Raw genomic sequence first — 57,671 nt, 5'->3', positions numbered from 1 at the left:
AAGAAGGGGGTGGTCTTTTCTTCAAGTGTTTTAGCTATATCCCAAAAAAGAACGCCTTTTTTCCCTTCGATTCCTTTTTCATTGCTTTTTGTTCTGGCTACTGAGTAGTCTTGGCACGGAAAACCACCTACAAGCAATGTGTGATCAGGGATTGATGATTTATTTTCACTGTTAATGTCAAGATTGCTGACGCTATCAGTGCCAAAACGTGTTGTATAGCACTCATATGCATGTTGAATTTTTGTTGATGGTTCCCATTGATTTGCCCAAACAAAATTCCAATCACCATTTTCTAAGGCTAAGCCTGAATTTGGGTCAAAAGCACTAATGTTATTAAGACCAACTCTGAATCCTCCAACTCCTGCAAACAATTCTATGACGGTTTTTTCCATGAAACCAAGCCTTTCTATTTAAAATTTGATATACTTTCTATATTGTACTACTTATTAGATTATACACATTTTTGAAGTGGAGATCAAGTGTAATTATTTTATATTCTAAATAGAGATGAGGATGAATATGGCAAATATATATCAATCAAAAGAAGAACTAGTCGAAAAAGTTAAAACGATCATAGGGAAGCGTATTGGAGACTACGAAGTCGAGGGAATGCTAAACAATCAAAATTCAAAAGGTTGGGTTGGTCATATAATGGAGCAAGGTGTTTTTGGATATGAAATCAATAATAAAAGACAACCAGACTTTGATAATATAGGTGTTGAGTTAAAAGCTACGGGATATAAATGGGTAAGAAATGGGAAACAAGTATCTGCAAAAGAACGGCTTGTAATTACGATGATTAATTATTTTGATGATATTAACACGATGTTCTATGATTCGCATTGCTTTTCTAAGATCGATAAAATATTGCTTATTTTATATGAGTACGAGAAACAGAAAGCAAGGTCTGATTATATCATTACAAATTATTACTTTTACGAGTATGATAAAATCCCTAGCAAGGACAAGCTAATTATTGAGAATGACTGGCAAACAATTATAAGTAAAATTAAGAATGGTAAAGCTCATGAGCTTTCTGAAGGAGATACATTCTATCTTGGAGCATGTCCTAAAGGAGTTAATAAAGATTCAGTTACTGAGCAACCGTTCAGCGAAGAACCTGCAATGAAACGCGCTTATTCACTTAAAACGACATATATGACAAATCTTCTTAGAACTCAGGTGTTTCATGAAGTGGAATCAAAAGAGTCTTTTGTCAAAAACCTTGAATTACTAAAAACAAATAATCTTGATGATTTGATATACCAAGCTTTTCATCCATTTAAAGGAAAATCACTAACAGAAATTGATGAACTTGTTGGTGAAGAAGTTCCAAGAAAAGGAAACAAACAATATATTAGATCATATATTTCGCGGATGCTTAAAGTAGGTCAAGATAGTCTAGACTCACTAGAAGAGTTCAGTAAAGCGAATATAAAAATTAAGACTATAAGAATCAGTAAAAACGGAAAAATTAAAGAGAGCATGTCTTTTCCTGCTTTTGATTTTGAAGAGGTTGCGAATGAGACGTGGGAAGAATCTGATATCAGAAATATGTTTTCTTCTACAATATTCCTGTTTGTTGTTTTCGAAGAGATTGACGACTCAATTAGAGAGTATAAGTTCAAAGGAGCGAAACTCTGGAACATGCCTACTAGTGATTTAGAAAATGAGATTAGATGGGTGTGGGAGCGAACCAATCACATATTGAACAATGAGTTAATATTGAGTATTAAGGGTAAGAAGATTTATAACAACTTCCCTAAAATGTCTGACAGCAAAATCTCGCATGTTCGACCTCATGCTAAAAATCGGTCAGTGACAAATCAGTTGCCTAAATCTACAAATATTATAATAGATAATACAGATGGAACAGTTGATTCGAGTATATATACTCAGAATCACAGATTTACTAAGCAATGTTTTTGGCTAAATTCAGACTATGTACTCTCAATAATAAAAAAATACGCTAATGAATAAAATGAGGAAGTCACACAATGTCATTAAGCTAAAGTTAATCGACTAAAGAGTGTTATTATTCTTGTCAATTTTAGTACCTTATTGTAGGCAATCTCTTAAAACTTCCATAGGTCAAGTTCGAAACTTCATTGCTTTTGCGGTATTAAAATGCCATTATATCGTAATAATGGCATCTATACTATAGTGTTGTATAAATATTGTTTGTAGTTTCTCCTCTATGTACTATGTAGTTGGTCTCCTTTCTCTCTTATGTTGACGTTTTTTTTCTAATATAAATTGGTTGTAGCGAACACGTTTTGCAGTTAACTTACCAAAAACTAAATCATCTGAACGTACAATCCCAATGATTGAGATTGTGAGAGATGCATTAATAAAAGAAAAGCAAATTCAAAGAGATTTAAATATTAAACAAGTGAAAGTAGTCGATGGAATTAGTAATTTTATATTTATCAATCGATATGGTAACCCGATAAATCAAGGACCATTAAATAAGGCGCTAAGAAGAATGATACGACTTTATAATGAAGAGCAACTTCAGAAAAAAGATAATATTGAAAATATAACATTCCTACCTAATATAAGTTGTCATTCATTAAGAAGAACATTTACTACAAGACAAGTAGAAGCAAATGTTAATTTAAAGGTTCTTCAAGAAGTACTAGGACACTCTGATATTAGAACGACAATGAATATTTATGCAGAAGCAACAGAAGATTTAAAACATAAAGAATTTGAAAAATACAATAGTGACTATATAAATAAAACTTTATGAGAAAAAGTTTATTATAAGAATTAAAAACAAATACACTAAATAATATAGTGTTAACTAATGTAATTGCTAATGTCTGCTTAATAAAGTACAATGGGGAGTGTGGACATTCGTTTTGTAAAGAAAGGTAATAATTATGAATGTTAAAGAGGCAAGTAATAGATGGGGAGTCGCGAAAAGTACAGTAAGAAAATACTGTTCTGATGGTATTATTCCCGAAGCATATAAAGAAGAAAAAGAGTTGATGAAAGGTCAATGGATTATACCGGAAATGGATAAACCGCCTGCTGGGAGATCAGGTATAGTTAAATATTTGAAAAGAATTATAAACGTGTCAGAAGGTGCAAAACCGAAATTTAACTCAGATATAGAAAAAGTAAAGTCAATTTATAAATATATATCAGATTGTGGTTTTACTACTGAGATAGACATTGATAATGATATTTTGTCTTTTTTACAAGATGTAAAAATCGTAACGCTAGGTTATGAATTAATAGAAACTGAAGAAAAGGTCAATCCTATAAAAACAACAACTTCTAAAAATGCAGAATTGGATCTAGGGGTTGCTAAAGCGGGATACAGTAAACAAACTGAAATACAAGAGTAGATAGAGAAGTGTCTACTTAAGTGTAAGTATTATACTTTAATGTCATATCTATTTATACTTGTGTACTTAGAAAACGTGAGACGTGAAATACAGAAAAATAAATGATGTAAACGTATACGCCTTGATTACGCCCAAGTTACGCCTAAGTGAAGATTAGATAAGATGAGATATGATCAGTTGCATATTTATTATGCTTAGAAAAAACCAACTAAGTAAGCGTATAATGACTTATAACAACTTGTATCAATAAGGGTACTTCTTATCCCATTTATGAGACATCGTTAAAAATAGATTTGGATTGATTATCTCACTCAAAAGAAGTACATAAATTATGACTGCATAGAACCCTTAATCATCACCTTGATTTTGGATTAATGTGCAGTTTTTTCATATATTTTTACCGATATAATGTGTCGGTCTATACTAAACACTGCATAGAATTCTTGAGGTCATTCTTTAGATTCCCTTATCGTTTTATTGAACAATTGATTACATTCCATCATAATGGACGGTTTGATTGTTTTTGTTCGTGTATTCCATTATAATGGAAACAATTAATAATTTGAATGAAGTAAAAAAGAGTTTCAGCGTGTTTGGTGATTTGTGCTATAATTCTATTGTTAACAATCTCTTTGGAGATCTTGGAGGGACAAGTGACCCTCCCTTTTTAATATGTTTCAATAACATATCGTGATGGAATTCAGTGTGAATAATCTGTTAGGTAGGCAACAAAGTCAAGTTGGCATTGTAGTATGGAGGTAATATGAACATAAGAAATCAAATTGATCACGTTAAACCCTATAATGATCAAGAAACTAAAGATAAGGAAATGATTTTGAACTATCTCGATCGATACGAGGATCTTCTTGTGCGTGATAACGAAACGGCCCACTTCACAAGTTCGGGGTTTGTGTTGAATGAGGCGCATGACAAAGTGTTGATGGTTTATCATAATATCTATAACTCTTGGTCATGGACAGGTGGTCATGTTGATGGGAACCCAAACTTTCTTGAGGTCGCAATTCAAGAGGTTAAGGAGGAAACGGGCGTGCAAAGAGTGAGACCGATTGTTTCTGAGATATTCACACTTGATATTTTGCCAGTTATTGGTCATGTTAAAAGGGGAGAATATGTATCATCACACCTTCATATCAATGTTACGTATTTACTGGAGGTAAGCGAACGCGAAGTTTTGAGCATCAATGAATCTGAGAATAGTAATGTTGGTTGGATGCCATTGGATACATTTCTAGAAGAAGTGAATGAGGCACATATGAAACCTGTATACTTGAAAATAATTCATAAGGCAAAAGCATTAAAACTGATAAAGTGATTGTATTTTATATCTTCTCAATAGAGTTGGTGAAATACTCTATCAATTTATTTGTGGAAAAAGTTCATGTCTTTCTTTCAATGGAGTATAAATGTGATAGAATATACAAAAAGATGGAGGTCTTATGAATTATTCAGCATTGATATTAGCAGTAGGGAAAGATGCATCGAAGGGTAAGAGCTATGAGAAGGCGCTTGCTCAGTTTGATAAGCACACAAGTGTGCTTGAAAAGACAGTATCACGATTTCTTGAAGATGGGCGCTGCAAGCAAATTGTGATTGTGACGAATTCAACCGATATGAGACGCGTTGTTGAACAACATGACACAGGGAAAATACTCCATGTTAAGGGAGGGTCAACACGGATTGAAAGTGTACTAAATGGATTAACTGCAGTATTAGAGGATGTTGTGTTAATTCATGATGGTGTGAGACCGTGGATTCGCCAAGAAGTTGTTGATCGTATCTTGGATAAAATGGAGACGGAAGATGCGTGTGTCGCTGCGACAGAAGTGCGCAGTCCAATCATTACTGTAAATGATGGATATATGGAATCTTCTGTGAAAACCAAAGGGTATTATAGTGCACAGACACCTCAAGCATTTAAGACATCCCTTGCAATCAAGTGTTACGCACTTGCACAGCAACAAGGACTTAAAGACAAAGACGATGCTGCTATAATATCGAAGCTATCGGATACGCGAATTGCGGTTGTTAAAGGGGATGCACGGAATGTGCGTTTTATGCCACGATAATGGAAACCTTTGTTCGATTTGAGAATACAATTCTCTTGAGCTATAACAAAACGTATGATTGCTATGAGTTAGTGGAAGACAGTGGGCGTGGTTTCCCTTACGAGTTTTATGATGAATTAACCCTTGATGGCGTGGACTATTATGCGCTTTATCTTGACTATAAAGAACGCTATCCAAGTGTTTCTACAGATCAATGGCTTGATATTCAGGAAGTGGAACAGTTCTTATTGAATGCTCAAAGCACAACTGAAGAAGGGTCAAAACGCAATCAAAAATTACGCGACATCATCCAACAATATTTAAAATCAATTTAGCTTAGGAATTGTAGGAATGGGTGCATAATTAATATTGAGGTAAGATAGACAAACGGAATAATTAGTGTTATAATCTAGACCGGACTAAATGTAAGTTTATTCCTTGGCAGAAATGCCCACAGACCAAAAGGAGGTGTACAAATGAGAAAATATGAGTTGATGTACATCGTAAATCCATCACTAGATGATGCGACACGTGGAGCACTTATCGAGAACCTACACGGTATCTTGACAAACAATGGTGCAACACTTGTTTCAGTCGACGAGTGGGGTTTGCGTGATCTTGCGTACGAAATCAAAGATTTAACAAAAGGTTACTACGTAGTTACAACATTTACCTCAGCTGAAGAAGCAGCGCTAAACGAATTTGATCGTCTAGCTCGCATCAACAAAGATGTAGTGCGTCATATGATCGTAAGATTAGATGAACAAAACTAATGAGGTGAGAAAATGATTAATCGCACAATATTGGTGGGTCGAATTACGAAAGACCCTGAATTGAAGAAAACGAATACCGGTAAATCCGTAGTATCGTTTACGATTGCTGTAAATCGTCGTTTTGGCGGTGAACAAGAGCAAGCAGATTTTATTAACTGCGTAGCTTGGAACCAGCAAGCAGAATTCCTCGCTAATTATATTCCTAAAGGATCATTAATTGGTGTTGAAGGACGCATCCAAACAAGAAATTATGAAGATGCAACTGGAAAGCGTGTATATGTTACCGAAGTTGTCGCTGAAAATGTTCAAGCACTTGAGTCCCGTGCTCAACGTCAAGAACAACAACGTCAAAGTTCTGTAGCACCATCATACAGTGCCCCAAGTGAACCATCTTACGATAGCGTAGATGATGGTCCAATACTTGACATTACCAGTGATGATCTTCCATTCTAATCGAAAGGAGATTTGAATTATGTCATATCGTAAATTTCGTGGATCACGTCGCAAGGTTTGTTACTTTACAAAAAATAACGTAAAATACATCGATTACAAAGATGTTGAATTACTAAAACGTTTTATTTCTTCTAATGGTAAAATCATTCCTCGTCGTGTTACAGGAACAAAAGCGAAGTACCAACGTCCACTCGCGACTGCTATTAAGCGCGCTCGTGAAATGGCATTGTTACCTTACGTTTCAGACAATTAAGAAATCAAAAAATCCTCTCTTATGGGAGGATTTTGCCTTATATAGGAGTTTATCATGAGAAAAACTAACGAATTAATCTTGGGTGCAATGTGTGCAGCACTCGTTACAATTCTCGTTTTACTCAATGTGATGTTTGGGGGGTGTCTCATCCTGTTCATTCCAATCCCATTGATGTATTATGGAAGAAAGGCTTCAGTTCAATACACGCTGACCGCATATATTACATCCGTATTTCTAACCTTTATCGTGAGTGGTTTTGGTTATGCACTTTTAGTGTTGGGTTATGGTGCAGTAGGTCTGACCTATGTATTTTTAAAGAGTGCTAAGAAGTCAAAACTCACAACATTTATGGGTTCTACAATTGTTAATATCATTAATTTTTTAGTGATGCTTTTTACGTTTTCAAATATAATTGGTGTTGATATCAATGAAGATTTGATCATGATTTCAGAATTGTTTGGTTTACAAAGAGGCCCCTTACTGACTGCTGTTTTTATGGGTGCGTACTTATTAATCACTGTTTTAGAAACATGGGTCATTATCTATGTATTTGAAGCCTTTGAAGTTTTAATAAAGAGAATCGAGAAATAGATAATTGTTTATAAATATGGTAATATTGAGTGGTAACGAAGGGGGTTCATATGGTCGAACGCTTCGAAAAATATAAAACAAGAATTATGTTGGTGGCACTTACAGAACTTGTAATGGTTGTCATTTTTCGTGTCTTCTTAGAAACTTGGCTTGTTTACATACAATATGCCTTAATATTATTCAATTTATTGCTTGTAACCTTTATTTTTTACCAAGCATGGAGTCTTTATAAAGAACGCGTGCTTACAGTCTCACGGGCCTTAGGGAAAGAATCCGGAGCTGCATTTATTTTTGGTAAACTTGGATTTGTCACCTATGACGAAAATGGGATTATCACGTGGATGAGTGAGTTCTTTGATTCCTACAAAGATCTAAACGTCATTGGCATGCGATTTTTAGAAATCTTCCCCGATGCACGTGCAGTGGTCTTAGATGGAAAAGAGCGTGAAATGGTGAACTACGAAGATATCGTCTTTGAAGTAGGTGCACTGAAAAGTCAAGGAATCGTAGTCTTCCAAGATATTACCGAGCTGGGTGTTGTTAGAACGCAACTAAAAAATAACCAAGTTGTGATTGGGATTGCCCACTTAGATAACTATGAAGATACAACCGCATATACAGAGGAACAAACAGTTTCCTATATTGATATGAATATTCGTCAGGCTGTTGTACGATGGGCAACACAACACAATATGTTTGTGCGCCGTATTCGTCCAGACCGCTATTTACTTGCTATGGATGAGAAAGTCTTCACTCAAATTGAACGTGAACGCTTTAGTATCCTTAATGATGTACGTAAAGCATCTGCAGAAATCGATACATCAATTACATTATCCCTTGCGTTTGCACGCAAGAGTGATAACTATAAAGAACTTGAAGATATGTCAAATCGTGCATTAGAACTTGCACAGTCGCGTGGTGGTGATCAGGTCGCAATCAATACAAAGAATGAACAAATGCGATATTTTGGTGGAAACTCAGAAGCAGTGGAGAAACGCTCCAAAGTGCGTGTGCGTGTTATTGCACATAATCTTGGTGAACAAATTCAAAAAGCATCCAATGTAATTGTTGTCGGACACCATATTATGGACTTTGACTGTATTGGGAGTGCGTTGGGAATCTCATCCATTGTAAGTGTGTATGATAAACCCTGTGACATTGTGTTTGATCTCAATGATACAGAAGTCAAACTTTTAGAAGCCTTTAATAATAATCGAGAAGAACTTGGAAAACACCACCGTTTTACTGCGCCAAATCAAGCGCTTGAAAAGGTGGGCGATAATACGCTTGTGATTCTTGTGGATCACCACAGTATTGAACAAACCCAAGGTGAACCGATTATTCGTAAAGCAAATAAGATTATCGTCATTGACCACCATCGAAGAACCGGTGAATTTACATTTAAACCGGATTTAGTGTACATAGAACCTTCGGCTTCTTCTGCAAGTGAGTTAATTATTGAACTGTTCCCTTATCATTTGAAGAATGTCACGTTGTCGAAGATTGATGCGACATTTATGTACACGGGAATGTTAATTGATACCAATCGATTTAGAAATCGAAGTGGAAGCCGTACCTTTGAAGCGGCTGCTGAGCTGCGTAAATATGGTGCAGACTTAACAATGACTGAAAATATACTTAGAGATGAATACGATGCCTTTGAATTGAAGACACGCGTATTAAGTCACAGTGAACTGTTTGAAGATGGATATGTTATTGCAGCATATAAGGATGGAATAATCAGTCGAACGATTATGTCTCAAGTTGCTGATGATATCCTGAAAGTTCGAGATGTGGAAGCTTCTTTTGTGGTTTCTGTTGTTAAAGAGGATACAGTAGGGATTTCCGCACGCTCAAAAGGTGATTTAAATGTGCAACGTGTCATGGAACGTTTGGGGGGCGGTGGCCATTTTACCGGAGCTGCAACACAAATAGTCGGACAAAGCATAAATGATGTTGTAGAGTCCTTAAAAGGCGCAATACGTGAAGTAATGGAAGAAGGAGACTAGTATGAAAGTAATATTATTAAAAGATGTTAAAAAATTAGGAAAAAAAGATGAAATTGTTGATGTATCGGATGGATACGCACGAAACTACCTCATCCCAAATCGTTTAGCAGTACTGGCAAGCTCACACAGTAGAGACATCCTAAAAGATCAAAAAGTGGATCGTCAGAAGCAACATGAACAAAACATTGAAGATGCAAAGAAACTTGCACAAGAGATTGAAAAGCTTGAAGTTGTATTTGAAGTCAAAGAAGGCAGTCAAGGACGGGTGTTTGGATCAATCTCTACAAAACAAATTGAAGCGAAACTAAAATCGGATTATAATATCTCAGTAGACAAACGAAAATTCAAACCAAATGGTCCAGTTCAAGGATTGGGGCCTCATAAATTAGAAGTTGGACTGTATGATAGCGTCAGTGCCAAACTAACAGTGATCTTGAAATCAAAAGGATAGGAGTGTAACGTATGCGCAAATTACCACATAGTATTGAAGCAGAACAAGCAGTTTTAGGAACCTTATTGGTATATCCTGAGAGTGGTAATGCGGTCATGGAACATGGACTTACACCCAATGATTTCTTTAAATCAGAACATCAACGTATTTTTGAACATATGTCAGCTTTGTTGGATGAAGGGGTAACTCTTGATGCAACAACCGTTGTAACACGACTCAAAGACCACACCTTGCTGGATGCTGTGGGTGGTATGTCTTATCTTGTGTTCTTAAGCGAAAACTCTGGAACGCCTTCAACGTTGGAAGATTATGTTGAGATAGTTCAAGAGAAATCACGATTAAGAAACTTGATCCTTTCATCACAAATGGTTATGGAAAAAGGATTTGATACAAGCACATCCTTTAGTGACCTTCTCAATATGGCCGAGAAGAACCTCGCAACCCTTGCACTCAGTCAACGTACTGATGATATGCTTGCGGGACGCGATGTTGTGGATAAAGTATACCAACAAATCAAAGATATCTCAGAACGTGGTTCACGTGTTACAGGACTTTATACAGGGTATAACCATTTGGATAACATTACCAGTGGATTACAACGCGGTGATTTATTGATTCTAGCGGCACGTCCTTCTGTAGGGAAAACCGCTTTTGCACTAAATCTTGCAATGAATATTGCACGTATGAATGCCAATGGTGAGGCTGCAGTCGCTGTATTTTCTCTGGAAATGCCTGCGTCACATTTAATGATGCGTATGCTATCAGCACAATCTGCAGTTCCAGGAGCATCCCTTCGAAATGGGAAGCTTTCAACAGAAGAGTGGAATAAGTTAAACGAAGGGGTAACGATTATGCGTGATCGCAATATTTTTATTGACGATAGCTCAACCATTACCCTAAGCGAAATGTTTGCGAAATGTCGTAAACTTAAAAATGATAACCGTTTGGATTTTATCGTAATTGACTACGTTCAGCTGATTACAGGACGCGGTAATTCCGATAACCGACAACAAGAAGTATCTGAAATCTCACGTGGGCTTAAGCAATTAGCCCGTGAGCTTGAAGTACCAGTGTTGGCATTGTCTCAACTTTCGCGTTTAGTTGAAAGAAGAGAAGGGAACATGCCACAACTGAGTGACTTGCGTGAATCAGGGGCGATTGAGCAAGACGCGGATATTGTTATGTTTTTATATCGAGAAGAATATCACCAACGCCAACAAAATGGTGTTGAAAACGAACCAAGAGAAGAAGAGGATGTCAAACTATTGATCCGCAAGCACCGTAATGGTGCGTTAGGGGATGTACCATTAAGCTTTAGAGCAAGCATTAACCGGTTCTATCCTGTGGATAATCGATACGGAGGCGATGAGCATTGAAAAACAACAAAAACCTTAGAAATTTTCTAATGGTTCTTGGAATACTGGGCATTAGTGTGGGACTGGCTTATGGATTAAAGGGACAAGGTGTTGAGGCGAAATATGGTTCAACCTTTGAACTTGTTGATACATCATCCGCAGTATTTACACAAAAGGTTATATCAGTATTGGACGAACCAATTGAAATCACAAAACTATATAACGAAGGACAGTTGGTTGGAATTATTTCAAATCCAGATAAAATCGACGCACTGTTTAATGATGTCTATACGAAAGAATACCAAGAAGAGTTCGAAGATTCTGAATTAGGCTATGTACAAGATGTCTATATGACAACAGAGAAGAGCTACAATGTCTATGAAGATCGTGATGAAGAAATCTTTAATTATATTTATGAATCGGATTTAATTGCAATTAAGGTTGATAAAATAAGCTTTTCAAATGGTGCGATTATTTACGTAAAAAATCGTGATGATTTTTTAGAAGCACGAAAAGAATTTATATTAGGGTATCTATCCGATTCAGCGTATGAGACCTTAACAAAAGGCGAAAAAATTACACCACTTGTAACCTATGGTACTCAGGAAATTGGGTTTGATGTACGTGAAACAATCACCATATCAGAAGGACTCGCGACCATTGATGATATCTTACTAACCGAAACGGAAATTCTTAATTTTCTAAGTTTTGGGTATAAACCGGATGTAAAGAAATACACGGTACAAGAATATGACACAATTGAAGGGATTGCATGGCTGAATGAAATGTCACCCAACCAACTCGTGTCAATTAATAGTTCTCAAATCGCGAATACAAACCAAGTGCTTAAACCTGGTTTAGAATTGAACATTGCGAAGTTTAACTCACCACTTACGGTAGTGGTAACAAAAGAACGTCTCGTCTCTGAGAAAATCTACCCTGAAGATGTCATCTATCGAGAAGATCCAAGTCTTAGAGAAGGACTGACACGTGTTGAAGTCAATGAAGAAGTTGGATATGAAGATGTGACCTATCATGATGTTTATGAAAATGATATTTCAGTAAGTTCAACCCGTGTATCCTCAAAAGTTACAAAAGAACCTGTGCGTGGTATCGTGTATGTAGGTACCTATGTAGAACCTAAAGTTGGTAGCGGTGATTTCCGTTGGCCAATGAATAATGCCCGCGTATCGTGTGGATGGTATTGTTATGGTGGTCATGCCGCTACGGACTTCCAATCGCGTTCAAATAGAGGCTATGGTCCAATCTATGCTTCTGACCGTGGAGTCGTGGAAGTGAACACATACCACAGCGAATTTGGGTATTACATTGTGATTAATCACAATAACGGATTTAAGACATTGTATGCCCATATGGAAAGTCCAGGATACTTTGGTGTGGGAACAACCGTTCGTAAAGGTGAGCAAATTGGTTATGTTGGTATGACAGGTCGTACCACAGGACCGCACGTCCACTTTGTATTGTATCGAAATGGGTCACCGGTAAATCCGTGTACCTATCTAGGGTGTTAATATGAAATTTAGCTTACTTGCCAGCGGATCCAAAGGAAACTGCTGTGTAATTCAAACAGATTATGAACAAATCGTGATTGATTGTGGGACGACAAAACGTTATCTTACAGCACGCTTTGAGGAACTCGGATTGAGTGTGCAAAACTCTCATGCGCTCTTAATAACACATGAGCATATTGACCACACCAGTCAAATGAAACTCTTCAAAGATGTTCAGATATATACTCCTGAACCCCGATCAGATGCACACATTCAAGTGATCCCCTACCATCCATTTACGGTAGGGTCACTTTCAATCACGCCCATCCCAACCTCTCATGATGCAGATGTCTCATGTGGGTATATTATTGATGATTCCTTTGAGAAACTTGTCTACATCACCGATACGGGATATGTTCGTGAACGTGATAAAGTTTTAATTCTAGATGCGGATTATTATATTTTCGAAAGCAACCATGATCCTCAAATGTTAATGAACACACGCCGTCCGTACAGTGTTAAACAACGCATTTTATCGGATACAGGGCATCTTTCAAACGAAGATGCAGCACAAATCTTAAGTGAAGTTGTTGGAAATCGTACAAAAGAGGTCGTACTTGCACACTTGAGTCAAGAGGCAAATACAATAGAATTGGCGCGAAACACAGTTCAAAACATGATTCAAAACAAAAAGATTCAGATTAAGGTTGCACAGCAATTTGAAATTATTAAGAGTGGAATTTGAGCGATATTGCTTGGATTTCATTCTTTTTTTGTAAATTGAGCCCATCACATTTTTGTATCACATCGTTGTATTATAGTTATGGTACATAGGGAGGTACTTATGAAAAAGAAATTAATTGGGATCTTGATCGCTGCGCTCTTTGTATGGAACGGTTACCTTACATATTCTTTAATAAACTTGGAAAATAAACCTACAACATCAACGGACAGTTCGGGAAATACCGAAACGCAAAACTTTGTATCGAACATTGAATCAAATGTATCGAAAGTGAACGAAGCGGTTGAATCAAAGGTAGTAAGTGTCATTAATAAAAACAACGGGACTACAATAGGTAGTGGATCAGGGGTTATTTATAAAAATGAGAATGGTGTGATATCAATCATCACAAATCATCACGTAATAGACAGTGGCAATGAGTACAGTGTCCGCTTCTCAAATGGACAAGAAGAAACCGCAGAGCTTGTGGGATCTGATGAATACTCAGACATTGCATTACTCACTGTAAAAAAGGATTATGACATTGAACCGTTCAAATTAGGGGATTCGTCACTGCTTAATGTCGGAGAATTTGTCATTGCCATTGGTAGCCCATTGGGTGTAGAGTTCTCTAATTCAACAACCTTCGGAATTATATCAGGTAAAGACAGGGTTGTTTCCGTAGACCTCAATGGCGATGGTGTTGCGGATTGGGATATGGTTGTTTTGCAAACAGATGCAGCAATTAACCCAGGAAATAGCGGTGGTGCTTTAGTGAACATGCAAGGGGAGCTTATCGGCATTAATTCAATGAAGATCAGTTCTGATAATGTTGAAGGTATGGGCTTCTCGATTCCAATCAACGAAGTCATTCCGATTGTGACACAACTTGAAGAAAATGGAAAAGTAACGTACCCAATCATCGGAATTTCGGGTGTATCAATCAGTGATTTGAATTCATTCAATCTCCAATACTATGGACTAAAACAAGATGACAAAGGCGTATTTATTGTTGAAGTAACTAAAGGTGGACCGGCAGATGAAGCTGGGGTTAAGCAATACGACATCATTACTTCAATTGATGGCGTCGAAGTTACAAGTTTCAAAGACTTTAGACGCATCTTATACTCGAAATCAGTGGGCGACCATGTTAAGATTACTGTGACCAGGGATGGTGCATCACAGGAAATCGAGGTTGTGCTTAAATGATAAGAATCGTATGTATTGGACGCATAAAAGAGAAAGCAATGCTTTCGTTGATTGAGGAATACCAAAAAAGAATCACACCAATTCAAAAGGTGGAGGTTGTAGAACTCCCTAATTCAGTGTTGAAGGACAGTGAATCAGAAGGCATAATTAAAGATGAGAGCGCGCGGATTTTATCGAAAATTGATGAACGCGATTATGTAGTCTTATTGGACCTTCAAGGGAAAATGCTGGATTCACATGGACTCGCATCCTTGTGTGAAAAAGGTCTTGAAACACATAAAAACCTAACCTTTGTTATCGGTGGCTCTCATGGTGTTGATCAAACAATCAGAAACCGAGCAGATTTTCGATGGAGATTATCAGATTTAACCTTTCCCCATCAACTTGTTCGTGTAATCCTCATGGAACAAATTTATCGTTCATTCATGATTCTTAAAAATCATCCGTATCATAAATAAGCGGATAAATATATCAAAACTCAAGGTGTTGGAATCTCTGACACCTTTTCTACATGTTTTTATAAAGAGTGTTTATGTAATCCATGGACATGGTATAATGATGACAGATAAAATGAGGTTCACAAAAGGGAGCATACACAGATGAAACATGAGTGGCGTAAAGAAGAGAAATCAATATACCTTCCAAAGCAAAAACCGGAATTAATTGAAGTTCCAAAGATGAAGTATCTAACAATCTCAGGACAAGGGAATCCAAATGATCCTGGATTTCAAAAACATATAGAAGCGTTATATCCAATTGCTTATGCAATTCGCATGATGCCAAAAAGTGGTGTTACACCAGAAGGGTACTTTGAGTACACAGTGTATCCTTTAGAAGGGGTGTGGAGCCTCACTGAAAAAGGGATTGAAATGGATCATCTGGATAAAAATGAACTGATGTATACAATCATGATTCGTCAACCAGACTTTGTAACACATGAAGTATTTCAAAGTGCATTACTGAAAGCAAAATCTAAAAATGATAACCCACTGTTTGATGATGTGAAATTTGAAGAAATTGAAGATGGGTTATGTGTTCAGATGATGCACCTGGGATCGTATGATGATGAGCCTCAAAGTTTTGAAATCATGGCGCAATATATGGCTGAAAATGGTTTAGAACGGACAACAAAGATGCATAAAGAAATTTATATTTCCGATTTCAGAAAAGTTGCACCTGAAAAACTAAAGACCGTTTTGAGATGTTTTGTGCGAAAGCAATAAAATTCATTAATGATGAGATGGGTAAATGTGCAAATTTTCGGTAAAATTTTATACAACAATTAAACAGTGTAAGCGTTTTTGGTTGTTTTGTTGGTGAATTTAAGGTAAAATATATATGATTATCTATAGGAGGTAAATGAATGAAAGAATTTAACGCATTAGTTGTTGATCCAGTAGGATTACACGCACGTCCAGCTACTGTAGCTGTAAATGCAGCGAGCAAATTTAAGAGTGAAATTAAATTGTCATACAAAGGGCGTTCAGTGAACATGAAATCCATCATGGGTGTTATGTCACTTGGTATCCCAACTCAATCAGAAATTACGATTTCTGCTGAAGGTGAAGATGCTGAAGCTGCTGTACAAACAATTGAAGAAGTCCTAAAGACTCAAAAAGTAATTGCATAATTCTTGAATTACTCTAAAATAGAAGATGTAGATCTTCTATTTTTTTATGTCTAGATGAAAGGGGTTGCGTATGGAATCATTACAATTATGGAAAAATCTTGGGGAGAAGGTAGCGTGGGTTAAACAAGCTTACGATTTAATGAGTGAAGAAGAACGCTATGATGCGTTTTACAAAACTTTAGAATTTGGAACTGCGGGGATGAGAGGTCTTTTGGGAATTGGACCAAACCGTATGAATGTTTATACTGTTGCGAAAGCGAATGTGGGGTTCGGGCAATATTTAGTTGAAACCTTTAAAGGTGAAGTTGAGACACTAAAGGTTGCGATTGCGTATGATAATAGACATCAATCACGTGAATTTGCACAAGTGAGTGCACGGATTTTATCAACATACGGTATAGAATCCTATGTGTTTGAAAAACCACGGCCAACGCCAGAATTATCCTTTGCGGTAAGAGAACTTGGCTGTGTTGGTGGTATTGTTGTGACTGCAAGTCATAATCCAAAGGAATACAACGGATATAAAGTGTATGATGAAACAGGATGCCAATTGGTAGACCAAAAAATCGCACGAGTTATTGAATGTGTCAATGCTGTTGGTGATGAAACAAAAGTAGACCTTGAACACTATGATGACTCCTTAGTACATGGCCTTGATGAAGCCTTTGATGTACAGTATCTTGATAAGATTAAGTCAATTGCATTAAGAAATGAAACTGTAAAAGATTTAAAAGTTGTCTTTTCATCACAACATGGAACGTCTTATCCACTTGTACCTGATATATTGAAGGAACTTGGCTATGATGTTGTAGTTGTTGAAGAACAAAAACAATATGATCCTGACTTTACAAATACTAAATCACCAAACCCTGAAGATAAGCGTTCTTATGAATTACCGCTTGAATATGCACGTAAGGTTGACGCAGATTTAGTGTTAGTATGTGATCCAGATGCAGACCGCATGGGAATTTGTGTTAAGCATAATGGAACTTATGAATACTTAACTGGAAACCAAGGTGGCGCTGTTTTACAAGAATATATTTACAGTACACATCGCGATTTGAATACAATGCCTGCTAATCCAGTGATGTTCAATACAGTTGTAACCTCTGATTTGGGTGAAAAAATTGCGAAGTCTTATGATGTATCCGTAGAAAAGACACTCACAGGATTTAAGTATATTGGTGAGAAAATTGAACATCATAATACCGTGAAAGATAAAACCTTTGTGTTTGGTTATGAAGAAAGCTATGGCTATCTTCTTGCTGACTTTGTGCGAGATAAAGATGCACTTCAAGCATGTGTTATGGTTGTGGAATCCGCAAACTACTATCACAATCAAGGGATGACACTTGTTGATGTGTTAGAGTCACTGTATGAGACACACGGAGCATACGCTGACAATCAGATTGCTTTAACACTATCAGGTGCTGAAGGGTTAAGTCGAATCTCACGCTTACTGGATTATTTTAGAACCAGTGATATTAAAGAAATTGATGGAATTGAGATTGTTAAAGTGGATGATTTCCTTGATGGATCAATGCCTGAATTCCCACAATCGAATGTTATAAAATACCATCTAGAAAATGGTTCATGGATTGCAATTAGACCTTCAGGAACTGAACCAAAATGTAAATTTTACTACTGTGCTTCAGGCGCGACATTGAAGGATGCTCAAGAAATGTTCGAACGGTTATCCAATGCAATGCAACAACATATTGATTTAGTAGCGTAAATTAACGTTTAAAGTGAACAATGACCATAAAAGGGTCGTGAAAACATGATTTAGTTTATGGTATAGTATATAAAGAGAAAAGAGGTAAGTATGGATAAAAAGATTGAACAAAAATTTATTGATACAGTGCGTGTATTATCAGTAGACCAAGTACAAAAAGCCAACTCAGGTCACCCTGGAATGCCATTGGGTGCAGCACCAACTGCTGTCACATTATGGGCAAATCATATAAGACAAGATGCGAAACATTCAAAATGGATTAATCGTGATCGTTTTGTATTGTCAGCAGGGCATGCATCAGCATTGCTTTACTCACTGTTGCATCTATTTGGTTATGATGTAACACAGGATGATTTAAAACAATTCAGACAATTCGGTTCAAAAACTGCAGGGCACCCAGAATATGGTCATGCAGAAGGAATCGAAGCAACTACTGGACCCCTTGGAGCAGGTCTATCAACAGCAGTTGGTATGGCAATGGCTCAAGCACACCTTGCAGCGAAATATAACCGCGAAGGATATCCAGTGTTTGACAACTTCACCTATGTATTAGGTGGCGATGGATGTATGATGGAAGGAATTACAAGCGAAGCATCTTCACTTGCAGGTTCTTTAGCACTCGGGCGTCTTATCGTCCTATACGATTCAAACAACATCACAATTGAAGGAAACACAGATTTAGCATTTAGAGAAAACGTACGTGCACGTTATGAAGCATATGGCTTTGAAACATTCTTAGTGGAAGATGGTAATGACATTGATGCTATTAATGCAGCAATTGAAAAAGCAAAATCAAACCTTGATAAACCATCATTCATTGAAATTAAAACACGTATCGGAGCATTCAGTGCGCTTGAAGGATCTGAAAAAACACACGGTTCACCATTGGGTGAAGACAATGTAAGATTGTTGAAAGAAACAATCGGCTATCCAAGCATGGATCCATTCTATGTAGCACCTGAAGTATACGACTATGCAAAAACCTTACAAGATAAAGGTGCACAAGCGTATAACACATGGGCTGAGTTATTTGCAAGCTATGAAAAAGCTTACCCAGAACTTGCGAAACAATGGGCTGAAGACAACCGTGAATTAACAGTTGAAGAATTTATTAATGATGAAGCATTGTGGGACTTTGGTGATAAAGCACAAGCAACTCGTAATGTTTCAGGAGACATTATTAACCGACTCAGCAAGAAATACTCAAATCTCTTTGGAGGATCTGCTGACTTAGCGAAATCAAACATGACTGCAATGGGTGAAGAAGCATCATTCCAACCTGAAAACTATGCGGGTAGAAACTTACACTTTGGTGTACGTGAACATGCAATGGCAGCAATGGGGAATGGAATCGTATTATATGGTGGATTGAAATCATATGTAGCGACCTTCTTTGTGTTTGCAGACTTCCTCAAACCAATGGCACGTCTTTCTTCTATTATGCACGTTCCATTGACGTATGTATTAACACACGACAGTATTGGTGTGGGTGAAGATGGTCCAACACACGAACCAATCGAACAACTTGCAATGCTTCGTGCACAACCAAACTTCATCACATTCAGACCAGCGGATGCACGTGAAACAATGGCAGGTTGGACTGCAGCAATGACATCGAAAGATGCTCCAGTAGGACTTGTATTATCACGTCAAAACTTACCGCAACTTGAAGGTACAGGACCTGATGCTCTTAAAGGTGCATATGTTCTGAAAGATGCAAACAAGGTTGATGTAATCTTAATCGCAACTGGATCAGAAGTTTCACTTGCGCTGGATTCAGCTCAAGCACTTGAAGAAGAAGGTGTTGGGGTACGTGTTGTAAGTATGCCTTCATTCGAACTCTTTGAGAAACAATCGTGCGAATACAAAGAGTCTGTATTGCCACGCGCTGTAAGAAGCCGTGTAGCAATCGAGGCTGCATCTTCATTTGGATGGGAACGCTATATTGGATTTGATGGTAAAGCTGTCACAATCGACACATTTGGCGCTTCTGGCAAGGGTGATGTTCTCTTTAAAGAATTTGGATTCACAGTAGAAAATGTTGTGAAGACGGTTAAAGAGATTTTATAGCAAAATAAAAAAGTGGTGTATCTTTAAAACAGACCCTATAGAATAGACATGTAAAAACATGATTCTATTTTATAGGGTTTTTTTGATGGATAATAAAATGAAATAGAAGCATCATAAGAGAAAAGCAAAATTCACGCAAACACAAATTACATATCTACTTGAAAATCCAAATGTCAAAGATGTATGGGAGAATCCAATTACATACTCTGAGGATTTTAAAGAGCGTTTCTATGCCCAGTATGAAGCGGGTATTGATATTAATGTGATAAAAGCAAAAACGAATCCTTATCGACGTATGGCTCAGGCAAAGAATGAGCATACAGTGATGTCAAATATCCTCAATCGAAAATTTGACACAGTTGGAAGTGGCGAGTATTGTTTACCGATATTACTTATGTATACTATGGCATAAAGAGATAGATCATGTGTTTGAAACAGTAAATGATTCACTTTCAAATCATAAGATTTCTAGGAAGTAAAAAACCTTGATCCATTCTGATCAAGGTATACACTATACAAGTAAAAATCTCCTGACACTTATTGAAAAATCTAAAATTTGGCAAGCGATGTTAAGAAGAGGTAATTGTTGGGATAATGCTCTAGAATCCCAAACTAAAAGACTTGCTTGGAAACAACATCGGGATCTAGCAGAAACTGGCAATCCAAATCATACTCCAGTTCAAATTAAGAATGATTTAGAATCCATTTCAAATTGAAAACAAAGTACATCCTGCTTGGAGTATAGAGAATATTAAGTGATAAAGGTTATCTAATTTTTTACATTGTACTTGATAATGGGTTCATATTAAAACACACCTTTGTTACTTTCTAACCCACTGATTTCCGGACTTAACTACTTGAACTTTCACTGAACTGTTAGAGAAAGTTACCCCATTACCATCTCTATCCAAAAACGTCACACTGTATACCGAAATAGTACTTCCATCTGAACCCTCAACCGTATCAGATACCCATAAATAGTTGGCATAATTATTTGCTCTCATGTATGCATCTGCATCAGCCATCATCTGTGCCTTCGCTTCTATAGCATAAATTCGCCACTCAGTGTTATACCAAGTTGTGGAATACGTAACCTCAACCTTTGTACCACGTTCGATTATCTTATTAACAGGGTTTGCAGTTACAGTATTCGATACCACAGAACGTCCCGTCTCTTTACCATCTGTATACGTCACTCGAGTCACAATTGTACGCGTACCATTCGATCCGTTTTGAATAACATTCTCAACACCCTTAGCTAAGTTTGCATTATCGCGATACTCCGTAGTAAACGCAACCTCCTCCGTTGTTGTTAAATCTTTGGTTGTAACCAGTGGTGCCGGAGCAGGAGTTGGTGCAGGTGTAGCTGCAACCTTAGTACCGCGTTCAACTATCTGATTGACAGCCTCTTGAGTTACCTTGCTAGAAATAACCTCTTTCTTTGTCTCTACAGTACCCGCATACGTTACTCGGGTTACAATAGTGCGAACGCCATTAACACCCGTTTGAACCACACGTTCAGAACCCTTTTCAAGACTTGCGTTATCACGATATGTTGTACTATACGCAATCGTTTCAGTTGTAGTTACTTCCTTAGTTGTTTGATTAGGAGTAGTTGATCCACCGGTAGAACCCGTCGAAGTCGATCCGGTAGAACCTGACTCAGCCTTTTTAACTTCTTCCTCAGTCTCTGCAGTTTTTGCCATTACGTTTACATCTAACGTAGCATTAACTACAAAGCCATCTTCATACGTTAATTTGATTGCTACAGTCTGCTCACCAACAACACCATTGTCAAAATCAACAAGTTCTGCTGCTGCGAAATCACCAGACAAGTATTTGGCTAAGTTTAAATCTTCACCTTGAATTACAGGAATCGCTCCCTCATACAAGATTGAATATGCATGTGAGGCTTTTTCCTCGTCATTATCATGACCAGCAGCACCATTTCCCGTATCTGGTAACTTGCTAGCCTTGTCTGACATCACTGCCCAAACCCCAAGCCCAGCAGTCGATACCAATAGTAATGCAATCACTACTACTAACGCGGTCGCTTGTTTAATCGTAATCCTCATCCTATTTGATATATTATGTATCAAATTTTTCATCCCCGATTCCCCCCTTGTTAGATAACATTATAACATTGAACTAAAGTATCTGTAAAAAGAAGAAATCTGCAGTTTTCAAAAAGGAGATTCATCACTTTTTAGCGTTTGTACAAATCGCGCACATGAATAGTTTTTATATCGTTACCTATAGATTGTGAGAAGACCTTGTGTAATTGCGTCAACAAAAGCTGCCTTATTGTTTAGATATAAGGTATAGTCGCTGTAATTGTCGATATAGATCGTTTCAAGCAACATACTTGGAATATTTTGTTGGGCGATTGTTCGTTGAACTAAAAATTCGTCATCTTCATAAATCATGCTTGATCCACTCAAGGTTTCCAATTCATCCGCAACAGCCTGATGCACGGATAAATCTGATGCATTATAGGAATTATAAATGATTTCAGTTCCCGTATAGGTTCCGCGGTCACTCGCATTGAAATGCAGCTCAATTACAAAGTCATAGCCACTAAAAACATAGGGTTCATCATAGTACATCATGTTGCGGTAGACATTTTCAGTGAGAATATCGCTGTCGACTCCGTAATTTGAGAGTGAATTCTGTAGCGATTTCGCAAGTTCGTTATTTAAAGTGGCTTCATATTCCCCATCATAAGCAATTGCTCCTGAATCATACCACCCTGTGACATCACTTCCATGTCCTGCAATGATTAAAATGCGGTGTGTGAGCTCAATGTCATCTTCAAGGCTGGTTTGCGCGAAAAGTGTTGTCTGTATTGTGAGTGGGAAGCGCTGACCTAAAGCATAACCACCAACTAATAAAAGCAAGGCAGATAAACTGAATAGGAAAAATGTACGAATTGGGTTTCTTTTTGATCTCATAATGTTGTCCTTCTTTGTATTACGAAGTTCATTATAGAGGACAAACCTTAAGTGTTACTTAACTCTATTGTGATGTGCGCATTGAAAAAACTAATGGAGCAACGGATAGATTAATAACTCAATTATTTTTGTTTTTCTGCAAAGAAAAGTGATACACAAAAAAGTGATTTACCTGTAACATTATATTGTACATTATTATTGCATCGGTTTACTAGCATCTTTTGTGTGAAAATCGATAAAAAATACAATTGATATATTAAATTTATATTTATATGATATTATTATTATGCAAGAAGAGATATACATGATGAGAGGAAAGCCATGATTGAAATTTCAAGCCTGCGAAAAGTTTATCCAAATGGATTTGAGGCACTAAAGAAGATAGATTTGCAAATCGAAGAAGGAGACTTGGTTTGTCTATTAGGACCAAGTGGGTGTGGGAAAACTACAATATTGAACCTCATTGCCGGATTGCTTGATCCAACTGAAGGGGATATCAAGAATGATGGGGAATCACTCGTAACAAAACACCCTAAAGATCGTAATATGAGTCTCGTGTTTCAAAACTATGCATTGTATCCACACATGACAGTATTGGAGAACGTCATGTTCCCACTGCGTGTTGGGAAGAATAAAATGAGTAAAGAAGACGCTCAGAAAATTGCATATGAATATATGGAATTGACAAGCATCACTGAATTAGCGGATAAGAAGCCAGATTCAATGTCTGGGGGACAGCAACAACGTGTCGCGATTACACGTGCGCTCGTTCAACAACCTAAAATACTCTTGCTCGATGAACCGCTCAGTAATCTGGATGCGCGTTTGCGTCTTCGAATTCGAGAAGAAATTCGTCGACTTGTTAAGAAAATTGGAATCACAACAATTTTTGTAACACATGATCAAGAAGAAGCAATGTCAATCAGCGATAAGATTGTATTGATGAATGATGGGGTTATCCAACAATACGATGAAGCACAAAACTTATATTTAGAACCAAAGAACTTATTTGTAGCAAGCTTTATAGGAAATCCAGGAATGAACATGATTCCAGTTGAATATAAAGACAACAACCTTCATTTTGAAGGATTGTCAATTGATACAAATAAGCTCGATCAATCAAGATTCAAAGAAGCCCTTGAAGAAGGAACGTATATTATTGGGATTCGACCTGAGAATATTTCATATGATCCAAACAGTTCATTTGTCTGTGATGTTGACTTAATTGAATTGATGGGGAAAGAAGCAATCGTGAGTTTCAAGCTTGGTAATCAACATATGAAGAGTCTTGTATCAATTGAGGAGAGTATCCAAGAAAATGAATCCTATGGATTCTCAATGGATTTAGAACGTCTCTTTATCTTTAAGGAAGATGGGACACGCGTTTACTAATGGGAAAGTTTAAACTAAAGTATAGCGCTGAAAACTCACGCAGTGCCTGGTTGTTTTTACTTCCAACCTTACTGATTGTCTTTGTATTTAGTATCTACCCATTATTTAGATCATTTATTATGTCCTTTCAATCCGGACGTCTAGGAAATATGTCGTTCAATGGAATCCGCAATTATCAAGTTGTAATTACAGATCCTAAGTTTCATGATGCAATGAAAAATACCGCATTATACGCATTTGCAGTTGTTCCGATTGGTATTATAATTTCACTTGTCATTGCATGGTTGATTTTTGATCGTTTGAAGTTTAAATCATTCTTTGAAACGATTTTCTTTCTGCCATACTTAACAAGTACAGTAGCAATCGGGGTTGTCTTTCGATACCTGTTTAACTTTGATTATGGGATGATAAACCATCTCTTAGGATTTGTGGGTATTGCACCGATTAACTTTTTAGATAATGTGAATATGAGTGTTTGGACGTTGATTATCTTTGGTGTATGGTCAGGTCTTGCTTTCAACATCATTATTCTATTATCGGGCTTACGCAGTATTAACCAAGAATACTACAAAGTTGCAGATATGTTTGGTGCAACAAAGCGAGAACAATTCTTTAAGATTACCGTACCGCAGTTAATTCCGATTATTACGTTTTTATTCTCGGTGGGTCTCATTTCAGCGTTTAAGGTATATACCCAAGTATTTGCGCTGTTTGGTGGGAAAGCGGGGATTGCGAATAGTGCAATGACTGCAGTGTTCTATATCTATGACAAGTTTTATGTTCAAACGCGATTTGGTCAAGGGATGGCTGCGACAATTATCTTATTTGTAATTATTCTGCTAATTACATTCATTCAAAATAAAGTAATCGCATGGATTACGAAGTAGGTGACTGTATGAAAAAAATAGTAAATTTCTTTGCGTATGCGTTTGTAATCATTATGGCATTTGTGACACTCTTCCCATTTGTGTATATGATTATCGCAAGTTTAATGACATTTCAAGAGTCAATCAGCATACCACCTAAGTTTTTCCCAGCTGTAATTCAATGGTCGAACTATGTGGAAGTGCTTCAAAAAGCACCGTTTGCACGGTATTTCTTTAATACAACACTTGTTTCAATTGTAACCACTGCTGGCGTATTGGTAACCACAGTCCTTGCAGCGTTTGCACTTGTAATGCTTGAATTTAAACACAAGAATTTAGTAGTGTTTGGGTTAATTAGTTTATTGATGATTCCCTTTGAGGCCATCGTCTTTACAAACTTTCAAACAATTGCACGACTTGGTCTTTTAGATACATACGCTGCGCTGATCTTACCATTCTTTGCGAGTGTGTTCTATATGTATTATTTGAAACAATATATGGAAACCATCCCAAACTCATATTATCGTGCTGCGAAGATTGATGGGTGTGGTGACTTAGAATTTATTTGGAAAGTATTACTTCCAATTATGAGGCCAGCACTCGTTACGGTTGGACTCTTATGCTTTATTTCAAGTTGGAACGCATTCTTGTGGCCATTACTTGTAACCAATACACCAGCCATGAGACTTTTGAACAACGGACTCAGTGCATTTGCGACCGAAGCCGGTTCACAAGTTCAACTACAGATGGCTGCATCAACAATCACAATCGTCCCAGTGATGATTCTGTACTTTGCATTTAGAAAACAAATTATTAGCGGGGTATCCAAAAATGGAATTAAAGGATAGAAAAACACGGATTACATTTCATGCCGGTGTACTTACTATTGGTGGAACGGTTATTGAAATAAATTATGAAGGTTCCCGAATTTTCTTTGACTTTGGAACTGAGTTCAGACCAGAGTTAAAATTGAAAGATGAACTCTTAGATACATTAATCGAACATCGATTAATCCCTGAACTTGATGTGTATGATGAAGTTTTTGGAAGAACAGTAAATGGTGCGAATACTGCGGTATTCTTAAGCCATTGCCATCTCGACCATACACGCATGATTAATTACCTGGATCCTCAAGTGCCATTATATGCACTAGAAGATACAAAACGCTTAATTGAGCTCCTTAATCAGGATGGTACATTCGTACTGCCTGCAATAAACAAAGATTATGTAACCCGTGAGATTTTAGGTGTGAAACCTGATTCCACGATCAAAGTTGGGGATATTGAAGTGACATTGCATCGTGTGGATCATGATGCATATGGCGCTTGCGGTATGATGATTCGTACACCCGACTGTGTGATTGCCTATACGGGTGACCTGAGGTTGCATGGCTTTGATAGCGCAGATACAGTTGCTTTTTGTGAAAAGGCAAAGAATTGTGACATGCTTATTATGGAGGGCGTCTCGATCAGTTTTGAAGGGAGACCCGAGTCTAAGACGAATAAGTTTGCGTCTGAAGAAGCACTGTTGGATTGGATTGTGGATGAAGTGGAGAACCATCCAAATCAACAAATTACATTCAACGGGTATCTTGCAAACGTTAAGCGTTTTGCACATATTGTAGCCAAGGTAAGAAGGAGCGTGGTTCTTAAGGAGAAAATGGCTTACATACTGAAGTCTTTATTGGATATGGATTGTTTATACGAGAAGGATCCAAACAAAGACTGGGGATTGAATCCTGAACTTGAAGTAGATATTTCACAAAGAGATGAACACCCTGAGAAATATCTGTGGCAAATTCAAGGATTTGATGATCAACTACAATCAGGGGGAATCTACATTCACTGTGATGCAGATCCACTTGGATTATTTGACCCTGCATACCTTGTATTTAAACAACAATTCCTGGACAAGGGAATCGAGTTTAATCATGTAGGATGTACTGGGCATGCTTTTCCAAATGACTTAGACGCAATTATTGAAATGATCCAACCAAAATGCTTGGTTCCAATTCATACATTGCGCCCAGATTTATTACTGAATCCATACGGATCAGTCCATCTCCCACAACGTGGCGAGACTATCTAAAGGAGAAAATACACACGATGTTTAAGAAATTATTAGCAAGCGTGCTTGCACTTATGTTAATTGTTGGATGTTCAAATGGAACAGGAAGCAAAGACGACGAAAGTATTGTTACTGAAATTACTGAACCAGTTGAAGTAATTTACTGGCATGCAATGAATGGTGCTCAAGAAGAAGCATTAACTAAATTAACTAATGATTTTAATGCAGCAAACGAAAACATTACAATTGTATTGCAAAATCAATCATCATACGCGGACTTGTCACAAAAGTTAACAGCAACAATGGCAAGCCCAGCGAACTTACCAACAATTACTCAAGGGTATACAAACTGGTTCTATGATGCAGCGCAAGACGGACTTCTACAAGACCTTACACCGTATATTACAAACAGCGTAATTGGTATTGAAGATGTAAGTGACATTATTCAAGGTTTTATGGACGGTGCTAAAATTAATGATGTTCAATATGGTTTACCATTCAATAAATCATCAGAAGCATTGTTCTATAACTCAGATATTTTTGAAGAATATGGAATCGAGGCACCAACTACATTCGACGATTTCCTTGCTGCAGCAAAAACTGTTGCGGAAAAATCAAATGGGGCAGTTGTTGGTGGTGGATTTGACTCACTCAATAACTATTATGTAACTCAAATGATTAACCGTGGTCATAAACTTGACGATACACTCGATGTAACATCAGCTGACTCAGTAGAAGTAATTAACATGTATCTTGATGGAATCAAAGGTGGATACCTAAGAATTGCAGGTAGTGATAAATATCTATCAGGACCATTTGGTAATGAATTAATCGCTATGAACATCGGTTCAACTGCTGGTGAAACATATGTTAAGAGTGGTGCTGAAGGTAAATTTACTCCAGGTGCTGTTGCAGTTCCTGTAGAAAAAGGAATCCAACAAGGTACTGATAACTTCATGTTCGCAAATGCAACACCTGAACAAAAAACAGCGGCATTCCTTTACATGGATTTCCTAACATCCGCTGAATCAACATTATACTGGGCTGAAAACACAGGATATCTTCCTGTAAGAACAAGTGTTATTGAAAGTGATGCATATACAAGCTTGGATAGCATGATTGCACCAATCGCAAAAGAAATCACTTCAAATATGTTCACAATTCCTGCGAATGCAAATGCAGTATACAATGAAATCTCAGTAATGATGGAAGATATCTTAAGTCAACCAAACATTGACTTAGAATCAACATTAGCATCATACCAATCCACAATTGAATCACTTTGGGCTGGAGAATAATTAAATAAACAAAAACTCACGGTGTTTACGGTGAGTAAAGTAAAACGGTAGATGAAGGCGACGCACCTGATCTACCGTTTTTTTTTCTGATTTTACTGTCGCTTTTTAAGCTTGTTTACTTAGGCTTCTGCCTTTTTTTTGAACAACCTCTGCAAAACCCAATCGATTGCGCTGACGTGTAATTTCGTACCCATAGGTCCACACGGACAAAACCATTCAAGCACACCTTTAAGCATTTCTGTAAGATTCTTCACGAAGGCGCTACCAATCAGGGACACGTATGATCATTCGACCTAGGACTTATTAGTGATGGTGTGAACACTACCACAGTAGGCCATGCATTTTTTATAAAAACGCATGATGGTTCATGCATCAGTTTTTGAATAATGGTATAGTTGATTTATAAGATAAGAAAAAATACTGAGGATGTTACGATGGATATATTTGAATTTCTGGTTGATTTACTCTCTGATTTAGTTGTCTTTGGACGGTTTTCTACTGTAAAGGACTTTATGACCAAAAAGAGCTTTTACAAATACGTTGGATTACTGTATAGTCTGACGTTAATGTCGGTAACATTGTTCATAATTGGTTTTTATAATATGATCACTGGAATTAACCGTTCCAATTGGGTAATGATTGCTTTTGGGGTGGTGTTTGTACCACTTTCACTGTTTATGTTAGCTAAGGGGTACTGCTATTTAAATGTGAAATTTAAGGTGCAACGTATTAGTTCCGTCTCAAAATAGTCTTGATTATACAAATAATTAATTGATACACGCGTTTTTTTTCAGGGTTCTACACACAATAATATTCGTTTATGCTATCATAGTTACTGTGGTTTAGGAAAAAGGAGAAACTATGAGAGTCTTATATGAAGGAAAAACGAAAAATGTTTTGACAGATGATGAGCATGTATATTTGTTCTTTAAGGATAGTGCAACGGGTGAAAATGGAGTATTTGACCCAGGTTCTAACTCTGTAGGTGGTAGTGTTGAAGGAAAAGGGAAAGTTGGGCTTAAAATAACCAGCTATTTCTTTGAGTTGATGGAGAAAAACAACATTCCAACACATTATCTTGATTCAGATTTAGAGAACGGATTAATGAAGGTGCGTCAACTAACAGTACCACCGCTTGAGTTTGTGTTACGTTATTACACTGCAGGAAGCATGTGCCGACGTTTTACGCTTGAGGAAGGCATTCCATTTAATCCACCCTATACAGAAGTTACATTAAAAGATGACATTCAAGGGGATCCAGTAATTAACGAACGGATCTGCGTAATGAAGGGCTTGCTGAAACCTGGACAGTATGATCAAGCACTGGAACTGTTGGTTCGGGTGGGTGATGTATTACGTGCAGAAATTGAAGGGTTTGGATACACCTTATTAGATTTCAAAATTGAGCTTGGCTTTGATGCCTCTGGAAATATCTATGTAGTTGATGAGATTACACCTGATATATGGAGAATAAAAGACGAAGCAGGAAATATTCCAAATCAAATTGATTGCGCAACGATGTTGTTGGAAAAGATTGCCTAAATAAAGATGATAACCAAATTATGTTGCGATAAGTATGCGCGGATAATTTGGTTTTTATTTTTTAGAATTCATCACATGATAACACGAAAAAATATAGAATAAGATTCATATTAAACTGGTAATATATTGCGCAATAGTGGTGGAATTATCGGTAATTTGTTGAGAGTAAAATCAATGTTGCTCCCCTTATGATGCCTTTATCAAATATTATATATGAATTCAAATCGCTTTCTTTAAACAGCTTCAAGGGTTTGCCTGGGTTGCTCTCAGATTCTCTTCCAGATCGATATGGAAATGCTTTAATTAATACTTGGCTCGCTGCAAACAGCAGAAGTAATTGAAATTAATCAATGAGTCGAGTTAAGTAATCAACTATTAAATCATAAGGAAGGAATATCAAAACAAGTTAAAGATAGTATCAACGAAATTATCAGCGTTGGTATCTCAGCAGGAGGAGCTAGAGCAAAAGCAATCATAGCATATAATGAACAAACGGGAGAGATTAAGTCTGGACAAATAACTGCAGGAATAGGTTTCTCTTATTGGATATTAAAACTTGGTGGCGTGGATCAAAAAGAAGAAACGTCACATACTCGAATTGAATATGTCTATTACCGTATGTTGCTAGCCTCGGGTATTGACATGAGCGAGTCGCGATTGTTGAAGAAAGAGCATTATAATCACTTTATGACAAAACGCTTTGGTCGCATTGAATCAGAAGATGAGAAAATTCAAAAAGTACATGTGCAAACCTTAGGAGCATTGATGCATCGTGATTATAATGAACCAGGGACGTTAAGCTATGAACAGGCGGCTTTTGCTATGACTCAAATTGGGTTGAAGCAAAGAGAAGTCGAGCAGTTTTTATAAGAGAATGGTGTTTAATATTATGTGTCGAAATCAAGATGATCACGTTGAGAATATTTCTTTCGTAAAGGATCGAAGGGGAACGTGGTCTTTATTTCCTGCTTATGATGTAACCATTGCTTACAATCCCAATGGTACTTGGACAGCGATGCATCAGATGGTGATAAATGGTAAGAGAAGTCAATTCAATATAGAAGATTTATTACAGTCAGCGCGAGCAATGAATATAAGTCAACATCATGCCTTACGCATCATCGAGGAAGTAAAACAAGCAACGATGCGGTGGTCAGAGTTTTCTTAAGAAGCATTTTTAAGTGAAGAAGTCAGTTATTTTGTGAAGGATCAATGCATAGTATTTACTTAAACACGCAATTAAATGCGCACTAACTGTCTAATATGCACTTAATGAGCAATATTTTACAAGTTATATTAGACAAGTAAAAGGTTGAATTTGCGTGCTAGGATACTAGACATTAGCCCTACAATTGTGTATAATAAATAAGCCTTTAGGGGCTTTTTGTTGTGGGAGAATGTGCAATCATTCGCTTACCACATCACAGACAATCAAAAAAAGGAGGAATGTCGTGTGAGTAAAAGAATTGCAAGAATTGTTAAATTACAATTCCCTGCTGGTGGCGCAAGACCTGGACCTGCATTAGCTGGTGTTGGGATCAATATGCCTCAGTTCTGTTCAGCGTTTAACGATGCAAGTCGTGAACGTGGAAATGATATCGTACCTGTTGAAATTACAGTATATGACGATAAATCATTTAACTTTGTATTAAAAACTACACCTGCTGCTGTTATGTTGAAGCGTGTTGCTGGTGTACCATCAGGTGCTGCAACACCGAGCAAACAAGTTGTTGCTACAATTACTGTAGACCAACTACGCGAAGTTGCAGAATACAAAATGCCAGACTTAAACGCAGTTGATATTGAAGGAGCAATGGCAATCATTGCTGGAACTGCAAAGAATATGGGTATTAAAATAGAAGGGTATGAAGGTAAGTAAACATGGCTAAAATTTCAAAGAATCGTAAAAAAGTTCTTGAGCTAGTTGATCGTACTCAATCATATCCAGTTCAAGACGCATTAAAAATTGCACGTGAAGCAAATTTCGTAAAATTCGACCCAGCTGTTGAAGTATCATTCTTCTTGAATGTTGACCCTCGTCATGCTGACCAACAAATCCGTGGTGCTATGGTACTACCAAATGGTACAGGTCGTTCACAAAAAGTATTAGTAGTAACTCAAGGTGCTAAAGAACAAGAAGCAAAAGATGCAGGTGCAGATTTTGTGGGTGGTAAAGAAATCCTTGAAGACATCCAAAAAGGATGGTTTGAATTTGATGTTATCGTAGCAACTCCAGATATGATGGGTGAGCTTGGTAAATTGGGGCGTGTATTAGGACCTAAAGGTTTAATGCCTAACCCTAAAACAGGAACTGTAACAATGGATGTTGCAAAAGCTGTTGAAGAAATCAAAAAAGGTAAAGTTGAATACCGTGTTGACAAAGATGGTAACATTAATGTTATGATCGGTAAATTATCATTCACTGATGAAGCTTTACAAGAAAACTACAAAGCAATCCACGATACAATCGTTAAGGCACGTCCAGCTGCTGTAAAAGGTGCATTCATTAAGAATCTAGTACTTTCTACATCAATGGGTCCTGGTATCAAATTAAACATCGAACGTTAATAAATCAAACAAGAAGATGATCCAGTCTTCTTGTTTTTTTAGATATTATGAAAAGTGCGAACCCTTTATATTGGTTCGCACTTTTTTGGTTCTTGATGACTCAGTCGGTAATGTATTCTTTCGTAATCGATCGTGTACTGGTGCTGATATGAATTGGAATGCCTTCATACACGATTTCTCCACCTTCAGATCCTGCTTGTGGGCCTAAATCTATGAGATAATCTGCATGCCGCATGACTTCAACGCTGTGCTCAATAATGATTACTGTACTGCCATTATCAACCAAATGGTCAATGATCTTCATGAATTGTTCGATATCGGACATATGGAGACCTGTTGTGGGTTCATCAAGAATATAGATGTTTCCACTTCGATGCAATTCACTGGCAAGCTTAATTCGCTGACACTCACCACCAGAGAGTGTATCAAGGGGTTGACCTAAAGTAAGGTAATGAACCCCAACATCCATGAGTGTTTTCAAAATCTTCACGATTGATGGTGTAACGAAGAACTCCAATGCATCCTCTACTGTGAGATTGCTGATTTCTGTGATGTCTTTGCCTTTATATTTATACTGGAGTACTGCATTATCATAGCGTCTTCCTTCGCATTCAGGACATACTGTTGAGACACCTTCCATGAAAGCAAGATCGGTATAAATCACGCCTCGTCCCTCACACTGTGGACATTTTCCTTTAGAGTTAAAGCTAAACAATGATTTCTCCACATGATTCTCTTTTGCATAAAGATCTCTAACTTTATCAAACATACTTGTATATGTCATAAGGTTGGAACGGGGTGATGCTCTTAATGGCTTTTGGTCCACCACGATACTTTCTGGATATTTATTGAGAAATTCTTGATGGATCAACGATGATTTTCCAGAACCAGCAACACCGGTTACAACTGTCAAAACATTCTTTGGAATGGCTACCGTTATATTTTTTAAGTTATTTGTTGTACAGTGTTCTAACGTAAAACACGAAGTGTATTGACGAGGTGTTGATTTAAATTCTGGTAGGTGCTTGATGAAGGTGCCTGTTAAGGTATTTGATGATAGAAACCCATTATAATCCCCGTGATAACAGATTTCACCACCATGTGAGCCAGCGTGAGGTCCGATGTCAACAATCGTATCTGCGACCTTAATTACATCACGGTCATGTTCAACAACAAGAACCGTATTTCCTTTGTCTCTAAGCCCTCGTAACATATGATTCAGGTTTTGTACATCACGAGGGTGAAGGCCAACACTGGGTTCATCAAAGATATACAATAAACCATTAAGACTGCTTGATAAGTGTTTCATCATTTTAACGCGTTGTGATTCTCCACCCGATAAAGTACTTGTTTCACGTGTTAAAGTAAGATAACCCAGATTCATCGCAATCAGTTGATTGACACGATTTAACGCTTCTTGGACGATGGGTTTCACTTCTGCATAGTTCATACAGGTTTCTAGAAATGGCTTTAAGTCATGGAGTTCAAGGTCTGTGACATCAAAGATGTTTCTGCCATCAATCCTAGAATTTAATACCTTTTCGTTGTAGCGTGTTCCATGACATACATCACATGACGAATATTCAGTGTATGCTTGGAGTAGTTCTTGTGTTTTCTTTGAGTGCTCACTTAAATCTCTTTGGATAAAACTTTTCTTAAACCGAGTAATCACGCCTTGATATTCCATTTTAGAAGGTTTATCTCCAAAGAGTCCTTGAATTGTGACCTTTTGACTTTCACCATATAATAACAGCTGAAGCTTATCTTCAGGAAATTGATTGAGTGGAAGATCCATATCAAACCAACCCGTAGATTTATATACTTGGAAGTACCATGATTGTGTATCAAATTGGGGAAAAAGAATAGCTCCATCGTTCAGTGATTTGGTCATATCAATGAGTTTTTCAAAACGTGGCCGTACTATTTTCCCAATGCCTTCGCATTCAGAACACATGCCATGGGGATCATTGAATGAGTAAACATGACCGGCACCTATAGAGGGTATTGCGATTCGTGAAAATAACAAGCGTAAGTGCGCATTAATATCAGTGATGGTTCCTAAGGTAGAACGAGAGTTTCCTCCCAACCTTTTTTGATCAATGATAATTGCAGGATTAAGGTTTTCAATGGAATCAACATGTGGTTTTTCAAACTTAGGTAGAAAGCCTTGTATAAATGCTGAATACGTTTGATTCATTTGACGCGTTGCTTCATTCGCAATCGTATCAAAAACAATGGATGATTTACCTGATCCAGAGACGCCTGTAAATACAGTAATTTTGTTTTTCTCAATTTCTAAGTCTAAATGCTTTAGATTGTTTTCGGTCATACCGATAAGTTTTAATGTTTGTGTCATGGATTAATCTCCTCAGTATCTAATATAGCATATTGGTGCAAGTTATAAGGTTTTTATACTAAAAAGTAGAGTTTATAGCATAAACTCTACTGATGTTAATTAATCTTAAAGTGTAACGTTAAATTTGAATGTATAGTCATGATGATATTGTTCATCAACAAGCCCTTCTTGAAGTAAAAGTGTATAAACTGCGTGAATCCCTTGATGTTGATGGATGTTAAGACGATGCAAGTATTGAATCGCATCCAATGTAATACTTAACACAGTTTTTGGATCTTTATCTTCAAATTGAAGGAGTGTTTTTCTGACTTCTTCTAAGGACCAGACTGCACTTCGAATGATTTTGATAATCATAATCCGTGAAATGAGGGACTGATCATAACTTCGATAATTATTGTTCCGATTTCTATGTGGATTCAGGAGTCCTTCATGTTCCCAATGCCTTAATGTTGTGACAGAAACACCGGTCAGTTCAGACGCTTTTTGAATGGAGACAGGTTTAGGTAGACGAAGCGATACATTGATATCGGTATTGTTTAGGTATGCCATGGTTTGATTGGCTTGGTCTAAGGCATTCATCAGGTTTCGTTGTTTCGATGCGCACAGCAATAAGACCTGGTTCACATCGCCCTTACGAAGATTTTGCATAATTTCCAGGATTTCTGGCCGTGAAAATCCTGCACGCATCGATAAGACGCAGTGTAAATGATTGACATGGCGTTTGGTATAGACACGATAATTGTTAGTGCCACGTGATGGGGATGGAATGAGACCATAGGTCTCGTAGTTTCGCACACTTGCGACACTGATACCACATGCATCCGCAACATCTTTTATTTTTAGATTCATGAGTGTTCCTTAAAGAGCATCAAAATCAAGATCAAGCAATGCGCTTATGTGATTGATTTCAACGGTTAGTGAAGTGGTTTCTAAATTGCAATGATTCATACGAATGGCCTTCATTCCCAATTTCATCGGGGCAATGATATCGTTTGTCAGATCATCACCAATGTAGACACATTCTTGGGGTGTCAGATTTAAAGACTTCATAAGCGCTTCATAGACCTGAGGATTTGGTTTATGAACCCCTTTATCCCCAGATATTAAGATTTCCGTGAATAGCTTTTGATGGGATGTGAGTGCCGTATCAATTTTGAGACGTTGTCCAATGGAAGATCCGTTTGTAAGCAGTGCAAGGATATAGTCTTTGTGAAGTATTTCAAGTGTTTCAAGCGCACCATCCAATGGTTTTGCATGATATCCTTGATGCGTTCGAATGGTATGAGTAACTTCCTTAATATCAAAGTCAAGTCCATAGGTTTTACTAAAACAGCGTAACACAGTTTCATGGGATACATAGCCATAATAATCCCATTGCTTCAACAAAACGAGTGCTTCATGTTGCTTCTGTAAAGAGAAGTCATGTAAAAATGTTTGAACTAACCATTCATGCATGGGTTTGATGGACTCATTACGGTTAATCAGTGTATTATCTAAATCAAATATAAGGGCTTTTATTGCCATTATGTTCCCTCTCTTTCGCTTTCATGTAACCCTTATAAAGTGTGATGAGTTCAACAAGGAACACAACAATCACTAAGTAAAATATAATCAAATAGCTGATATGTAACAGTGAAAAAAGGGTTAGGATCAATGTGAGTATTGTAAGGCAGATAAACATGATGGATTTTACTTTTAGGTCAAGGTGGATAAATCGTGCTTCTGTCATTGCGAGATCACGATGTGAATATTTGATAATTCCAAATCCAGTCAATACAATCGCTACATACAACAGATAATATTGTGTCAGTAATAAATCACCACTAGAAGACGCAACAAAGAAGCCTAAAAAAATCATACAAATAAGGATGATTGGACTTAGGTATTCGAGTGTCTCGATGATTTTTTTCATTGGACTTCCTTTACAAATTGAATGGTGTTCATGTGAGTTTGTGTATATTGATACCCGTCAAGGTTAAACTGTATGATACCTTCAAGCGTCGTGATTTGATTTTCAAGGATATAGCGTGTAAATAAACCCCGCGCATGCTTTGAGTGGGTGCTGAGGATTTTTGGTGGTTGATCGGCTTTCTTTGTTAAGAATTCAATATCATAGATTGGATTGGATATCTGTTTGCGGTTCATTAATTGTGAGAACTCTTTCGAGGCACAGTTAATAATTGGCGCGTTGAGGCTGTTGAGTGACTCAGTAACAATCCCCGACCATAACTCCTTTAAGTTTAATTCAAAAGGTGTTAAGAAATCAAGCCGATACGATTGGATTCCATCCATGGGTCTTAATAAACCATAGACACTGGAAAAGATACGGCAATGATCGTTTGCGTAATCTAAGGTTTCTTGTGTAAATGTCTGGGGATTCAAGGCTTTAAAAGCTTCCCCTTCATATAAATATAATGCAGGTGTTATGTGATTGTCATGAATGAGATCATAGGTAGATGCAGTAAGTTTATCGGATATCTTAAAAAGAGCTTTGAGTTCTTGATGGGATTTAGATTGTAGGAGTTCAAGAATCTTTTGTGCTTGAAATAAAAACAGCGGTTGTGTGTACGCGTGTTGTGTACGATGCCGCTGTTTCTTTGTTGGTGATAATACGACAATCATTTTTTAAGTGTATCGTATAAATCTTTGTGGAACCCTACAAAAATTCCATGGTCGCCTATGAGGATTGGGCGACGTACTAAACGTCCAGTGGAAGCGAGTAAATCAAGTTGCTCATCTTCACTCATTGAACCAAGCTTATCTTTAAGACCCATATCGCGATACACAAAACCAGAAGTATTAAAGAATCGTTTAATTGGATAACCCGATTCTTGGAACCATTGCTTGAGTTCGTCTTTGGTTGGGTTTTCGTTCATAATATCTCGAGTTTCAACTTCGATATTATTTTCATTTAGGTAATCGAGGGCACGTCTGCAGGTAGAGCATTTTGGCCAATATATAAACAATGGTTTTGACATAATATCTAAAACCTCCTATCGTTAGTTTATCACACAATCAATTACAAATAAATACAAGACTCGTTGAATGGACGCCCAATTTCTGGAACAAATCCATTTGCTTCAGGTAATTGGTTAATGTAATGATATGGATTTTGTTTGAGGGCGCTGAATGTATTGTAATGGACTGGGATAAAGGTATCTGCTTGGATTAATTCAGAAGCCTTCAATGCTTCTTCAATTCCCATTGTGTACTTATCTCCAATCGGTAAAAAGGCAAGGTCTACAGGTCCAATATGTGCCATATCCCCAAAGAATGCAGTGTCTCCAGCATGATATACTTTGGTTGCACCATCATCTAAAATAATGCCAGCAGCTAAACCCATATAGTAGGCTTTGCCTTCATGAACATACGAAGAGCTATGAATGGCTTGTGTGAACTTAACACTGCCAAAGTTACCCACAAGTTTGCCTCCGATGTTTGCTCCAATTGTTTCCAACTGGAATGTTTCTTCCAAAAAGTCACAGAGCTCTACCATACCAATAACGGGAGCATGACAACGTTTTGAAATCTCTACGGTATCCCCAACATGGTCATTGTGACCATGGGTTAGGATAATATAATCAACATCAATGTCATCTACCGAAACAGGACAGGTAGGGTTACCATTAATAAATGGATCGACAATAATTTTGACGCCATCACTTGTCACGATGTGTACACAAGAATGGCCATACCAAGTTAAGATCATAATCTCTCCTCCTTTGTGTACATTATACACTATTCCATGGTATCATTGTGATATTAGAAATGAGGAACTATGGAACTTGAGATACTAAATTTTATACAGTCAATAAGAACTGATATACTGGATATGTTCTTTATCGTTTATACAACGATTGGAAACCATGGGGAGATTTGGTTTGTGATTTTAGGGGTTATGGCTTGTTTCAAGAAAACACGCTTGATGGCACTTGCTGGTTTCATCGCATTAGCAAGTGAATATCTTTTAGTAGAAGGTGTTTTGAAACACATATTCCAAAGACCGCGTCCATTTTATGTGAATCCTGACATTGTATTGATGATATCTGAACCCAGTGGATATTCTTTCCCTTCAGGTCACACCGCAAGTTCATTTGCGGTTGCGTGGACGTTATATATGTATAATGCACCGTATAAGAAGGTGTGGATTGGATTGGCAGCTTTGATGGGATTCAGCCGTCTTTATGTATATGTACATTTCCCTACAGATGTTCTTGCAGGGGCTTTATTAGGAATGTCGATTGGATTTGTGGTATTTAAGATATTTGAGAGAATCGAAGAGAAAAAAAGACTGGGTATATAATGACTGACATGGTACATTCTATGAATGGGTGACCATGTTTTTTGTCTGAACGAATTCAAATTATTTGGAATATCACTTACGTTTTATAGGCGATAGTATCAACATTCGTAGATTATTATATTTTTTGCTTTTTGAGTCGATGGACGAGTTTAAAACAAAGAAGATTTTTTTAATGATTGCTATCTTTTAAATTGTCATATTGAAAGATTCGCTAAAGATCTTGCGATAAATGTGTATGTGGATTTGCATCATGATATTCATAAAGGTTTTTAGAGGAACTATCAATTGATTTTTACGATAACAGGAAGACACTTGAACCATTAGTTTGTGGTTCTTTTTTATGCCATGACCTAAAAAACGCAATCAATGTTGATTGCGTCTCAAGTTATTTTTGCTTATAGGTTATACAAGATTGAATAGCTTCTCCCAAAATGTAGGTTTCTTTATGAGAGTTTCTAAAGACTTCTGATATTCTTCCATAATCTGTTCACCTGCAGTGATCGTATCGATGCCTTTACCAATATCAAACACCCAAATGTCATTTAGTGGAATGTTAATATGTACATCAGCACGTCCTACAACAAGTTCATCTTTAGATCCAGCCATTAAGTCCATAACGCGATTTGCGAGGGGTTGAATTCTATCATATTCTGTAAAATCACTGTCTTGATGCATGGTAACCGCCACAGTTTTTGTTGCACCATATGCTTCTACAAGATCCAAAGGTAGATTCATTTTTACACCACCATCGGTGAGTAAGTAATTGTCATAAGGGACTGCTGATATGATGAATGGGAAACTACACGATGCACGTACAGCTAAAGAGAGCTTCACATCCGATATAACAATCCAATCCTTATGTGCATTGAATAATTCAGGATGTGATACAAATACGATGAGCTTTCCAGTCAAAATATCGACGGAAGGAATCGCTAAAGGTACTTTAACATCACGAATATTTGAGATCCCATGTTCTTGAAATATAGGGTCTATAATCGTTTCAATGACTTCACCATCAACGTACCCTGCATGAATCTTATTTTTAGAAAAAGGAAGCATGCGAAGGCTTGGACGGGAGAACACCCTTTGTTTCAATAAGAGTTCTTCAACCTCAAGTGCTAAAGGAATCATGACCTCAAGCTCTAGACCACTTGCTGCAAGTGCAGCAATAGCGGCACCCATTGAGGTGCCAGCATAGTAATCAATATTGATGCCTTTTTTATGCAACGCTTCAAGCACAGGAAGTTGTGAAAAGGACTTTATTCCACCACCCGATAATGCAATTCCAACTGACATAAAATACACCTTCCTTTAAAGGTATTATATATGAAAATATGCTACAATGGGTGAAAAGAGGTGAATTTAATGGATATTTTTATGACAATAATAACTGTGGGTAGTGTCATTATTTTAGGGTTGTTGCTCTTATTGGTCATTCAAAGAGCATCTTCAAAACAACAGGACTTAATGAATCAAAGGTTCCAACAATTCGAAGATCGCTTGGAAGATCGGTTTATCCGTTTGGAAGATCAACAACGAACGTTTGAACGTGTCAGTAATGCGCAACTGCTAACATTTTTTGACCAACTTTCCAGCTCAGTACATAAGGATTTACAGGAAACAAGTAATGTAATTGAGACGAAATTTAATATGTTGGATATGAAGGTGAATCAGCGATTAAATGAAGGTTTTGAGAAAACAAACGAAACGTTTACGAATATTGTGGAGCGACTTGGAAAAATTGATGAAGCGCAAAAGAAAATCGATGCTTTATCTACGGATATTGTGTCGCTTCAAGATGTATTAACCGACAAGAAAGCGCGGGGTACCTTTGGTGAAGTGCAATTGTATCAAATATTAAGTGCTGTATTTGGGGAGAAAAATGATGCAATCTATCAAATGCAAAAAGGGTTATCCACAGGTGTGCGTGCAGATGCAATTATTTATGCACCAGAGCCTTTAGGGACCATAGCTGTGGATTCAAAGTTTCCGCTGGAGAATTATCGACGGTTAGTTGATGAGTCACCCAATAGCGACCAAGCAGTTAAACTGAGAAAAGATTTCTCAAATGATTGTAAGAGACATATTGATGCGATTTCTTCAAAGTATATTATTGTAAACGAAACATCGGACCAAGCATTTATGTTTGTCCCTGCAGAAGCTGTGTATGCTTATATTAATGCGTACATGCAAGATGTTCTTGTATATGCACAAAAGAAAAGAGTGTGGATTGTGTCGCCAACTACATTCATGAGTACACTGACGTTGCTTCAAACAATGTTAGTTAATATAGAGCGTGATAAATATGCTGCAATTATTCAAAAAGAACTGAGGTTACTCATGGTAGAATTTGATCGCTACAAGACACGATGGGATTCGTTAAGTAATCATATTGACCAAGTTAATAAGGATGTAAAAGACATTCATGTCACAACACACAAGATAACACAACGCTTTGAATCAATTGCTTCAGTTGAAGGTGTTAAGGAAATTAGTGAGGACTAAGCACAACCGTTGATTTAACATGTGAAATGGCTTAAATTTAAATTAAGGATGGGTGATAGTGTGACATATAGAAATCGGATTGTTTCACACAAAACTGTGGAAGCATTTTTCTTGGTTCAGATGAATCAAGTATGCGTACTTGAGACAAATGACGAGAGGGTGCTTGGGGTGGTATGGGACCAAGGAAATTATTACAGCGTTGAATATTGTGTAAAAGAAAATGATTACACGATTACGAAAGATGGAATCACAACAATTTCCCCATATTTAACGCCTTATGCATCTGCTTTGGATTTTGCATGTCAAAACAAAGACGCGTCAAAAAATTTCGATATTATGAAGAATAAACAAGTGTTTAAGGTCATACTCCCTTATATCTTGGATATTCAAAGAGCCCGTAATATTGATGAGTTAAGCGCTTATGTTGATGATCTCTTTGAACGTATTGATCTGGATACAACCAATCAAGATATATGTAAGTTAATGGCTTATGTAGAGTTTCATCATGTATTTGAGATGTATGCTGAATACAAGGTTGACCTTCGGGAGTTTTTCTGTGCGATGATGGAAGAGTGTATGGATAGTATTGATCGGATACTAAATGCTCAAACAATGAGTGTAGAAATGTGTGTGAGTCGAATGTTGATTGTAAACCAAGACCAACGACTAGCGAAAATAATCAGCGATAAATCAAATATAAATACACATTAAAAAGGAGCGAAAGCTCCTTTAGTTGTTTTGGATGTTAATGGTTGCGATGACTTCACCGTGTGACACGTACTTCCGTGTAATACGATCATTGAGCTGAGCCATGACAACATAAGGAATTGTATCAGTATGCTGAGCAATCTCATAGAGTGATCGATTGGGCCCAACGATTTCAACCCAATCACCAACTGAGTCTGAACTGTTTACTTGAATCATGGTTTGATCCATGCAGATTTTTCCCAAGATTGGCATATTTCTTTTTCCTACCTTGAAGGGTAAGCGTTGATTCAATGGATTCAAACCATCTGCATATCCAATTGGAAGGGTCCCAAAGAGCATGTCTTGATCAGCATGAAATGTTCGATTATAGCCAACCGGCTCCCCTTTTCGTAGCGAGTCAATATGGACAATCATGGTTTCAAGCTTCATCGCTAATTTCAGTTTCAAACTGAATGCTTCAAACATATTTGGTTCAACATATCCATACATCCCAATACCAATGCGCTGAGCATTAACAGATGGGTTTTGATATGAAATCGATCCGTGAGAGTTTCCTGCATGAATCCACTTGAATGGATAATCAAGTGTATTAAGAATTGATTCAAAGCGTTTTGCTTGTGTGTCAGTAAAGTCACTGACTTCATCAGCACTGGAAAAATGTGTATAAATACCTTCGATAATATGGGGTGTTGTATCCAATACTTCTTTGATTTCTTCCACTTCTTTAAATCCAAGTCGATTCATTCCAGTATTCACTTCAATATGAAAGCGCACTTGCTGCATATCGTCGCTTAATCGTTTGAAGTATTCCATAGAGGTTAAAGTATAGATAAACTGTGGTTTATGATACAGCGCAATTGCCTGTGGATCAGTGGGACCAAAGATGAGAATATCAGCTGTAATGCCATGTTTATATAAATGAAGTGCTTCATCGAGTGAAGAAACGCAGAGAACACGAATTCCTAGAGATTCTAAATGACGCGCAATCATAATGTCGCCATGACCATACGCATTCGCTTTCACAACACCAAATACAGTTTTGTTAGTAACAGATTCGTAAAGTTTTATATTATTTGTGATTGCATCAAGATCAATTGTCATGATGCATGGACGTGTAGGAATCATATAATCCGTGAGTATGAGTACCCAATATAAACACACACCGCACGATAGAGAAGTCCAAGAAATGCAAACATATCAGCGCGTAAAAGCATTACAACTACAATGTGATATGAAGATAATGAGAATGCACCTGCAATTCCAAAATAAAGCGTTGCATCGGACACTAAAACCGTAAGTAAACCACACACAGCACCTACATACGCAAAACGTGGTTGAACCCCCCGTCCAAATCGTTGAATCGCATAAGCAGTTGCATATGCCGCAGCCCAATAGATAACAGGGAAGTCGATGCTTCCTATGGATATAATGCGTCGAAGATATCCGGAAATAATTCCAAATACAAAAGACCCAATGAATCCTACAACAATGGCTACAATGAATCGTTTGTCTTGATTTAAATGTTTAAGATTATAGATTTCCATAATTTCACCTCTAGAATAGTTTACCACAAACCACCATAATTGAACATCAACACTCTATATTTGCTTAATCTAAATCAAAAACAATGATACCGTATTATTGGTTAGATATAAAATTATTGGATGTCATATAGCAATGATCCCTTGCTATAAACTCAAACGATACCCCTTGTTTATATATGTGAAAAAACCGTGTTAATTATCTTAAATCTCCAATAAAATTTTGTGTCAGTATACTCAATCAATTTGATTAATGTTATAATTGCCACATGAAACTTCAATTAAAAAATTGCCTCTATATGATGGCGGGTGGAGCACTCTTTTCACTTACAGTAAATCTATTCTTAACACCTTTACAACTCTATAACGGAGGGATTACAGGAATCTCCCAATTACTTAGGGACCTTGTCGTAAATGTGTTTCATATAAATCCTGGGTTTGACTTAACAGGGGTTTTTAACCTCTTACTCAACATCCCAATTTTTATCTTTGCCTACACTCGGTTATCAAAGAATTTTGTAGGATACAGTATTATTACCGTTGTGTCTCAAGCAATAACGATGATTGTTGTCCCAATCCCTTCAAAACCGTTGATCAATGATGTCTTCGTAACGATATTGCTTGCGGCAGTCATTGGTGCCTTTGGTTCTTCTTTGAGTTTCAAAGGACGCGGATCTGGGGGAGGTCTTGATATTTTAGGGATTTATCAATCACAAAAGAAAGGTGCAACCGTTGGGAAACTATACCTCGTTGTGAATAGTTTGATCTATTTCATCTGTTTCATCTTCTATAATTTTGAAATTGCAGTGTATTCACTTGTATACTCATTTATCTTTGCTCAATTCTTAGACCGCTTCCACCATCACAACCTTGAGGTAAGTGTTATGGTGTTTACAAAGAACAAGGATATTAAGTATCTTGTTAATTCAAAGATTCGAAGAGGCGCTACGTATTGGGATGGTGCAGGTGCATTCACCAATACACCAATTGAAATCTTTGTTACAATTGTGGCACAGTCAGAAGTCGATGAACTTAAGAAGATGATTCATGGTATGGATCCCAATGCCTTCATCGCAATTACAGAAAATCTAAAAGTATCGGGTGGGTTTGAGAAAAGACTAATTTAGTAAGAAAAGGGGAAGCACAAACATGAATATTCCAGAGTACAATGGTAATTTAAGAGCACATAGTGTAAAACTTCCAGAAGCAATCCACCAAGCAAAAGGGATTCGAATTTTTGGACGACTTATTCGCTCACTTGTATTTTCAACTGATATCGCAGTGATTCGTAACTGTAATGCCGACGCGGTGATTGCAGTATACCCATTTACTCCACAACCTGTAATTTCCAATGCATTAATTATGGCATCGGATATTCCAGTCTTTACAGGAATCGGTGGAGGCACAACACGTGGTCCACGTGTCATTAACCTTGCGGTCGATGCAGAACGCCAAGGTGCTATGGGTGTTGTTGTAAATGCACCAACAAAAAATGAAGTCATCTCACGCGTAAGACAACGCCTGGAAATTCCAATTGTTGTCACTGTTTTGAGCGAAAATGAAGATATTGAAGCACGACTCAATAGTGGTGCAACCATCTTGAATGTATCCGCTGCAGCACGAACTCCTGAAGTTGTGCGTAAAATCCGCGAGAAATTTCCCGATGCTGCCATTATGGCAACAGGGGGACCTACAAATGAATCAATTCTGGAAACAATTGAAGCAGGCGCTAATGCGATTACCTTTACACCACCATCAACTGCTGAGTTGTTCAAAGAAATGATGGCTCGGTATCGAGAATCGCTCTAAGCACTTCAATTATTTTAGTTGGTTTTATATGATAGACTAAACATAGGAGTGGATATAATATGAAAATAAATGTAAGTAAAGAAGCAGCTCAATGGTATCAAGAAAATATGGATTTACAAAAAGGAGATGCCCTAAGGTTTTATGGTAAAGTTTACGGAAGCAGTTCAGGATTCTCCTTAGCTGTTATGAAACTCGAACCAACACGGCCGTATGCGAGTCAAGAAGTAGATGGTATTACCTACTATATTGAGCATGGAGATGCATGGTATTTTGAAGACAAGGACCTTACGATTACATTAGGTGAAAAATATAGTGAACCTCATTATGAACTATCTTAGACGGCAGAATGATGTTTCTTCTATTTCATCAAATTGTAATCAGGATTTAATTATTTGTAGGAGAATAACGTTAGGTTATTTCATCTCGAAATTATAATCTATATTTTTTATGGTAGCATCAAAGCAAGAATACTATTTCACAAATTATTAAACTGAGATGAAATATGAATGATAATTCTAGTATTGTTTTGAAATTCAAAACTCAATAACTATTATTTAAGCCAATAAAAACTCACCGTTTGGTGAGTTTTTTGTTACTACATTAAATCTCGTATCATGGTTTGAAATAGGATATATTATCTCGCCCCAAAGCAACAACTTCTTCCAAAATTTCGTATATGGAGTTAGTTGAATTAAGTCGAAAAGACAGTTCCAACAACATACCCAAATTGATTCCAGTGAGCACATGAATATTACTTAATGACATAGATAACATTGCAGCTTGCTTGAATGGTGTTCCACCATATAAATCCGTTGCGATTATAGTCTGAGAGTTACCTGCATATTTCATAAACAGATTTTTTATACCTGATCCGTCATCTTCTCCACCAAAATCGATACAATAAATATTTGAATTGTTACCAATAATGAGACTTAACGAAGAAAGTAGCCCAGAGGCAAAATTACCATGACCACAAATAATTAACTTAATCATCATTTCATCCCTTCATTCTCTTTAACGAATTTGCATAACGAGAAGTGATAATTTCTGGTCTAGTAATAGAAGTTCCTACTACAACGGCAAATGCTCCTGATTGCAATGCCATAACTGCTTCTTCTGGGGACTCTATTTTTCCTTCTGCTATTACTGGAATATCTGTAATTTTCTTTATGGTTTCAATCAACTTAAAATTCACTCCATGGACATCCTCAGATTCTTGAGTGTATCCAGATAATGTTGTTGAAATTAAGTCAATATCTAAGTTAAGTATGCTTTTAGCTTCTTCCAAAGTTGAAACCTCTCCCATAATCAATGTATCGGGATAATTCAATCGTATTTTCTCAACTATTGATTCGAATGTTTCATTGTTAGGTCTTGCTCGATCTGTTGCATCAAGGGCGATAATTTCAATGCCGATATCCAATATCTCTTTTGCACTTTCATAAGTAGGAGTGATGTATACTGGGTAATCCGGGTTGAAAATTTTATTAATCCCAAGAATTGGTAGGGAAACCTTATTTTTAATAGCTTGTATGTTTTCTTTTCCCGTTGCACGAATTGCGACAGCGCCTCCCTCTTGTGCTGCTACTGCGAATGCAGCCATAATGTTTGGCCCGTACATAGCCCATCCAGGGCGTGCTTGGCAAGATACAATTAAATTACCAGCAATTTTGTTGAGTAAAATATCTTTATGTGTCATAAATTAGAATATACCTAAAAACTTACCTACGATACCGACTACAAAACTTAAGCCAATACACGTAAACATACCTTTCTTTTGTTTATTTAAAATATGATAGAACCCTAAAACTACTAGAAGAGATAATATACCGGGGATTATTGAATTAATCAAATCAATTAACACAATTTCTATTTCTCCGAAAGTCCAGTTCAAGGAAATCGGCACTTTTACAAAACTCATGCTCATTGCTCCTACCACCATTAATCCAACAACAGTAGCCCCTTCAATAAATTTATCAATTAGTTGACTGTTCTTCATTTTCAAAATAATGGATGATCCGAACTCGTACCCATATTTTATAAAGTACCATCTTGATAATATATTCAAGGAAACATTAGGTACTATAAATACGATTGGGCCAAGTAAATTCCCTTCTAGGGCCATCCCTGCTCCAATAGCAGCAAAGATAGTCATAAAGACAGCCTTAAATACAGAATCTCCAATCCCGGACAATGGTCCCATAAGAGCAGATTTAGTTGCAGAAATCGCTTCAAATGTCACTCCACCTTCCCCAATTGCTAAACTTTCCTCTAGTGCGATTGAAACTCCGATGACAGCATTACCTGTATATGGATGACAATTGAAAAATTCATTATGACGTCTTAAGGCAGATATTTGGTCTTCTTTATTAGAATATAGTCTTTTAATCGTCGGAATCATCGAATAACAAAATCCTAGTGAAGTATAACGTTCATAATTGATTGATGTCATCGTAAAGAAAGATCGGCGCATTGTTTGCTTTAGAACACCTTTATCGATCAAACGGTCCACTCGGCTATTGGTTGGTTCATCATCAAAATCCTCAAAGTCATCTTGTGAATCATTTTGTTTTGAAAGACACACATTCGCCATTACGATACAAAGTGCAATTAATGAGATTGCAAGAACGTTAAGCTCTAGATATACTGCGAGTACAAACCCAAAGATAAAGAAAGACCAATACTTTTTAAAATTCATCATTTTAAGAAGCATCGCCATACCTACTGCGGGTAAAATTCCAGATGCTATTTTTAATCCGTCAGTTAATACAGCAGGCATCGAATTTACAATTGCTGTTACAGCATCACTACCTAGAAAGATTGCTAGGAACGTTGGTATAAAGAATACTAGGAAGAATATTGGCAATCCTAGTAGGTGGGTTCTTTCGACACCTTTTATGTTTCCTTCATCTATAAATCTATCAGCACGGTGCATTAAACCAATGTTTATGTTCCATGCAAGCATAATTAATAACTGAGCTAATACCCCAATTGGAAGTGCAAGACTAATTCCAATTTCCGCACGTCCTCCATTTGTTATTGCAAACACTGTCGATAGCATCCCAGCAATTTGTGCATTTGGTGGTACTGAACCACCAATTGGTAATACTCCCATGTACATTAATTCAATACTTCCACCCACTAGGAGTCCCGTTTGAATATCATTCATTATTAATCCAATAATCGGTCCAGCTATTACTGGCCTCGAAAACATCCAATAACCGTAACCATAGTTTTCAAGAATTATTACTGCAATTATGATGCTCAATATAAGAGCTTGTCCCAAATTCATTTTTTTCCCTTTCTTTTTAAAGCGACTTAATTAAGTTTATTGGGGAATCACTAGGGGTTGCCCTAATTTCCAACTTTGTTCCAAAGTCGCTAATCTTTCGAAATACTTCCCTCATGGTATCGTCTATAAAAACTGTTTTGCTCACTTGAGTTCGACCACTTTTATGGTAAAGACCACCAACATTAACAGTCGGTATATTAATTCCATTCTTCAATAGTTCGAGAACAACTTCAGCACAATCAGTTACGACAAAGATAGATTTACTCTCATATTTTTTGAGTAAATCAACCGCTTCTTGTATTGTAACTATGAAACATTTTAAGTTTCGTGGACAAGCTAGCTCTAATGACATCCTTTCCAAATCATTCTTTTGATTTAGTGTAATCACCATTAACGCTTGGCTTTTATAAGTATTTGTCCAAGAATAAGCAACTTGTCCGTGGATTAGTCGTTCATCAATTCTTAATAAAGAAATCATGTTTGTCCTCCTTCTTAATTCAATTGTAAACAACTGACTTCTATTTTCAATGATATTGGGACATTGAGAAACGTTGTTTCAAATGTTGAAACAGCTTACACCGATATTCTTGTTTTTGCGACATTTAAATGGGATTTATCATAATCATATAGACTGCTTATTGCATAGAGTAAATCCACGACGAATAGTTGAGCAGTTCTTGATGCCATTGCTCCGCTACGAAATGTTGTTTCTTTTGCACTAACAAATATGGCTAAATCCGTATATTTAGGGAGTTGACTTCCGATTGAGCCGACGATAGCTATAGATGGAGTTCCACTTTCTTGAAGATTTTTAGCAATCTCAATCATTTCTTTAGTCTCACCAGAGAAAGAAAAAATAAGACCGACATGGTTTTGATTTGAGTTCAATGACTGTACTAATTGGCGATCAACAAGTTGGTAACATTGAGCGATTTTGCCTATTCTCATAAATTTATATGAAGCATCAATTGCAACTACATTCGATGCACCTGTACCGTAAAAATCAACAGCAGTAGCATCTACTATCATTTTGGCTGCGTCAACTAAATCTGCTTCATTAAGGAGCAGTCGAGTTTCTTCTATTGATTGAATAGAAATTTTCGTAATCTTGTCAGTTACATCAAGAACCGAGTCATTGGGCTGGATAATGGTTGAGTTAAGGATATCTAAGTTGATATTTTTGTAACTTTCAACTTCTGTAGCAAGCTTTAATTTCATCGCATGCATTCCTTCTGGAACTATTCGTTTACAAAAACGAGTAACAGTTGAAGGAGATGTGTATGTTTCTTTCGCTACATCCCTACAGCTCTGTGATAAAAACTTCTTAGTGTTATGTAAAATGTATTTTTGTACCATTGATTCACTTTGTGATAAACCACCGTACTCCCTAATTTTAATTAAGATACTCATAATATATACTCCTTCCTATAGTTAAACGATATCATACGACTACTACTTAAAGTCAATTGATTTTTTCTTATACTTTAATATTAAATTAAAATATCCATTTTTTTAGATTATTAACTGACTCATTACGCTGGATTATTATACATGGAAGTGTTAGGAAGTAAATATACAACTAAATAAAAAAGTTGATAGGAGATTTGCTAATATATTAAGTTAAAATCAAATTCTTTAGAGAGTAGCATGAAAATATTATTAATTTTCATTATTGAGATTACAGAAATAATTAAGTAAAACGAATATTTTATGCTAATTCCCTTGTTTATTTAAATGTAAACGGTAAAATATATGCAAAGGAGTATTTAGAATATGAATAAAATTACAATTCAAGATATGAATCAGTTTAAATACCTTTCAAATCTCACAACAAGTCCGCTATTTTCGAAAATGGCTTTTGTTGTATCAAAACCAGACTTGAAAGAGAACACCTATACTCATACCCTAATGTTCAGTGATGGTGTTAACCATTCAAAAGCGGTAGACATTGGGAAAAGTAGCCAATATTATTGGGAATCTGAAACTTCGATTCTTGTACCCTATGCGAAAACAGAAGATGAAAAGAAAGCAGTTAGCGAATCAAAGACTGTGTTGTATCGCTATGACTTAAATTCGAAGACATTTGAATATGCGACAACATTATATCTTCCAGTATCAAATATATTTGTTGAAGACAAATCAACATGGATCGTATTTAGTGCATTAAATGAAAATGAGCATGGAATCTATGAAGATCCAGCGAATCGTGATGATTACATCAATGCTACAAAAGAAGAGCGTGAGTATGTCGAAATATTTGAAGAAATTCCATTTTACTCAGATGGTGGTACATTCTCCCGTGGTAAGAATGTTCAAGCGTTCCGCTATAATCCACAAACCAAGGAACTTAAACGACTCTTTGATAAAGATGTTTCTGTTGGTGTACAAAACTTCCAACGAGACTATCATAAGCTATACTTAACAGCAAAAAAAGAAACCGGAGTGGGTTCATTCTTCCAAGATGGGTATGTTTATGATGTTCGTTATGACAAACTGGATAAACTGTTTGAGAATGATAATTTAGCAATTAGCTACCTATGGGAGCAATACGGTGCTGTTTACGCAATGGCTGCAACACACGATACCTTTGGCATCAATACGAATAAAGATATATACATTCTTCGAGACGGAAGTCTTGATAAATCCTATGACTTTGGACTTTCTGGCGGAAATTCAGTAGGAAGTGATGCTCGTCTAGGAGGTAGCCGTACCTACCGTGTTGGGGATAATGGTCTTTCATTTGTTGGTACCTACCACGATCGTACAATGCTTTATACTTTTGATTCACATTCATTGAAGACAGAATATGCGCCACAGGGTTCTATTGATGGTTGGGTAAGCTTTGAAAACCGTGTTTATGCGATTGGACTATTTGGTCAAGACCTTCAAGAACTTGTGACATTAAATGAAGATAACAGTGTGACACGACGTTCATCATTCAATAAAGAAATCATGAGTGATAAATATGTCGCAACACCAATTCATCATGAGTTTGAGAATGATGGTGTAACACTTGATGGTTGGGTCCTCTTACCTAAAGACTACAATCCATCCAAAACCTATCCAGCAATCCTAGATATCCATGGTGGACCAAAGACGATTTACAATGATGTCTATTACCACGAGATGCAAGTTTGGGCTAACGAAGGATATGTTGTATTCTTCACAAATCCACGGGGTGGTGATGCTTATGGGAATGAGTTTATGGATATCCGAGGAAAATATGGAACCATTGACTATGATGACATCATGAAATTTACCGACATTGTACTCGACGCGTATCCAATTGATCCAAAACGTGTTGGTGTGACTGGTGGATCATATGGTGGGTTCATGACAAACTGGATTGTATCTCATACAAACAGATTTGCTGCTGCAGCGACACAACGCAGTATTTCAAACTGGATATCGTTCTATGGCACTTCAGACATTGGGTACTATTTCCAACCCGATCAAACTGCGGCTGATCCAATTGATGATATGGAAAAAGCATGGGAGCAATCACCACTAAAACATGCACGTAATATCACGACACCATTGCTCTTTATTCACAGCGATGAAGACTTCCGTTGTCCAATTGAACAAGGACTTCAGTTATACACTGTTGTGAAAAAACAAGGGGTAGATACACGCTTTGTGTGGTTCAAAAATGAGAGCCATGGACTATCTCGAGGAGGCCGTCCGAAATCACGTATTAAACGACTTGAAGAAATCACAAGTTGGATGAATAAATACCTTAAGTAAGATAAAAAACCAAATTGATGGTTGCTGATTCCTTTAAGAAGGAAGGCAGACCATACAATTTGGTTTTTCTTATTTACGAATATTAAAAGATTCATAATGATAGTAATCGTTCATATGATATAATACACCTGTCAATATAGGTTGGGGGAAACATGATATTTTACGGAAATATTAGGCGTTATAAATGGATTTCATGTGTTGTTTAAACAGCACCTTTTTTGCACGTTTATGAAACATTAGGTCAAAAAAAATCAAAGATTGACTAAATCAATGGTCGATTTTTGTGTGGAGGGAAAATGAAAAGAGAAAAATATAAATTATATACGGTAATATCAGCACTTGTTTTGCTTATTTCAATTTTTATATTTGGATTCACGGCATGGATGGTCATGAATTTTGGGGATGTGAGTTTTGAGCAATATTATTTCAGTATCACATCACCCACTGATGGGACTCCGATGAGTTTCTATCTTAAGATTCTACAATATGTACTCCTGATAATCGTGGTTACGATACTGGTTTCACTGGTATATGTAAGAATCTTAAAGAAAGTAAAAGCACGCATGCTTATTAAAAAGATTGGATTGGGTCTTGTTACATTGTCGATATTTGCGGGAAGCATAGTATATATGAACACAAGTCTTAAAATATCAAAGTATTTCTTTGCGGATAAAACAACGTTTTTTGAAGAGAACTATGTACTTCCATCGTCTGAAATATTGAAGTTTCCACAACAAAAGAAAAACCTCATCTTTATTTATGTTGAATCGTATGAAACTACCTATTTATCAAAAGAGCTGGGCGGAAATGTCGACAGGAATCTCATTCCAAACTTAACAAACATTGTGAACGAGAAAGGGTCGATTAATTTCTCGAATACCGATAAGTTAGGTGGTCCATTCCAAGCACCTGAAACTGGCTATTCTATTGCAGCAATGTATGCTTCACAATCAGGACTTCCTTTTAAAGTACCAACCAATGGAAATGATTATGGAAACCTATATGAGTTTGCACCAGGAACAATTACACTTGGTGATATCTTGAAGAAGGAAGGATATAACACGGAGTTCCTAGTGGGTGCGGATGGCGTATTCGCAGGTGTAAATAACTTCTATAAAACACATGGAGACTTTAATATCCTTGACCTTACAATTGCGAAAGAAAAAGGACTAATTCCTCAAGACTACTCTGAATGGTGGGGGTTTGAGGATAAGAAACTCTTTGAGTTCTCAAAACAAAGACTTGAGGAAGTATCTAAACTTGATGATCCATTTATGATGGTTATTGAAGCAGATGATTCCCACTTTCCTGATGGTTATACCGATAAGTCTTGTCCAACTGATTCTACACAACCCTATGAAAACTCTATTTCATGTGTTGATGGAATGGTGAGTGATTTTATTAAATATGTTCAAGCACAAGATTACTATGAAGACACCGTGATTATCGTTCATGGCGATCATTTAAGCATGGAGAAAAACTACTTCAAGACACTCGATCAAAATTATCTTCGGACAACGTTCAATGCTTACATAAATGTAGATGATGCTTTGATTAAGGCGGCAAAAAATAAAAATCGTGAGATGTATATTATGGATGTTTTCCCAACAACACTTGCAGCAATTGGAGTTGATATTAAAGGGGATCGTTTGGGACTGGGAACAAACTTATTCTCCAATGTACCAACACTCTATGAATACTATGGGATGGATCATGTCAATGAGCATCTTTCAAATAAATCTGAGTATTTCTTTGAAGAGTTTTTATTTAGTACGAAAGAATATAAATAAGTTGTTGAAACAAAGTACAGTAATAAGTCAATATAAATCGGTTTATGCAAAAAAGTGGAATACGTAGTTATTTGTAAAGGGAGAATAAGCGTTCAATAAACATAGTGTAGCTTTCTGATTCTAGAAGATAAGATACATTAACTGGATTGATCAATATCTCGACTAGTGTATCAAATAGGATTGAAAAATTATTCATATCATTACTGTTTACGCCAACCAGAAGAACAAGATTCACACTAGAATCTCCCCATTGAAGTGGTTCTTTGCTTAGGTATGTATAGATAAAGCTTTTCTCTACGGTGGTGGACAAGGAATGAGGGATTGCAACTGTTTTAAAGTTTGTGCTCGAAAGTTTTTCACGGTCAATGATATCATGAATGAAATACTTGCTCGTATACCCAAACTTCGTTGTTTGCTTTGTAATCCATTTGATAATATCAAATCGAGTGTAATTAGTCGTTGCTTTTACAGCATAGAGATCTTTGTTAAAAAAATTTAAAGCGATATTTTTGAATTTTTCTTTATAATATTCTGAAATTATTAGACTAATACGTGTTTGAATATCTTCAACAATACGTGGTGTAAGGAAGTGACCAACGTAGATATGTTTAGGTGATTCTTTGATTGTTTCAGACATTAGAATAATGTCTGATGCATCTTCTAAATTAATATCGTATTCACTTACTGGAAGAATTCTTATAATTTCAAGGCGGTCGTTGAAAGTGTTATTGATTTCTTTTATCAATGTGTTGTGTAAATCATAGTATTCAATATACACAAAAATTGCTTTAAGTTTCATAGATTTTTGATTAATCAGTTGGAGATGACCTCCTACATGTATTGCAAAATATGATATCTCATCTTCATTGATGGTTATGTCATATTTTTTTTGAAGCTTGTATGCCATATAGACTGCTATGTCATAAATAAAGGGATTTTGATTTTTAAGTTGCAATTTAAAGGGATTGATTGTAGTATGATTTGCTTTGACTCGATTCATTAAGTTATGTACATGGATTGTAAACTTAACGAAGAAATTCTCATCTAGACTATCGATATAAAACTTGCGCTCAATTTTGCCCATGAGAAACTTAGCAATCTCTATAATTTCGTCATCAATATAATCACTAATATTTTCCGCATTAATGATCGAGAAGTCGATTGAGGAAGTATTATTATCAATAACGAGTGTTAGTTGATATATTTCACTATCACTAATTGTTATATTAAAGGTTGAGTTGATGAGGTTCGTAATTTCTATTGCGACCTGATACGATAGTGATTTTGAAAAATCATCGTTAATGTATTGTGGTGGCAACTCCTTCTTATTTTTGAATCGGTCAACCATAATCACGACGTGAAGAACGATCGCATTGAGTGCATAATCATTTGCAAAAATATCATATGACAACATAATATTGCGGATGTCTGATGAAATGTCATCAAATTTATAATAATCAATGAGAATTTTCATCTCATTTGTAAAAGTATTACCGCTAATATTTCTTTTCCCAATAATCTCATTCATGAGCTTGCGCTTATCGAGTTCATCACCGAGTATCGAGACATGGTTTTGTTTAATTTGAATCTCAAGATTATTTTTTATTAGTCGTTTCTTAAGATTCTGTAAATCACTCTCAATCGTGGCTAAGCTGACGAAGCATTCATCGGCTAAATCAAATATGTTCGTGGTTTTTTCAGCGAGCATTACTTGTATTAGGTAGTCACGTCTTTGTCCAGGTGAAAAATTCGCGATGCTCTCAAGAGTATCCGGTTGTGCTTGGTAAATAGAAGTATATTTTTCTTTGTTTAAAACATACCCTCGATTGCTAGAAAGAACTAAAGAATCGAATGTTTGGTTAATGGCGTGTACATATTTACGAATTTTTCTTGTTGATACGTTGAGTGAGTTTGCAATCATCTCCCCAGTTAAAGTCTCATTTTCTTTGAGTAGTTCGATAAGAAGCTCTTGTTTCGCATTTAAAACCATTTTGATCATCCCCTTGCATTACTTCCCAATATAATCATATCAAGTAATAAAAATCATATTCTATATGTTTAGTTCCTCATAGGTGGAACTTTATATAGTGGTATCAAATTTTCATTACAAATATAATCAAAGTATAGGAGGTAATAATTATGGCAAGACAGATTTTATTATTATGTGGGACAGGAGCGTCTAGTGGTTTTATGGCGAGTAATGCGCGTTCAGCTGCTAAAGATATGGGTGTAGACTTAACATTCATAGCAAGAAGTGACGCTGTTGTTGAAGACTATATTGAGGATTCTGCATTAATAATGGTAGGACCTCATTTGAGCTATATGGTTGATGATTTAAAAGAAATCACCGAAGAATATGGTGTAAGAATCGAAATTATTAGCGAAGAAATATATGGACAACTTGATGGTAAAGGGTTGGTAAACCAAGCGCTAAAATTACTGGGGGAATAATATATGCAAAAATTTATGGATTGGATGTCTGGAGATTTTTCAAAAGCAATGAATAAAATTACCCGCAACCCGTGGGTTGCAGGTGTACAAGAATCACTACTAACAATCATGCCTGTAATTTTAATTGGGTCAATTGGTACGTTTGCTGGAATCTTTCAAGAATTAATACCTGGATTCCCAGATCTATCAGCATTGAGCAATTATTCGTTTGGACTTATGTCGCTATTTCTAGCGTACTTGATTCCTGAAGCAATTCTTACGAAGAAAAGACGTAGACGAATTGCGAAACAAGCAGGATTAGCTGG

62 protein-coding genes (2 of these 62 only partly in view) are annotated in these 57,671 nt (G+C 36.8%); 43 read left to right on the top strand and 19 right to left on the bottom strand.

Going from position 1 to position 57,671, the window contains the following annotated elements; translation table 11 throughout:
• A protein-coding gene (gene dcm, locus AOC36_RS11000) for a DNA (cytosine-5-)-methyltransferase (protein WP_067634262.1) crosses the window boundary here: on the bottom strand, nt 1-392 show its 5' end (the start). 856 nt of this gene lie to the left of the window's left edge; 392 of the gene's 1,248 nt are visible here — the first part of the coding sequence; it begins with the start codon at nt 390-392; the stop codon falls past the left edge of the window.
• Between the two features lie 127 nt (nt 393-519).
• Here dcm and AOC36_RS10995 point away from each other — a divergent pair, with 127 nt between their 5' ends.
• The 22 genes from AOC36_RS10995 (at nt 520) to AOC36_RS12255 (ending at nt 20,899) form a co-directional block, all read left to right on the top strand.
• Nucleotides 520-1,980, top strand: coding sequence for a Sau3AI family type II restriction endonuclease (locus AOC36_RS10995; protein WP_067634254.1), 1,461 nt, complete (start codon nt 520-522; stop codon nt 1,978-1,980).
• Between the two features lie 343 nt (nt 1,981-2,323).
• A complete protein-coding gene (locus tag AOC36_RS10990; RefSeq protein WP_067634253.1) occupies nt 2,324-2,752 on the top strand; it encodes a tyrosine-type recombinase/integrase in 429 nt (142 codons plus the stop codon).
• Between the two features lie 133 nt (nt 2,753-2,885).
• Complete coding sequence (locus tag AOC36_RS12385; RefSeq protein WP_067634251.1) at nt 2,886-3,356, top strand: helix-turn-helix domain-containing protein; 471 nt, start codon at nt 2,886-2,888, stop codon at nt 3,354-3,356.
• 763 nt (nt 3,357-4,119) lie between these two features.
• Nucleotides 4,120-4,689, top strand: coding sequence for an NUDIX hydrolase (locus AOC36_RS10980; protein ID WP_067634248.1), 570 nt, complete (start codon nt 4,120-4,122; stop codon nt 4,687-4,689).
• A 124-nt stretch (nt 4,690-4,813) separates the two neighbouring features.
• The gene (locus tag AOC36_RS10975) at nt 4,814-5,443 is read left to right on the top strand and encodes an IspD/TarI family cytidylyltransferase (RefSeq protein ID WP_067634246.1); all 630 of its coding nucleotides are present in this window, start codon (nt 4,814-4,816) and stop codon (nt 5,441-5,443) included.
• The gene (locus AOC36_RS10970; RefSeq protein ID WP_067634243.1) at nt 5,443-5,757 is read left to right on the top strand and encodes a hypothetical protein; all 315 of its coding nucleotides are present in this window, start codon (nt 5,443-5,445) and stop codon (nt 5,755-5,757) included. Before AOC36_RS10975 ends, AOC36_RS10970 begins: the two co-directional genes overlap by 1 nt.
• Before the next feature lie 141 nt (nt 5,758-5,898).
• Nucleotides 5,899-6,195, top strand: a complete 297-nt coding sequence (rpsF, locus tag AOC36_RS10965) for a 30S ribosomal protein S6 (RefSeq protein WP_067634241.1) — start codon at nt 5,899-5,901, stop codon at nt 6,193-6,195.
• 12 nt (nt 6,196-6,207) lie between these two features.
• Nucleotides 6,208-6,648, top strand: a complete 441-nt coding sequence (ssb, locus tag AOC36_RS10960; protein ID WP_067634239.1) for a single-stranded DNA-binding protein — start codon at nt 6,208-6,210, stop codon at nt 6,646-6,648.
• A 19-nt stretch (nt 6,649-6,667) separates the two neighbouring features.
• Nucleotides 6,668-6,901, top strand: coding sequence for a 30S ribosomal protein S18 (gene rpsR / locus AOC36_RS10955; protein WP_067634237.1), 234 nt, complete (start codon nt 6,668-6,670; stop codon nt 6,899-6,901).
• A 54-nt stretch (nt 6,902-6,955) separates the two neighbouring features.
• Nucleotides 6,956-7,492 (top strand): DUF2232 domain-containing protein, encoded by a 537-nt coding sequence (locus AOC36_RS10950; RefSeq protein ID WP_067634234.1) that lies wholly within the window; start codon nt 6,956-6,958, stop codon nt 7,490-7,492.
• A 50-nt stretch (nt 7,493-7,542) separates the two neighbouring features.
• A complete protein-coding gene (locus AOC36_RS10945) occupies nt 7,543-9,501 on the top strand; it encodes a GGDEF domain-containing protein (RefSeq protein WP_067634233.1) in 1,959 nt (652 codons plus the stop codon).
• 1 nt (nt 9,502) lies between these two features.
• On the top strand, nt 9,503-9,952 hold the full coding sequence (rplI, locus tag AOC36_RS10940) for a 50S ribosomal protein L9 (RefSeq protein ID WP_067634232.1): 450 nt from the start codon (nt 9,503-9,505) through the stop codon (nt 9,950-9,952).
• An 11-nt stretch (nt 9,953-9,963) separates the two neighbouring features.
• Nucleotides 9,964-11,328 carry a replicative DNA helicase gene (gene dnaB, locus AOC36_RS10935; protein ID WP_067634230.1) on the top strand — a complete coding sequence of 455 codons (1,365 nt, stop codon included), beginning with the start codon at nt 9,964-9,966 and terminating at the stop codon, nt 11,326-11,328.
• Nucleotides 11,325-12,839, top strand: a complete 1,515-nt coding sequence (locus AOC36_RS10930; RefSeq protein ID WP_067634226.1) for a M23 family metallopeptidase — start codon at nt 11,325-11,327, stop codon at nt 12,837-12,839. Before dnaB ends, AOC36_RS10930 begins: the two co-directional genes overlap by 4 nt.
• A 1-nt stretch (nt 12,840) precedes the next feature.
• Nucleotides 12,841-13,563, top strand: a complete 723-nt coding sequence (locus AOC36_RS10925) for an MBL fold metallo-hydrolase (protein ID WP_067634224.1) — start codon at nt 12,841-12,843, stop codon at nt 13,561-13,563.
• Between the two features lie 99 nt (nt 13,564-13,662).
• Nucleotides 13,663-14,748 carry a S1C family serine protease gene (locus AOC36_RS10920; RefSeq protein WP_099091548.1) on the top strand — a complete coding sequence of 362 codons (1,086 nt, stop codon included), beginning with the start codon at nt 13,663-13,665 and terminating at the stop codon, nt 14,746-14,748.
• Complete coding sequence (locus AOC36_RS10915; RefSeq protein ID WP_067634222.1) at nt 14,745-15,206, top strand: 23S rRNA (pseudouridine(1915)-N(3))-methyltransferase RlmH; 462 nt, start codon at nt 14,745-14,747, stop codon at nt 15,204-15,206. The genes AOC36_RS10920 and AOC36_RS10915 overlap by 4 nt, the downstream gene beginning before the upstream one ends.
• Before the next feature lie 141 nt (nt 15,207-15,347).
• Nucleotides 15,348-15,971 (top strand): GyrI-like domain-containing protein, encoded by a 624-nt coding sequence (locus AOC36_RS10910; RefSeq protein WP_067634220.1) that lies wholly within the window; start codon nt 15,348-15,350, stop codon nt 15,969-15,971.
• Nucleotides 15,972-16,111: 140 nt separating this feature from the next.
• Nucleotides 16,112-16,378: a phosphocarrier protein HPr gene (locus tag AOC36_RS10905; RefSeq protein ID WP_067634219.1), complete on the top strand. Its 267-nt coding sequence runs from the start codon at nt 16,112-16,114 to the stop codon at nt 16,376-16,378.
• A 70-nt stretch (nt 16,379-16,448) separates the two neighbouring features.
• Nucleotides 16,449-18,113: a phospho-sugar mutase gene (locus AOC36_RS10900; RefSeq protein WP_067634217.1), complete on the top strand. Its 1,665-nt coding sequence runs from the start codon at nt 16,449-16,451 to the stop codon at nt 18,111-18,113.
• Between the two features lie 90 nt (nt 18,114-18,203).
• Nucleotides 18,204-20,183 carry a transketolase gene (gene tkt, locus AOC36_RS10895; protein ID WP_067634215.1) on the top strand — a complete coding sequence of 660 codons (1,980 nt, stop codon included), beginning with the start codon at nt 18,204-18,206 and terminating at the stop codon, nt 20,181-20,183.
• Between the two features lie 566 nt (nt 20,184-20,749).
• Nucleotides 20,750-20,899, top strand: a complete 150-nt coding sequence (locus AOC36_RS12255; RefSeq protein WP_157777189.1) for a hypothetical protein — start codon at nt 20,750-20,752, stop codon at nt 20,897-20,899.
• 105 nt (nt 20,900-21,004) lie between these two features.
• On the opposite strand, the gene AOC36_RS10885 is transcribed toward AOC36_RS12255, so the two are convergent.
• The gene (locus AOC36_RS10885; RefSeq protein WP_067634212.1) at nt 21,005-22,291 is read right to left on the bottom strand and encodes a G5 domain-containing protein; all 1,287 of its coding nucleotides are present in this window, start codon (nt 22,289-22,291) and stop codon (nt 21,005-21,007) included.
• A 141-nt stretch (nt 22,292-22,432) separates the two neighbouring features.
• On the bottom strand, nt 22,433-23,134 hold the full coding sequence (locus tag AOC36_RS10880) for an N-acetylmuramoyl-L-alanine amidase (protein WP_067634211.1): 702 nt from the start codon (nt 23,132-23,134) through the stop codon (nt 22,433-22,435).
• A 321-nt stretch (nt 23,135-23,455) separates the two neighbouring features.
• Here AOC36_RS10880 and AOC36_RS10875 point away from each other — a divergent pair, with 321 nt between their 5' ends.
• The 11 genes from AOC36_RS10875 to rplA all read left to right on the top strand — a co-directional run bounded on the left by AOC36_RS10875 (nt 23,456) and on the right by rplA (nt 32,867).
• A complete protein-coding gene (locus AOC36_RS10875) occupies nt 23,456-24,526 on the top strand; it encodes an ABC transporter ATP-binding protein (RefSeq protein ID WP_067634208.1) in 1,071 nt (356 codons plus the stop codon).
• A complete protein-coding gene (locus AOC36_RS10870) occupies nt 24,526-25,413 on the top strand; it encodes a carbohydrate ABC transporter permease (protein ID WP_067634206.1) in 888 nt (295 codons plus the stop codon). The genes AOC36_RS10875 and AOC36_RS10870 overlap by 1 nt, the downstream gene beginning before the upstream one ends.
• An 8-nt stretch (nt 25,414-25,421) precedes the next feature.
• A complete protein-coding gene (locus AOC36_RS10865) occupies nt 25,422-26,240 on the top strand; it encodes a carbohydrate ABC transporter permease (protein ID WP_067634202.1) in 819 nt (272 codons plus the stop codon).
• Nucleotides 26,224-27,480 carry an MBL fold metallo-hydrolase gene (locus AOC36_RS10860; protein WP_067634198.1) on the top strand — a complete coding sequence of 419 codons (1,257 nt, stop codon included), beginning with the start codon at nt 26,224-26,226 and terminating at the stop codon, nt 27,478-27,480. Before AOC36_RS10865 ends, AOC36_RS10860 begins: the two co-directional genes overlap by 17 nt.
• Before the next feature lie 17 nt (nt 27,481-27,497).
• The gene (locus AOC36_RS10855) at nt 27,498-28,757 is read left to right on the top strand and encodes an extracellular solute-binding protein (RefSeq protein ID WP_067634194.1); all 1,260 of its coding nucleotides are present in this window, start codon (nt 27,498-27,500) and stop codon (nt 28,755-28,757) included.
• Between the two features lie 434 nt (nt 28,758-29,191).
• Nucleotides 29,192-29,506 carry a hypothetical protein gene (locus AOC36_RS10850; protein WP_067634192.1) on the top strand — a complete coding sequence of 105 codons (315 nt, stop codon included), beginning with the start codon at nt 29,192-29,194 and terminating at the stop codon, nt 29,504-29,506.
• Between the two features lie 112 nt (nt 29,507-29,618).
• Entirely contained in the window at nt 29,619-30,299 is a 681-nt protein-coding gene (locus AOC36_RS10845) for a phosphoribosylaminoimidazolesuccinocarboxamide synthase (protein WP_067634191.1), read from the top strand.
• A 393-nt stretch (nt 30,300-30,692) separates the two neighbouring features.
• The gene (locus tag AOC36_RS12020) at nt 30,693-31,169 is read left to right on the top strand and encodes a HipA domain-containing protein (RefSeq protein ID WP_078055165.1); all 477 of its coding nucleotides are present in this window, start codon (nt 30,693-30,695) and stop codon (nt 31,167-31,169) included.
• Between the two features lie 4 nt (nt 31,170-31,173).
• A complete protein-coding gene (locus tag AOC36_RS10835) occupies nt 31,174-31,467 on the top strand; it encodes a HipA domain-containing protein (protein WP_067634187.1) in 294 nt (97 codons plus the stop codon).
• A gap of 285 nt (nt 31,468-31,752) precedes the next feature.
• On the top strand, nt 31,753-32,178 hold the full coding sequence (gene rplK, locus AOC36_RS10830) for a 50S ribosomal protein L11 (protein WP_067634185.1): 426 nt from the start codon (nt 31,753-31,755) through the stop codon (nt 32,176-32,178).
• A 2-nt stretch (nt 32,179-32,180) separates the two neighbouring features.
• A complete protein-coding gene (rplA, locus tag AOC36_RS10825; protein WP_067634183.1) occupies nt 32,181-32,867 on the top strand; it encodes a 50S ribosomal protein L1 in 687 nt (228 codons plus the stop codon).
• Nucleotides 32,868-32,967: 100 nt separating this feature from the next.
• On the opposite strand, the gene AOC36_RS10820 is transcribed toward rplA, so the two are convergent.
• The 7 genes from AOC36_RS10820 to AOC36_RS10790 form a co-directional block, all read right to left on the bottom strand.
• On the bottom strand, nt 32,968-35,223 hold the full coding sequence (locus tag AOC36_RS10820; protein WP_067634180.1) for an ATP-binding cassette domain-containing protein: 2,256 nt from the start codon (nt 35,221-35,223) through the stop codon (nt 32,968-32,970).
• A gap of 105 nt (nt 35,224-35,328) precedes the next feature.
• Nucleotides 35,329-36,072, bottom strand: a complete 744-nt coding sequence (locus AOC36_RS10815) for a MerR family transcriptional regulator (RefSeq protein ID WP_067634178.1) — start codon at nt 36,070-36,072, stop codon at nt 35,329-35,331.
• 9 nt (nt 36,073-36,081) lie between these two features.
• Entirely contained in the window at nt 36,082-36,747 is a 666-nt protein-coding gene (locus tag AOC36_RS10810) for an HAD family hydrolase (protein ID WP_067634176.1), read from the bottom strand.
• Nucleotides 36,722-37,135, bottom strand: a complete 414-nt coding sequence (locus AOC36_RS10805) for a hypothetical protein (protein WP_067634174.1) — start codon at nt 37,133-37,135, stop codon at nt 36,722-36,724. The genes AOC36_RS10810 and AOC36_RS10805 overlap by 26 nt, the downstream gene beginning before the upstream one ends.
• On the bottom strand, nt 37,132-37,845 hold the full coding sequence (locus tag AOC36_RS10800) for a YaaA family protein (protein WP_067634171.1): 714 nt from the start codon (nt 37,843-37,845) through the stop codon (nt 37,132-37,134). The genes AOC36_RS10805 and AOC36_RS10800 overlap by 4 nt, the downstream gene beginning before the upstream one ends.
• Nucleotides 37,842-38,201: an arsenate reductase family protein gene (locus tag AOC36_RS10795; protein ID WP_067634170.1), complete on the bottom strand. Its 360-nt coding sequence runs from the start codon at nt 38,199-38,201 to the stop codon at nt 37,842-37,844. Before AOC36_RS10795 ends, AOC36_RS10800 begins: the two co-directional genes overlap by 4 nt.
• A gap of 41 nt (nt 38,202-38,242) precedes the next feature.
• The gene (locus AOC36_RS10790; protein ID WP_067634169.1) at nt 38,243-38,932 is read right to left on the bottom strand and encodes a metal-dependent hydrolase; all 690 of its coding nucleotides are present in this window, start codon (nt 38,930-38,932) and stop codon (nt 38,243-38,245) included.
• Nucleotides 38,933-39,001: 69 nt separating this feature from the next.
• Here AOC36_RS10790 and AOC36_RS10785 point away from each other — a divergent pair, with 69 nt between their 5' ends.
• Nucleotides 39,002-39,526: a phosphatase PAP2 family protein gene (locus AOC36_RS10785; RefSeq protein WP_067634168.1), complete on the top strand. Its 525-nt coding sequence runs from the start codon at nt 39,002-39,004 to the stop codon at nt 39,524-39,526.
• Nucleotides 39,527-39,928: 402 nt separating this feature from the next.
• On the opposite strand, the gene AOC36_RS10780 is transcribed toward AOC36_RS10785, so the two are convergent.
• On the bottom strand, nt 39,929-40,822 hold the full coding sequence (locus tag AOC36_RS10780) for a patatin-like phospholipase family protein (protein WP_067634166.1): 894 nt from the start codon (nt 40,820-40,822) through the stop codon (nt 39,929-39,931).
• 81 nt (nt 40,823-40,903) lie between these two features.
• Here AOC36_RS10780 and AOC36_RS10775 point away from each other — a divergent pair, with 81 nt between their 5' ends.
• Nucleotides 40,904-42,031 carry a DNA recombination protein RmuC gene (locus tag AOC36_RS10775; protein WP_067634633.1) on the top strand — a complete coding sequence of 376 codons (1,128 nt, stop codon included), beginning with the start codon at nt 40,904-40,906 and terminating at the stop codon, nt 42,029-42,031.
• Between the two features lie 60 nt (nt 42,032-42,091).
• Nucleotides 42,092-42,742, top strand: coding sequence for a hypothetical protein (locus AOC36_RS10770; RefSeq protein ID WP_067634164.1), 651 nt, complete (start codon nt 42,092-42,094; stop codon nt 42,740-42,742).
• An 18-nt stretch (nt 42,743-42,760) separates the two neighbouring features.
• On the opposite strand, the gene alr is transcribed toward AOC36_RS10770, so the two are convergent.
• Both alr and AOC36_RS10760 read right to left on the bottom strand, forming a co-directional pair.
• A complete protein-coding gene (gene alr, locus AOC36_RS10765) occupies nt 42,761-43,840 on the bottom strand; it encodes an alanine racemase (RefSeq protein WP_157777186.1) in 1,080 nt (359 codons plus the stop codon).
• Nucleotides 43,841-43,860: 20 nt separating this feature from the next.
• Nucleotides 43,861-44,283, bottom strand: coding sequence for a hypothetical protein (locus tag AOC36_RS10760; protein WP_067634160.1), 423 nt, complete (start codon nt 44,281-44,283; stop codon nt 43,861-43,863).
• Between the two features lie 266 nt (nt 44,284-44,549).
• Here AOC36_RS10760 and AOC36_RS10755 point away from each other — a divergent pair, with 266 nt between their 5' ends.
• Genes AOC36_RS10755 through AOC36_RS10745 form a run of 3 tightly spaced genes read left to right on the top strand, consistent with a single transcriptional unit; the run spans nt 44,550 to nt 46,427 of the window.
• Nucleotides 44,550-45,407, top strand: coding sequence for a YitT family protein (locus AOC36_RS10755; RefSeq protein WP_067634158.1), 858 nt, complete (start codon nt 44,550-44,552; stop codon nt 45,405-45,407).
• Between the two features lie 22 nt (nt 45,408-45,429).
• A complete protein-coding gene (locus AOC36_RS10750) occupies nt 45,430-46,089 on the top strand; it encodes a beta/alpha barrel domain-containing protein (protein WP_067634156.1) in 660 nt (219 codons plus the stop codon).
• A 59-nt stretch (nt 46,090-46,148) separates the two neighbouring features.
• Nucleotides 46,149-46,427 carry a HesB/YadR/YfhF family protein gene (locus AOC36_RS10745; RefSeq protein WP_067634154.1) on the top strand — a complete coding sequence of 93 codons (279 nt, stop codon included), beginning with the start codon at nt 46,149-46,151 and terminating at the stop codon, nt 46,425-46,427.
• Between the two features lie 274 nt (nt 46,428-46,701).
• Here AOC36_RS10745 and AOC36_RS10740 read toward each other — a convergent pair whose 3' ends face one another.
• The 5 genes from AOC36_RS10740 to AOC36_RS10720 all read right to left on the bottom strand — a co-directional run bounded on the left by AOC36_RS10740 (nt 46,702) and on the right by AOC36_RS10720 (nt 50,791).
• Nucleotides 46,702-47,082: a PTS sugar transporter subunit IIA gene (locus tag AOC36_RS10740; RefSeq protein WP_157777185.1), complete on the bottom strand. Its 381-nt coding sequence runs from the start codon at nt 47,080-47,082 to the stop codon at nt 46,702-46,704.
• A gap of 4 nt (nt 47,083-47,086) precedes the next feature.
• Complete coding sequence (locus tag AOC36_RS10735; protein ID WP_067634149.1) at nt 47,087-47,788, bottom strand: N-acetylmannosamine-6-phosphate 2-epimerase; 702 nt, start codon at nt 47,786-47,788, stop codon at nt 47,087-47,089.
• A 3-nt stretch (nt 47,789-47,791) separates the two neighbouring features.
• Entirely contained in the window at nt 47,792-49,357 is a 1,566-nt protein-coding gene (locus tag AOC36_RS10730; protein ID WP_232505369.1) for a PTS system mannose/fructose/sorbose family transporter subunit IID, read from the bottom strand.
• 40 nt (nt 49,358-49,397) lie between these two features.
• Nucleotides 49,398-49,859, bottom strand: coding sequence for a PTS sugar transporter subunit IIB (locus AOC36_RS10725; protein WP_067634147.1), 462 nt, complete (start codon nt 49,857-49,859; stop codon nt 49,398-49,400).
• 95 nt (nt 49,860-49,954) lie between these two features.
• Nucleotides 49,955-50,791 carry a MurR/RpiR family transcriptional regulator gene (locus AOC36_RS10720; RefSeq protein ID WP_067634145.1) on the bottom strand — a complete coding sequence of 279 codons (837 nt, stop codon included), beginning with the start codon at nt 50,789-50,791 and terminating at the stop codon, nt 49,955-49,957.
• 363 nt (nt 50,792-51,154) lie between these two features.
• On the opposite strand from AOC36_RS10720, the gene AOC36_RS10715 reads away from it, so the two are divergent.
• Both AOC36_RS10715 and AOC36_RS10710 read left to right on the top strand, forming a co-directional pair.
• Nucleotides 51,155-53,125: an alpha/beta hydrolase family protein gene (locus tag AOC36_RS10715; protein ID WP_067634143.1), complete on the top strand. Its 1,971-nt coding sequence runs from the start codon at nt 51,155-51,157 to the stop codon at nt 53,123-53,125.
• A 296-nt stretch (nt 53,126-53,421) separates the two neighbouring features.
• Nucleotides 53,422-54,915 carry a sulfatase-like hydrolase/transferase gene (locus tag AOC36_RS10710; protein ID WP_067634141.1) on the top strand — a complete coding sequence of 498 codons (1,494 nt, stop codon included), beginning with the start codon at nt 53,422-53,424 and terminating at the stop codon, nt 54,913-54,915.
• 67 nt (nt 54,916-54,982) lie between these two features.
• Here the strand turns inward: AOC36_RS10710 and AOC36_RS10705 are convergent, their stop codons facing one another.
• Nucleotides 54,983-56,905 carry a BglG family transcription antiterminator gene (locus AOC36_RS10705; RefSeq protein WP_067634139.1) on the bottom strand — a complete coding sequence of 641 codons (1,923 nt, stop codon included), beginning with the start codon at nt 56,903-56,905 and terminating at the stop codon, nt 54,983-54,985.
• A 149-nt stretch (nt 56,906-57,054) separates the two neighbouring features.
• Here AOC36_RS10705 and AOC36_RS10700 point away from each other — a divergent pair, with 149 nt between their 5' ends.
• Together AOC36_RS10700 and AOC36_RS10695 are read left to right on the top strand one after the other, a co-directional pair.
• Nucleotides 57,055-57,366, top strand: a complete 312-nt coding sequence (locus AOC36_RS10700; RefSeq protein WP_067634137.1) for a PTS sugar transporter subunit IIB — start codon at nt 57,055-57,057, stop codon at nt 57,364-57,366.
• Nucleotides 57,367-57,369: 3 nt separating this feature from the next.
• A protein-coding gene (locus AOC36_RS10695; protein WP_067634135.1) for a PTS sugar transporter subunit IIC crosses the window boundary here: on the top strand, nt 57,370-57,671 show its 5' portion. The gene runs 934 nt beyond the window's last position; 302 of the gene's 1,236 nt are visible here — the first part of the coding sequence; the start codon lies at nt 57,370-57,372; its stop codon lies beyond the right edge, outside the window.

The sequence above is a fragment of the Erysipelothrix larvae genome (assembly GCF_001545095.1).
Lineage (GTDB): Bacteria > Bacillota_I > Bacilli_A > Erysipelotrichales > Erysipelotrichaceae > Erysipelothrix > Erysipelothrix larvae.
The sequence above is the reverse complement of the archived record's forward strand: the minus strand, read 5'-3'. Positions and strand labels throughout refer to the sequence as shown.

Excerpts from the sequence above, each read along its gene's own strand:
- AOC36_RS10855 (WP_067634194.1), top strand. The coding sequence starts at position 27,498 with ATGTTTAAGAAATTATTAGCAAGCGTGCTTGCACTTATGTTAATTGTT.
- AOC36_RS10920 (WP_099091548.1), top strand. The coding sequence starts at position 13,663 with ATGAAAAAGAAATTAATTGGGATCTTGATCGCTGCGCTCTTTGTATGG.
- rplA (WP_067634183.1), top strand. The coding sequence starts at position 32,181 with ATGGCTAAAATTTCAAAGAATCGTAAAAAAGTTCTTGAGCTAGTTGAT.
- AOC36_RS10810 (WP_067634176.1), bottom strand. The coding sequence starts at position 36,747 with ATGGCAATAAAAGCCCTTATATTTGATTTAGATAATACACTGATTAAC.
- ssb (WP_067634239.1), top strand. The coding sequence starts at position 6,208 with ATGATTAATCGCACAATATTGGTGGGTCGAATTACGAAAGACCCTGAA.
- AOC36_RS10845 (WP_067634191.1), top strand. The coding sequence starts at position 29,619 with ATGAGAGTCTTATATGAAGGAAAAACGAAAAATGTTTTGACAGATGAT.
- AOC36_RS10790 (WP_067634169.1), bottom strand. The coding sequence starts at position 38,932 with ATGATCTTAACTTGGTATGGCCATTCTTGTGTACACATCGTGACAAGT.
- AOC36_RS10815 (WP_067634178.1), bottom strand. The coding sequence starts at position 36,072 with ATGAATCTAAAAATAAAAGATGTTGCGGATGCATGTGGTATCAGTGTC.
- AOC36_RS10990 (WP_067634253.1), top strand. The coding sequence starts at position 2,324 with ATGATTGAGATTGTGAGAGATGCATTAATAAAAGAAAAGCAAATTCAA.
- AOC36_RS10740 (WP_157777185.1), bottom strand. The coding sequence starts at position 47,082 with ATGATTAAGTTAATTATTTGTGGTCATGGTAATTTTGCCTCTGGGCTA.
- AOC36_RS10780 (WP_067634166.1), bottom strand. The coding sequence starts at position 40,822 with ATGTCAGTTGGAATTGCATTATCGGGTGGTGGAATAAAGTCCTTTTCA.
- alr (WP_157777186.1), bottom strand. The coding sequence starts at position 43,840 with ATGACAATTGATCTTGATGCAATCACAAATAATATAAAACTTTACGAA.
- AOC36_RS10755 (WP_067634158.1), top strand. The coding sequence starts at position 44,550 with ATGAAACTTCAATTAAAAAATTGCCTCTATATGATGGCGGGTGGAGCA.
- AOC36_RS10715 (WP_067634143.1), top strand. The coding sequence starts at position 51,155 with ATGAATAAAATTACAATTCAAGATATGAATCAGTTTAAATACCTTTCA.
- AOC36_RS10915 (WP_067634222.1), top strand. The coding sequence starts at position 14,745 with ATGATAAGAATCGTATGTATTGGACGCATAAAAGAGAAAGCAATGCTT.
- AOC36_RS10700 (WP_067634137.1), top strand. The coding sequence starts at position 57,055 with ATGGCAAGACAGATTTTATTATTATGTGGGACAGGAGCGTCTAGTGGT.
- AOC36_RS10900 (WP_067634217.1), top strand. The coding sequence starts at position 16,449 with ATGGAATCATTACAATTATGGAAAAATCTTGGGGAGAAGGTAGCGTGG.
- AOC36_RS12255 (WP_157777189.1), top strand. The coding sequence starts at position 20,750 with ATGTTAAGAAGAGGTAATTGTTGGGATAATGCTCTAGAATCCCAAACT.
- AOC36_RS10945 (WP_067634233.1), top strand. The coding sequence starts at position 7,543 with ATGGTCGAACGCTTCGAAAAATATAAAACAAGAATTATGTTGGTGGCA.
- AOC36_RS10925 (WP_067634224.1), top strand. The coding sequence starts at position 12,841 with ATGAAATTTAGCTTACTTGCCAGCGGATCCAAAGGAAACTGCTGTGTA.
- AOC36_RS10795 (WP_067634170.1), bottom strand. The coding sequence starts at position 38,201 with ATGTCAAAACCATTGTTTATATATTGGCCAAAATGCTCTACCTGCAGA.
- AOC36_RS10835 (WP_067634187.1), top strand. The coding sequence starts at position 31,174 with ATGGTGTTTAATATTATGTGTCGAAATCAAGATGATCACGTTGAGAAT.
- AOC36_RS10995 (WP_067634254.1), top strand. The coding sequence starts at position 520 with ATGGCAAATATATATCAATCAAAAGAAGAACTAGTCGAAAAAGTTAAA.
- AOC36_RS10705 (WP_067634139.1), bottom strand. The coding sequence starts at position 56,905 with ATGGTTTTAAATGCGAAACAAGAGCTTCTTATCGAACTACTCAAAGAA.
- AOC36_RS10950 (WP_067634234.1), top strand. The coding sequence starts at position 6,956 with ATGAGAAAAACTAACGAATTAATCTTGGGTGCAATGTGTGCAGCACTC.
- AOC36_RS10745 (WP_067634154.1), top strand. The coding sequence starts at position 46,149 with ATGAAAATAAATGTAAGTAAAGAAGCAGCTCAATGGTATCAAGAAAAT.
- AOC36_RS10850 (WP_067634192.1), top strand. The coding sequence starts at position 29,192 with ATGGATATATTTGAATTTCTGGTTGATTTACTCTCTGATTTAGTTGTC.
- AOC36_RS10860 (WP_067634198.1), top strand. The coding sequence starts at position 26,224 with ATGGAATTAAAGGATAGAAAAACACGGATTACATTTCATGCCGGTGTA.
- AOC36_RS10865 (WP_067634202.1), top strand. The coding sequence starts at position 25,422 with ATGAAAAAAATAGTAAATTTCTTTGCGTATGCGTTTGTAATCATTATG.
- AOC36_RS10975 (WP_067634246.1), top strand. The coding sequence starts at position 4,814 with ATGAATTATTCAGCATTGATATTAGCAGTAGGGAAAGATGCATCGAAG.
- AOC36_RS12385 (WP_067634251.1), top strand. The coding sequence starts at position 2,886 with ATGAATGTTAAAGAGGCAAGTAATAGATGGGGAGTCGCGAAAAGTACA.
- AOC36_RS10760 (WP_067634160.1), bottom strand. The coding sequence starts at position 44,283 with ATGGAAATCTATAATCTTAAACATTTAAATCAAGACAAACGATTCATT.
- AOC36_RS10885 (WP_067634212.1), bottom strand. The coding sequence starts at position 22,291 with ATGAAAAATTTGATACATAATATATCAAATAGGATGAGGATTACGATT.
- dnaB (WP_067634230.1), top strand. The coding sequence starts at position 9,964 with ATGCGCAAATTACCACATAGTATTGAAGCAGAACAAGCAGTTTTAGGA.
- AOC36_RS10725 (WP_067634147.1), bottom strand. The coding sequence starts at position 49,859 with ATGATTTCTTTATTAAGAATTGATGAACGACTAATCCACGGACAAGTT.
- AOC36_RS10750 (WP_067634156.1), top strand. The coding sequence starts at position 45,430 with ATGAATATTCCAGAGTACAATGGTAATTTAAGAGCACATAGTGTAAAA.
- tkt (WP_067634215.1), top strand. The coding sequence starts at position 18,204 with ATGGATAAAAAGATTGAACAAAAATTTATTGATACAGTGCGTGTATTA.
- AOC36_RS10720 (WP_067634145.1), bottom strand. The coding sequence starts at position 50,791 with ATGAGTATCTTAATTAAAATTAGGGAGTACGGTGGTTTATCACAAAGT.
- AOC36_RS10970 (WP_067634243.1), top strand. The coding sequence starts at position 5,443 with ATGGAAACCTTTGTTCGATTTGAGAATACAATTCTCTTGAGCTATAAC.
- AOC36_RS10910 (WP_067634220.1), top strand. The coding sequence starts at position 15,348 with ATGAAACATGAGTGGCGTAAAGAAGAGAAATCAATATACCTTCCAAAG.
- AOC36_RS10905 (WP_067634219.1), top strand. The coding sequence starts at position 16,112 with ATGAAAGAATTTAACGCATTAGTTGTTGATCCAGTAGGATTACACGCA.
- AOC36_RS10805 (WP_067634174.1), bottom strand. The coding sequence starts at position 37,135 with ATGAAAAAAATCATCGAGACACTCGAATACCTAAGTCCAATCATCCTT.
- AOC36_RS10820 (WP_067634180.1), bottom strand. The coding sequence starts at position 35,223 with ATGACACAAACATTAAAACTTATCGGTATGACCGAAAACAATCTAAAG.
- AOC36_RS10870 (WP_067634206.1), top strand. The coding sequence starts at position 24,526 with ATGGGAAAGTTTAAACTAAAGTATAGCGCTGAAAACTCACGCAGTGCC.
- rpsF (WP_067634241.1), top strand. The coding sequence starts at position 5,899 with ATGAGAAAATATGAGTTGATGTACATCGTAAATCCATCACTAGATGAT.
- AOC36_RS10735 (WP_067634149.1), bottom strand. The coding sequence starts at position 47,788 with ATGACACATAAAGATATTTTACTCAACAAAATTGCTGGTAATTTAATT.
- AOC36_RS10800 (WP_067634171.1), bottom strand. The coding sequence starts at position 37,845 with ATGATTGTCGTATTATCACCAACAAAGAAACAGCGGCATCGTACACAA.
- AOC36_RS10710 (WP_067634141.1), top strand. The coding sequence starts at position 53,422 with ATGAAAAGAGAAAAATATAAATTATATACGGTAATATCAGCACTTGTT.
- AOC36_RS10785 (WP_067634168.1), top strand. The coding sequence starts at position 39,002 with ATGGAACTTGAGATACTAAATTTTATACAGTCAATAAGAACTGATATA.
- AOC36_RS10875 (WP_067634208.1), top strand. The coding sequence starts at position 23,456 with ATGATTGAAATTTCAAGCCTGCGAAAAGTTTATCCAAATGGATTTGAG.
- AOC36_RS10775 (WP_067634633.1), top strand. The coding sequence starts at position 40,904 with ATGACAATAATAACTGTGGGTAGTGTCATTATTTTAGGGTTGTTGCTC.
- AOC36_RS10980 (WP_067634248.1), top strand. The coding sequence starts at position 4,120 with ATGAACATAAGAAATCAAATTGATCACGTTAAACCCTATAATGATCAA.
- rpsR (WP_067634237.1), top strand. The coding sequence starts at position 6,668 with ATGTCATATCGTAAATTTCGTGGATCACGTCGCAAGGTTTGTTACTTT.
- rplI (WP_067634232.1), top strand. The coding sequence starts at position 9,503 with ATGAAAGTAATATTATTAAAAGATGTTAAAAAATTAGGAAAAAAAGAT.
- AOC36_RS10880 (WP_067634211.1), bottom strand. The coding sequence starts at position 23,134 with ATGAGATCAAAAAGAAACCCAATTCGTACATTTTTCCTATTCAGTTTA.